The organism is Bacteroidota bacterium, assembly GCA_030017895.1.
In the GTDB taxonomy this organism is placed as follows: Bacteria; Bacteroidota; Ignavibacteria; order UBA10030; family BY39; genus JASEGV01.
This window is the reverse complement of the sequence record JASEGV010000018.1, coordinates 1-45,186: the sequence shown is the minus strand read 5'-3', so window position 1 is coordinate 45,186 and position 45,186 is coordinate 1. Positions and strand designations below refer to the sequence as shown.

44 protein-coding genes are annotated in these 45,186 nt (G+C 37.4%); 13 read left to right on the top strand and 31 right to left on the bottom strand.

Features of this window, described 5'->3' with window-relative positions; all coding sequences use genetic code 11:
- From QME58_05165 to QME58_05030, 28 genes are all read right to left on the bottom strand, one after another.
- On the bottom strand, window positions 1–387 hold a 387-nt coding region (locus QME58_05165), incomplete at its 3' end, for an endonuclease domain-containing protein (protein MDI6803222.1).
- Between the two features lie 247 nt (window positions 388–634).
- Window positions 635–4,000, bottom strand: a complete 3,366-nt coding sequence (locus QME58_05160) for a P-loop NTPase fold protein (protein ID MDI6803221.1) — start codon at window positions 3,998–4,000, stop codon at window positions 635–637.
- Window positions 4,001–4,020: 20 nt separating this feature from the next.
- Window positions 4,021–4,422, bottom strand: a complete 402-nt coding sequence (locus QME58_05155) for a type I restriction-modification enzyme R subunit C-terminal domain-containing protein (GenBank protein ID MDI6803220.1) — start codon at window positions 4,420–4,422, stop codon at window positions 4,021–4,023.
- 85 nt (window positions 4,423–4,507) lie between these two features.
- Window positions 4,508–5,557, bottom strand: a complete 1,050-nt coding sequence (gene waaF / locus QME58_05150; protein MDI6803219.1) for a lipopolysaccharide heptosyltransferase II — start codon at window positions 5,555–5,557, stop codon at window positions 4,508–4,510.
- On the bottom strand, window positions 5,554–6,429 hold the full coding sequence (locus QME58_05145) for a lysophospholipid acyltransferase family protein (GenBank protein MDI6803218.1): 876 nt from the start codon (window positions 6,427–6,429) through the stop codon (window positions 5,554–5,556). The genes waaF and QME58_05145 overlap by 4 nt, the downstream gene beginning before the upstream one ends.
- Window positions 6,430–6,437: 8 nt before the next feature.
- A complete protein-coding gene (locus QME58_05140; protein MDI6803217.1) occupies window positions 6,438–7,829 on the bottom strand; it encodes a GWxTD domain-containing protein in 1,392 nt (463 codons plus the stop codon).
- 58 nt (window positions 7,830–7,887) lie between these two features.
- Window positions 7,888–8,301 carry a secondary thiamine-phosphate synthase enzyme YjbQ gene (locus QME58_05135; protein ID MDI6803216.1) on the bottom strand — a complete coding sequence of 138 codons (414 nt, stop codon included), beginning with the start codon at window positions 8,299–8,301 and terminating at the stop codon, window positions 7,888–7,890.
- Between the two features lie 13 nt (window positions 8,302–8,314).
- The gene (locus QME58_05130; GenBank protein MDI6803215.1) at window positions 8,315–10,480 is read right to left on the bottom strand and encodes a carbohydrate-binding module family 20 domain-containing protein; all 2,166 of its coding nucleotides are present in this window, start codon (window positions 10,478–10,480) and stop codon (window positions 8,315–8,317) included.
- A gap of 5 nt (window positions 10,481–10,485) precedes the next feature.
- Window positions 10,486–10,869 (bottom strand): response regulator, encoded by a 384-nt coding sequence (locus QME58_05125; GenBank protein MDI6803214.1) that lies wholly within the window; start codon window positions 10,867–10,869, stop codon window positions 10,486–10,488.
- Between the two features lie 2 nt (window positions 10,870–10,871).
- On the bottom strand, window positions 10,872–11,450 hold the full coding sequence (gene nadD, locus QME58_05120; protein ID MDI6803213.1) for a nicotinate-nucleotide adenylyltransferase: 579 nt from the start codon (window positions 11,448–11,450) through the stop codon (window positions 10,872–10,874).
- Window positions 11,419–12,159, bottom strand: a complete 741-nt coding sequence (locus tag QME58_05115) for a hypothetical protein (GenBank protein ID MDI6803212.1) — start codon at window positions 12,157–12,159, stop codon at window positions 11,419–11,421. Before QME58_05115 ends, nadD begins: the two co-directional genes overlap by 32 nt.
- Before the next feature lie 154 nt (window positions 12,160–12,313).
- Window positions 12,314–13,426: a glycosyltransferase family 9 protein gene (locus tag QME58_05110; GenBank protein ID MDI6803211.1), complete on the bottom strand. Its 1,113-nt coding sequence runs from the start codon at window positions 13,424–13,426 to the stop codon at window positions 12,314–12,316.
- Window positions 13,416–14,243, bottom strand: coding sequence for a glycosyltransferase family 2 protein (locus QME58_05105; protein MDI6803210.1), 828 nt, complete (start codon window positions 14,241–14,243; stop codon window positions 13,416–13,418). The genes QME58_05110 and QME58_05105 overlap by 11 nt, the downstream gene beginning before the upstream one ends.
- Entirely contained in the window at window positions 14,240–15,214 is a 975-nt protein-coding gene (locus QME58_05100; GenBank protein ID MDI6803209.1) for a glycosyltransferase family 2 protein, read from the bottom strand. The genes QME58_05105 and QME58_05100 overlap by 4 nt, the downstream gene beginning before the upstream one ends.
- Complete coding sequence (locus tag QME58_05095) at window positions 15,211–15,888, bottom strand: class I SAM-dependent methyltransferase (GenBank protein ID MDI6803208.1); 678 nt, start codon at window positions 15,886–15,888, stop codon at window positions 15,211–15,213. Before QME58_05095 ends, QME58_05100 begins: the two co-directional genes overlap by 4 nt.
- Before the next feature lie 8 nt (window positions 15,889–15,896).
- On the bottom strand, window positions 15,897–17,483 hold the full coding sequence (locus QME58_05090) for an oligosaccharide flippase family protein (protein ID MDI6803207.1): 1,587 nt from the start codon (window positions 17,481–17,483) through the stop codon (window positions 15,897–15,899).
- Window positions 17,483–18,490 (bottom strand): glycosyltransferase family 2 protein, encoded by a 1,008-nt coding sequence (locus QME58_05085; GenBank protein MDI6803206.1) that lies wholly within the window; start codon window positions 18,488–18,490, stop codon window positions 17,483–17,485. Before QME58_05085 ends, QME58_05090 begins: the two co-directional genes overlap by 1 nt.
- The gene (locus tag QME58_05080; GenBank protein MDI6803205.1) at window positions 18,483–19,742 is read right to left on the bottom strand and encodes a hemolysin family protein; all 1,260 of its coding nucleotides are present in this window, start codon (window positions 19,740–19,742) and stop codon (window positions 18,483–18,485) included. The genes QME58_05085 and QME58_05080 overlap by 8 nt, the downstream gene beginning before the upstream one ends.
- Before the next feature lie 103 nt (window positions 19,743–19,845).
- On the bottom strand, window positions 19,846–20,661 hold the full coding sequence (locus tag QME58_05075) for a M48 family metallopeptidase (protein ID MDI6803204.1): 816 nt from the start codon (window positions 20,659–20,661) through the stop codon (window positions 19,846–19,848).
- Between the two features lie 20 nt (window positions 20,662–20,681).
- Window positions 20,682–21,410 carry a tRNA pseudouridine(38-40) synthase TruA gene (gene truA, locus QME58_05070; GenBank protein MDI6803203.1) on the bottom strand — a complete coding sequence of 243 codons (729 nt, stop codon included), beginning with the start codon at window positions 21,408–21,410 and terminating at the stop codon, window positions 20,682–20,684.
- A gap of 6 nt (window positions 21,411–21,416) precedes the next feature.
- Window positions 21,417–22,169 carry a hypothetical protein gene (locus tag QME58_05065; protein MDI6803202.1) on the bottom strand — a complete coding sequence of 251 codons (753 nt, stop codon included), beginning with the start codon at window positions 22,167–22,169 and terminating at the stop codon, window positions 21,417–21,419.
- The gene (gene mtaB, locus QME58_05060; GenBank protein ID MDI6803201.1) at window positions 22,166–23,461 is read right to left on the bottom strand and encodes a tRNA (N(6)-L-threonylcarbamoyladenosine(37)-C(2))-methylthiotransferase MtaB; all 1,296 of its coding nucleotides are present in this window, start codon (window positions 23,459–23,461) and stop codon (window positions 22,166–22,168) included. Before mtaB ends, QME58_05065 begins: the two co-directional genes overlap by 4 nt.
- Before the next feature lie 77 nt (window positions 23,462–23,538).
- Window positions 23,539–25,386, bottom strand: a complete 1,848-nt coding sequence (gene rpsA / locus QME58_05055) for a 30S ribosomal protein S1 (protein MDI6803200.1) — start codon at window positions 25,384–25,386, stop codon at window positions 23,539–23,541.
- A gap of 132 nt (window positions 25,387–25,518) precedes the next feature.
- Window positions 25,519–26,418 carry a 4-hydroxy-3-methylbut-2-enyl diphosphate reductase gene (locus QME58_05050; GenBank protein ID MDI6803199.1) on the bottom strand — a complete coding sequence of 300 codons (900 nt, stop codon included), beginning with the start codon at window positions 26,416–26,418 and terminating at the stop codon, window positions 25,519–25,521.
- A complete protein-coding gene (cmk, locus tag QME58_05045; protein ID MDI6803198.1) occupies window positions 26,408–27,082 on the bottom strand; it encodes a (d)CMP kinase in 675 nt (224 codons plus the stop codon). The genes QME58_05050 and cmk overlap by 11 nt, the downstream gene beginning before the upstream one ends.
- Before the next feature lie 52 nt (window positions 27,083–27,134).
- Entirely contained in the window at window positions 27,135–27,689 is a 555-nt protein-coding gene (locus QME58_05040) for a biotin transporter BioY (GenBank protein MDI6803197.1), read from the bottom strand.
- Window position 27,690: 1 nt separating this feature from the next.
- Window positions 27,691–28,419 carry a prolyl oligopeptidase family serine peptidase gene (locus tag QME58_05035; GenBank protein ID MDI6803196.1) on the bottom strand — a complete coding sequence of 243 codons (729 nt, stop codon included), beginning with the start codon at window positions 28,417–28,419 and terminating at the stop codon, window positions 27,691–27,693.
- A gap of 204 nt (window positions 28,420–28,623) precedes the next feature.
- On the bottom strand, window positions 28,624–29,283 hold the full coding sequence (locus QME58_05030; GenBank protein ID MDI6803195.1) for a hypothetical protein: 660 nt from the start codon (window positions 29,281–29,283) through the stop codon (window positions 28,624–28,626).
- 247 nt (window positions 29,284–29,530) lie between these two features.
- Between QME58_05030 and QME58_05025 the strand changes: the two genes are divergently transcribed.
- The 8 genes from QME58_05025 to rplI all read left to right on the top strand — a co-directional run bounded on the left by QME58_05025 (window position 29,531) and on the right by rplI (window position 35,663).
- Complete coding sequence (locus tag QME58_05025) at window positions 29,531–30,478, top strand: ribose-phosphate pyrophosphokinase (protein MDI6803194.1); 948 nt, start codon at window positions 29,531–29,533, stop codon at window positions 30,476–30,478.
- A gap of 23 nt (window positions 30,479–30,501) precedes the next feature.
- Window positions 30,502–31,152: a 50S ribosomal protein L25 gene (locus tag QME58_05020; protein MDI6803193.1), complete on the top strand. Its 651-nt coding sequence runs from the start codon at window positions 30,502–30,504 to the stop codon at window positions 31,150–31,152.
- Window positions 31,153–31,193: 41 nt separating this feature from the next.
- Window positions 31,194–31,775, top strand: coding sequence for an aminoacyl-tRNA hydrolase (gene pth, locus QME58_05015; GenBank protein ID MDI6803192.1), 582 nt, complete (start codon window positions 31,194–31,196; stop codon window positions 31,773–31,775).
- A 10-nt stretch (window positions 31,776–31,785) separates the two neighbouring features.
- The gene (locus tag QME58_05010; GenBank protein ID MDI6803191.1) at window positions 31,786–33,918 is read left to right on the top strand and encodes a sodium-translocating pyrophosphatase; all 2,133 of its coding nucleotides are present in this window, start codon (window positions 31,786–31,788) and stop codon (window positions 33,916–33,918) included.
- 83 nt (window positions 33,919–34,001) lie between these two features.
- Window positions 34,002–34,418: a 30S ribosomal protein S6 gene (gene rpsF, locus QME58_05005; GenBank protein MDI6803190.1), complete on the top strand. Its 417-nt coding sequence runs from the start codon at window positions 34,002–34,004 to the stop codon at window positions 34,416–34,418.
- Window positions 34,419–34,466: 48 nt separating this feature from the next.
- Window positions 34,467–34,943: a single-stranded DNA-binding protein gene (locus QME58_05000; GenBank protein ID MDI6803189.1), complete on the top strand. Its 477-nt coding sequence runs from the start codon at window positions 34,467–34,469 to the stop codon at window positions 34,941–34,943.
- A 1-nt stretch (window position 34,944) separates the two neighbouring features.
- On the top strand, window positions 34,945–35,202 hold the full coding sequence (rpsR, locus tag QME58_04995; GenBank protein ID MDI6803188.1) for a 30S ribosomal protein S18: 258 nt from the start codon (window positions 34,945–34,947) through the stop codon (window positions 35,200–35,202).
- Between the two features lie 17 nt (window positions 35,203–35,219).
- Entirely contained in the window at window positions 35,220–35,663 is a 444-nt protein-coding gene (gene rplI / locus QME58_04990; protein MDI6803187.1) for a 50S ribosomal protein L9, read from the top strand.
- 66 nt (window positions 35,664–35,729) lie between these two features.
- On the opposite strand, the gene typA is transcribed toward rplI, so the two are convergent.
- Entirely contained in the window at window positions 35,730–37,586 is a 1,857-nt protein-coding gene (gene typA / locus QME58_04985) for a translational GTPase TypA (protein MDI6803186.1), read from the bottom strand.
- 177 nt (window positions 37,587–37,763) lie between these two features.
- Between typA and QME58_04980 the strand changes: the two genes are divergently transcribed.
- Genes QME58_04980 through QME58_04960 form a run of 5 tightly spaced genes read left to right on the top strand, consistent with a single transcriptional unit; the run spans window position 37,764 to window position 43,533 of the window.
- The gene (locus QME58_04980; GenBank protein ID MDI6803185.1) at window positions 37,764–39,599 is read left to right on the top strand and encodes a 2-oxoacid:acceptor oxidoreductase subunit alpha; all 1,836 of its coding nucleotides are present in this window, start codon (window positions 37,764–37,766) and stop codon (window positions 39,597–39,599) included.
- Window position 39,600: 1 nt separating this feature from the next.
- Window positions 39,601–40,614, top strand: coding sequence for a 2-oxoacid:ferredoxin oxidoreductase subunit beta (locus QME58_04975; protein ID MDI6803184.1), 1,014 nt, complete (start codon window positions 39,601–39,603; stop codon window positions 40,612–40,614).
- A 25-nt stretch (window positions 40,615–40,639) separates the two neighbouring features.
- Window positions 40,640–41,626 carry a bifunctional oligoribonuclease/PAP phosphatase NrnA gene (locus QME58_04970; protein ID MDI6803183.1) on the top strand — a complete coding sequence of 329 codons (987 nt, stop codon included), beginning with the start codon at window positions 40,640–40,642 and terminating at the stop codon, window positions 41,624–41,626.
- A gap of 46 nt (window positions 41,627–41,672) precedes the next feature.
- Window positions 41,673–43,193 (top strand): leucyl aminopeptidase, encoded by a 1,521-nt coding sequence (locus QME58_04965; GenBank protein MDI6803182.1) that lies wholly within the window; start codon window positions 41,673–41,675, stop codon window positions 43,191–43,193.
- Between the two features lies 1 nt (window position 43,194).
- Complete coding sequence (locus tag QME58_04960) at window positions 43,195–43,533, top strand: cyclic nucleotide-binding domain-containing protein (protein ID MDI6803181.1); 339 nt, start codon at window positions 43,195–43,197, stop codon at window positions 43,531–43,533.
- Window positions 43,534–43,787: 254 nt separating this feature from the next.
- Here QME58_04960 and QME58_04955 read toward each other — a convergent pair whose 3' ends face one another.
- A complete protein-coding gene (locus QME58_04955; GenBank protein MDI6803180.1) occupies window positions 43,788–43,988 on the bottom strand; it encodes a DUF1670 domain-containing protein in 201 nt (66 codons plus the stop codon).
- A gap of 400 nt (window positions 43,989–44,388) precedes the next feature.
- Window positions 44,389–45,114 carry an SdrD B-like domain-containing protein gene (locus QME58_04950; GenBank protein MDI6803179.1) on the bottom strand — a complete coding sequence of 242 codons (726 nt, stop codon included), beginning with the start codon at window positions 45,112–45,114 and terminating at the stop codon, window positions 44,389–44,391.
- Between the last annotated feature and the right edge of the window lie 72 nt (window positions 45,115–45,186).

The window sequence follows — 45,186 nt, the reverse complement described above, 5'->3', positions numbered from 1 at the left end:
CCCCTTCGTTTCCCCCTTTTTAAGGGGGAATGTTTTTATGGCATCTTCAATTTTTCGTACAACATTATCAATTTCGTCCAGCACTTCGTGGTTTCGAAATCTGATTATATTAATTCCAAGTTGCTTGATATTTTCATCTCTATTTAAATCGTATTCACGTTTTGTTTCAGTGTCATGGCTTTTGCCGTTTATCTCGATAGCAAGTTTAATCTGAGGTGAATAGAAATCCACGATATAGTTTCCTATGCTGAATTGCCTTCGAAAGCGAACACCTAAAATTTGCTTTTTCCGTAAGCGATCCCATAAACGTACTTCAGTTAAAGTAGCTTGATTACGAAGAGATTGTCTTCTCTCCTTCATCTCTTTTTTATTAAATATCTCAGTCATAAAATCACTTCGACCCCTTTTGTGTTTTCCACTCCCGCTTTCAACGGGATGTTCCACTTCACAAGGGGAAAAGTTAGAGCTTGGACAGGTGCGGACAACCATCCCCCATGCGAAGTGGGACGATAGTTGAGCGCTTTTTGCGAAATCCCGCCGCATTGTGGCGGGAGGGGTCGACAACCCCGCACACAATTTGCCCCCGGACCAGAATTTGTCCCAGAGAGCGTCGACTTTAGATTTGAGTTGTGGATCAGTTAACATTTTTCTCTTCTTTGATTGCTGTTGATTCTGCAGGTTCGGACTTGGCTGGAGGTAGATACACAGCAACTATGTCGTTACGAGTAAGGTGCTCATATATCTCATATGCCTTAGTCTTGAGTTCATTAACGCTTCCGGTTTCCTTATACTTAAACAACACCTCTGAAATATCTCTCGCACGTTCTCCAGCGTTACTTATCCCTCCTAACAGATGAAGGAGTTGATACCTATGGTCTACATTAAGTAAATCATTTGGAAGCTCAGCAATGGTTTTACTAACTATCTCATGACACGAATCTAGTGTAATTGATGATTGATAGCCAAGATAAATGTTTACTGTGCCTGAATATGAACCAAGATTCTGTTTTGCTAAAAGTTTTCTAACCTCATCATCAATGTTTTGTTCAGGTACTTCATCCCCGAATCTGCTATGAAGTGAATCGAAGCTATCCACAACAAAACCTACATTTACAAGGTCGTCATCCCCTAATAATACGAACAGCATTTCATAATAGGATTTACCTCTGCTCACTGTTATTTCATCATAAAGAATTTTTATCAGAAGTTTGCCATAATGCTCGCGTGCTGCTTTTGGCAGAGACGAATTCTTTAAAGATGACACAGTACTGTCAAGTAACGAATTTACCCGCTCATCGTTTGATTGTGTAATTTCCTCTACCATGAATGGACTCCAACCCTCTATCGCATTAGCATCTTTTAGATTGAAGAGTTTTGAGAGCAGTTCGTTATACTTTTCTTCGCCAATATATTGTTTGTACTTGCGGCATAATCTAGCGTTGCCTATAATTGTGTCATCGGGAGATTCAATTTCCCTTTCAATTGACGATATTCTTCGATTCAAACTTTCAGGTATTAGCACCTCCAAAATACTTGTCTCGTCGAACGGTCCAAGTAATATTCTTTCGATATGGGTTTCAAATCTATCGGGTGGCAATAGATCGGCAAAGGAATCGTAACTGTCTTTGACTTTCTTCGTCTGAGCAACATCCTTAAGTGAAGGATAGCAAAGAAGCAAAGTTTCTAATAGTGCTTGTTCAAGCTCACTGTTTGCAGTGTATTTTTTATATTGATTAATAATTAATGAACTGACAGTATTTGCACTTTCAGCGTCAAGCCAATCAGGCATTTCACGTATTGCCTCACAAGTGAAAAGTAAGGTCGAAGACATCTTATCATCTACTATGCTCTCACTAAATACCACAGAGAGCTTTTTGCCCAAACCTATTTGTTTTTCTGAAAAACTTTCTGGATTCTTCTCGTCAGTTAACAGTGCAAAGATCGCTTTGTTCAACTCAACACTTTCTGTGGAAATTGATGCTGCAAGAGAAGTAAGTAAATCATTTGAAGGGAAGATCAATCCCAATCCTGTTCTCTCATCCTTTGACAACTGAACTTGACTTATACCGTAGACAAATAATTCCTTTTCTGGTACAGTCTTCAAGGTTGATAACCACTTCTGTACAACAAGGTCTATGTTTTGTACAGCTTCCCTATGCATACTAAGTATTTTCTTAATTGCCTTATGACCTATCAGTCGCCAATACTCTGGTTCATATCTATCTATGACAAAAATTTCCTGAATCATCTTCTTAACGAAAGTACTTTGTTGAAACTGTCCGGTTAAATCAAGATTGTCTAGTAAGATAACTGCATCTTGTACAGATATAGTCATCGCAATTTTCGGGTGTAAAACGATGGATATAGTACTTCTAGCAAGATCAGCTTGAATTTCCTTTTGAAGCATCTTCATACCGAGTATACGTTTCGCACTTATATAAGCACGCTTGGCCACAGGTGGCACATCAGGATTTAACCATGTGGAAAGTGCGTCAACTATTGATCTACCATTAGAGCTAAGGTACTCAGCAGTTAAATGTATGTCATACTCAAAATCGATTCCTTGTTCAATCCATTTACGCAACCGAATACCAAATTCACCAAGCGTAAATTCTTGATTTGATGTTTTGAGTTTTGATAATAACTCAAAATTGTTCAGCTGAACGTTGTCTGTAGCACGGAGAAACTGGCGAAGCCCTGGTTGGTTGCGCCAGAGATCATCAATTCCCGTGTAACCTTCACCGAATTCTTTCCACGTCATTTTCGCAAGCTCAACTGGCTCTAAGTCTCTCGCGGCCTGATCGAATGTATCAATAGTTTCAGGATTTAACGAAATGAACTGGAAGAATTCTGGGAATTGATATTCCAAAACTACAAGTTTCGCTAATTGGTCGATAACACCTTCAAGACTTAAATCACCTAAGTATCCAGCTTTTGCACGTTCCTCTGCGAGAGCATATTTGAGCTGAAACATATTCAGGAAATGTTTGATCTTCCTTGCATCACGGCAATAACCTACAGCTGCAATATATACAATGCTCGTGGGGATCTCGTATTTTGCGGACACTTCCCGTGCAAAATGAAGCAAGTCCTCTTGATGAAAGGCAGGAATACGCAGCGAAACGGTGAAATACTTTCTAAGCTGCTCATAACCAAAATTAGTATTCTTGCCCTTGAACATCTGAACCACAGAAGAATCATCCATTGGAATGATAAAAAAGCACTGGTTATTGCCAAGGAAATTTTTCAATGATACTAAAACATCTTTTATTGTGTCGATATCGCATCGATCGAGATCATCAATAACAATTATGATTTTCTTGCTACCATTTTTCTTCATTGCCTTAGTAATCATTCCATGAAATTCTTCAGTGAACTGTTCTGGAAAGATTAACTGTGGATCAACAATAGTTTCTACATCAACGCGAATGATTTGTTCAAGGCGTTGGTAAATTATTGCAATGATGCTGGCTACTAATATGAAGATTCCTGCACCAAGTGAAGCAATATGCGTTGTCCAACCACCCCAAATAATAAACAATATGCCAATCGCTACTGTCAACAGGAAGATCCCTAGATTTTTGAATCCAGCTTTTGACCAGTGAAAGGTTTCTTTCTTTTTAGCCTTAATATCTTTGTAGCTCAATTTTTGTAACCTTTCGCCGGCAGTTTGTCTTTCAGATTCTTCTGTAATGATATCTTCTGAACCAGCAACAGTAAGAAGAAACTGTCTGCGAAATGAATCTCCAGAGTATTGCCAAGCATTGAAATATATGAAGCTATGGCCATTACCCTTGCACTTTGATTTTAGTAAATTTACTATCGATGTTTTACCAACACCCCAACCACCAAATAAGCCTACAGTGAGAGGTGGGTCGTTATCCTGTACTACCCTGAAAACTGTCTGTGCGAAAGCCTCATGGTTAAAAGCATCTTCTTCTTTTTTATAAATACCACTGGTAAACGATGGATCATCTGTTATAATTTTCAATTTCTGCATATAAATATTCTTTCTTTTGTTTATATCATAAACCCCTTAGTCAATTCAAGTAAATCTGCAATCTCGCTCTCCCCAAATAGTTTTTCAATTGCATTCACGCCAAAATTAGTAAATGGTTCCTCATACAAATCGGCAAGCTCTAATTTTCTTCGCTGTAGGAAAACAGTCTGCACAGCACGTAAAAATCTGGATTGGTCGGCGTCATAGTTATGCTCAAGTATAAACTCATCGAACGCTTTGCATGCAACAGTCTCATACGTGGTGTCATATCCTGTCACAGAGATTTCAAAACTCACCTGTGTTCGGTCAGAAAGATTCTCCACCATCGTGAATAACACTTCGGCGGACAGGCATCCGGCTTTTTTAAGCTGGGGATCGATTAAGCTGTAACGAGTTTTTTGTTCACTAATTCTGTAGGACACTAATTCGCGTTCTCTTTATATGATTACAATGTTCAAATATAACAAAATAAAATCAACATTCAAGAATAATCAACCTTTTACCTGATCATCTTCCCAACTTCCTATTAAACGCACTCATAACCTTCTCAAAAACCATCTCGTGTGTTATTCTTTTCATACAATCGAAAGTCCCAATCGGGCATATATTGCCGCCGTGTATGGCGCAGGGGCGGCATTTTAAATCATTAATTTCAACTACAATGCTCCCCTCGCTGAACGGTCCGAAACCGAAAGCGGGTACCGTTGCACCGAATATCGCAACAACCGGAATATCAACTGCCGCCGCAAGATGAACAGGTGAACTGTCGTTAGTAATTAACACACGACAGCGGCGAATTAATTCAGCAGATTGAAGCAGAGTAAGTTTACCCGCTAAGTTGATTACACCTCCGATAGACGTGTTATTAATAATTTCGTTGCAAAGTTTTACATCTTCTTTCCCACCGAGCAAGCAAACGACATATTTTTCTGAAAGTAATTTCCGCACTAACTGAAGATAACCTTCTTTCGTCCAACGCTTTGTATTCCAAACCGAACCGGGTGCAATACCGATTAGACGGTTCGTATCCAAGATTTCTTCTTCAAATAAGATTTTATCTACGACTTTTTTATCAGCTATACTCGGATAAAGTCGCGGCAATTCCTTTTTCTGGGTTTCAATTAATAATGGTTTTAGAAGTGAGATGTTCCGTTCTGCCTCATGTAAATCGTAACGATACTTTACGATATGAGTAAATAATATCCTGCCCGCACTCCTATTAAATCCTATTCTCGTTTTTATTTTAGATAAATAAATCAGGAGGGCACTTCGTATCGATCGATGCGGAACAATAGCAGCATCATATTTTTTCGATTTCAATAAATTTGTTAACCTTTTGAAACCTTTACGACCTTTATCATCTCCATATTTATCATAAATTATAATTTCATTAATATCCGGATGATTTTGCAAAACATCGGATGCTCGCTTGGTTGCAACAAAATCGATTTCGACTATCGGATATCTTTTTTTAAGAAGCTGAACCATCGATAAGGTTAAAATCACATCACCGATAAATGCAGTTTGAAAAATCAGTATCTTCCCGCTGATATTCATTTAATATTTTTCCAACGCCTATGTGTCCACATCCATTGTTCGGGATATAAGCGGATATATTTTTCCAGAACTGCGGTATGCCTTTGGGTCAGTTCGTACACATTGGCTTCGTTGTATTCGGTCAGGTCGGAAGTTTGAATTTCTTCGATTATAACTTCATAAGTAAAATCCGGTTTACGTATAATTATTCCCATTTGCATTGCAGCGCCGGTGCGTAAACCGAACACCGCAGGTCCTTGAAATGTAGCAACCTTTTTTCCGAAAAAATTCACAAAGAGACTCTCTTTGGGGGCGCTTTGATCTGCAATCATCGCCACAATACCACCTTTATTTAAAGAGCTCAAGACTTCGCGCACTGCTACTTCCATTGGAACTACTTTGTTTCCAAACAATGTCCGGTGCTCATTAATTATCTTATCCACCAACAAATTAGTTTGGGTTTTGGCAATCATAATCATAGAAATTTTGGATATAAAACCGGTAGCAAAAGCCAGCAGTTCCCAATTTCCGAAGTGTCCCGAAAGCATTATCACTCCCTTCCCTTCCTTATAACGGTTCATCATTAATTCTAAGTTCTTATACTTTATAAGATTATCGAGGATTTCAGGAGTAAGGCGGGGGAACCATAATAATTCAACTATTGTAATTCCAAAATTTTGGAATGCGTTTTTTGCGATTCTTAAAATTTCCTTATCGGATTTTTCAGGAAAAGCCTGCCTTAAATTATCGGCAGCAATTTGTTTGCGGCGTGTTAAAATTATAAAAAAAATATTAGCTAATTTTAAACCTAACTGTTGTGCATTCTTTAAAGAAAGATTTAGAATAATGAAACGAAAGAATCTAAATAAAAGATATTCTATCTGATTTTTCATTCATTCAACTATCTTGCTTTCTTAATTTGATTGTACCAATTTTCGTCTTGCAATTCGTTCCGATGGTTCGAGTGAGCAAGGCGGTAATCTCCCTGTCCAGCGCGATCGACAAAAATAAAAATTACACCATTTTGAATTGAATTGTAATTCCATATCTCATAAGGTTCAGCGTCATAAGAACTCGGATAACGTTCTACATCATCTGGCGGTCCATAAACAATATAAACTCTGCCACGATCTGTTTTCCAACCTTTCTTGAATGAAGCTGAATAAGTTTGCTTAACAAATGCCACACGCTTCATATATTCCTCCTTGAATTCATTTATCGTAGTAGAAGGATTGATATCGCGACGCTTCCAAAAATCATACAAGAACTTTCTCTTTGCATCTAATTCGGTCAATTTTCCAAATTGTTTTTTTTCGGCATCGGTAATAATATATGAAAGCAATTCGTATTCTTCTTGGACATCATTATCGGCCATCAAAGCATATTCGCTGCTGACCATCCCACCGGAAGATAATGTACCCAGCGAATCGATCTGACCGGGTTTATAAATAAAAAATCGCTTCATAGAAACTGCTGCTGTTCGTTTAACCGTATCGCTTATCGAAATTTTAAGATTGTAAGTTCCGCCTTTAAGTGATGTAGTATTTATTGTGCCAACCTCGACACTGGAATTGTTAACACGCTTCTTGTTTTTCTCGTGCGTAATTATTTCCTTGCCCGTGGCATCTAATACTGATGTTTTCAGCATGTATTCTTCGGATGAATCTTTCTGAAGGAGATTGTAACCTTCAAGATAATAATATAGAATTGGTAAACCGGGACCGAAAAGGAGACTCGCATTCGGAATTACCTCTAAAGTATTTTTATAAAATATGTTGTTCTCATCTTTCGGTATTTGTTTAATTGACGAACAGATTTGGATATCGCTGATTGCTTCCCTATCAGTGGGGAAAAGAGAAATATTTATCGGGAACTGTAAACTGTCAACCCGCGATTTATCATTGAGATCGATTGCAATAATTTTAAAATCATATTCGCCCGGTTTCAAAAAATATTTCCTTACACCAACGAGGGTTTTACCAATCGTTAATATAGATGAATCGGTCGCATTACTTGGGACAGTCCAGTGGTCTGTTTCAACAACACTTTCGCCTTGCTTTATTCCCACGGATATATTTATACCACCGCTAAACACCCCGTCGTTGGATTTATATGACAGCTCATCGGTACGGAAGCTATAATAAGTTTCAAAAAGTACATTCGATTCGTCGCCAAAAAAACGTGTTAAATCCACATTCAATTGTAAATTATGTTTTGGTGATATTATTTGACCGTATAAATTTATATATATCAGGAAGGATAGGGATATGATAAATATGAGTTTAAATTTCATTTTTTTTCTTTCATTTTTTCTAAATTAATATAAACTAATCAGAAAACTTTTGCAAACACTATTCGCCCATCGCTTTGACGATTACCCTTTTTCGACGTAGTCCATCGAATTCGGCATAATATATCTGCTGCCAGGGTCCAAAATCGAAACGACCATTTGTAACAGGAACGATGACCTCGTGATGAATCAGCAAACTTTTCAGATGTGCATCGCCGTTAGTTTCGCCCGTCCGATGGTGCCTGTATTCGCGATTGAACGGCGCCAATTTTTCAAGCCACTCATCGATATCTTGAATCAAACCCGACTCTGCGTCGTTGATATACACACCAGCCGTAATGTGCATCGCCGATACTAATATCATTCCTTCTTTAATTCCGCTGCGTTGTAAAATTTCTTCAACATCGTTTGTTATGTTGATATAATCTCTCTGTTTTTTTGTGTTCATCCAAAGGTATTCGGTGTGAAATTTCATCTAATCATTTCCTTTATAATTTACCAAATAAATCTTTAACAATATGTTTGTTTTCATTGTCTGCATTAATAATAGCGGTGCGATTGTGTGCGGGAAATTCTTCAGAGCTGCTCCACACACCCGGTTTGCCGCTGTTTGTATATTTATAAGAAATTTCTTTCCCTTCAGGTAGTTGAACTTCCAATGCCCAAATACCGTCTTTTGCTTTTATGTCGCCGTGTGTAGCGTCGTCGTACATTTTCACTGAGTTGGGATTCCATTCGCCTAATTCCTCCACGTTCCCTGCAATATAAATCGATTCTTTAACACTAACTTTGCGTGCGTCGCACAAAAAAATAACCCGTACCATCTTCCTACCTGTTTGCATTGTTTTTATTTTTGTAACAGGACGCTTTATGATAGTTGTCGTTGCTTGAGTCTTAGGAAAATTGGGTAACTGTAATTTATATCCGGCTTTATTCGCATTTGTATAAACTCTTTCGATCCGTTGCAAAAATAATTCATCAAAAGGTTTTTTATTCGATGGCGATTCCTGATTCTCACCTGCCCACCAGAACCAATCTGAACCTTCGGCGGCGTACATTTCGTGCCACGCTTGATTAGCATACCATAATTTCGATTTAAGTTTTAATTTCTTAGAATCACAGTGAGGCACTTTATGTTTCTCTAAATCCGAGCGGACTTGCAGCAGCAGTTCCCATTCTTGATTTTTTTCTTTACTCCCTACCCATTTACTGAAATCGCCCTGAATCCAGGAACCCGGCGCAAGATGCGGCAACTTTGGTAAACCTTCGATAGGATGGGGAGGAATATTTCGCTTTGGATTACCGTAAATTAATTCAGCAGGTGTTACTGTAACTATCTGTCGTGTATGGAATAATTTTTCTAACTTACGATAAAGGGCATTCAAAAATTCTTTTCCCTCATAATCGCGGTGGAACCATTCCCAAGCATTCTCCCCGTCCATAATCACAGTTAAAATTCGTTCACGTTTTTTTTCGCGATGTCCCTGTGTAAGCACATATTTTATAAAATCATCAGCCGCTTCTTCGCCCTCTAAATACTGATATTTAAAACTTACCCTGTCCGATAATTCGGTATCACGGAAAAATATCGCTCCGTCAGAATCTTTATATTTATACGGTGTAAGATGTGATGAGTGATCATTCGAAGATTTCCGTAAAATTTGCATATCAGTCGCAACCCACTTAATGCCGCAACTTAAAAATATTTCGAGAGCTTCTTCGCTCACTGAACCTTCCGAGGGCCAAAGTCCTATAGGTAGTGTTCCAAATTTTTCTTTATAAAACTTGATCGCCTGTTTCACCTGTTCTTTTGCATCATCAGGATACGAAAATTTTTTGGGAAATTGATGATGAGGCATACATACTTTACCGACATCCGAATTGCAGATCAAAGGAATAATCGGGTGATTGAACGGTGTAGTAATTAGTTCGATTTGCCCGGTATTAGTTTTTGAGTCGTACGCTAATTTTTTATGGATTGGAATTATATTCGACATCAATTTGTAAGTTACTACTGCTAATCGCTGGCAATCGGCTTCGGTTACTGGTTTGCGTAAGTAGTATTTATGGTCAGCTTTACGTTCAACTATATCACTGATATCTATTATCGTTCCATCTGTTAACTTCATAGGTGCTTCAAGAAAATCAAGATCAAAGTTTGCAAGTGGGAACCAGAATTTGAGTTCCCGAAGCTTTTTGCGATTGTTAAGCTCGAAGTTATTTTTCAGCGCTTGTGTAAATTCGGAATGGAGTAAATCGAATTCAGGGAATCTCTTTCTTACAACTTCGTTAACGCTTAATGCACTCCACGCAGTTTTATATAAGTTGTGGATATCCTTCCGAGTAAATTTCTCTGCCGGTTTAATCAATAAATCGAAAAGAACATCGGTCTTACGATTGATATTTGGTTTTAGCCGACGAAGATAATATTCTTCAATTTGCTTTAAGAGTGAGGGTGTGAGATTCATCGTGCAATGAACATTAGGATATTTTTGCACCATCGCAGGCATACGATAATAATCTTTTGTTGAATGGGTTCGAACCCACGGAGCGACCAGATGATCTTTTTCGTAATCAATATATATCGGTTGATGCTGATGATAGATTAGAACCAGATAAATAGTTTCGCCGCGATGTTGATAAATGTCGCTCATTTATTTTAATCGGTATCTAAGATTCTGCGGATTGTATGGAAAAGATTTTCAGGCAGATACGGTTTTGCAATAAACTCTTTAACGCCTTTAGATTTCAATTCGCCGGCAAAAACTGAATCACTATATCCGCTTGAAGCAATAAATTTAATTTTCGGATCGTAAACAATTAGTTTTTCAAACAACTCAACTCCCCCAAGCTTCGGAAGTCCTAAATCGCTTAGCACAAGATTAAACGGTGGTTGGTGCGATCTATATAGATTTTCGGCTTCCTCACCATCGTTTGCAACGACGATCTTGTATCCAACACCGCATAGAATTGCTTCGAGGAGCGAGGAAATTTCCTGGTCATCCTCAACGATTAAAATCCATTCATTTTTTCCTGTTTCCATAACTATAGCTTGTACAAGCCTTTCCTGATAATATATTTTTCGACTTCTTCGTTGACGAGATATCGAATCGAACGTTCCATTTTAACACGCCGGCGAATATCGCTTGATGATATATCTAAATTCGGAACTTTAATAAAATTAGCATAACGGCTAAATTCGTTTTTAACTTCACGATCGTAGCCGGGCCTATTCATCACTATTAGTTCTACTTTCGAGATAATTTCGTTGGGTAATTTCCACTGTGGAAAATCAATTAAATTATCCATCCCGATTATAAAATATATTTGTGATCGTGGAAAGGATAAGCTCATTGAATGAATAGTATCAATGGAATATGATTTCCCTTCTCGTTTTATTTCAATATCGGAGACTGAAAAATATTTATTATTATTTAGAGAAAGTTCAACCATCTCGAACCGTTGCCTTGGCAGGGCAATTTGTAAATTAAATTTGTGAGGTGGCGAATATGATGGTACAAAAAACAGCCGGTCTAATTTTAACTGTTCTCGTACACTTTCAGCAACGATTAAATGTCCTAAATGCGGCGGATTAAATGTACCGCCGAAGATCCCAAGCTTCATCTTTAGGTTTCCGATTTTTTAATTTTTTATCAAGATAGTTAAACATTTGATGTGTTTTTTTGGGGTAGTCTATTCCGAAAGTCATCTGTGCTTGTATATCATTTTTTAAATTTTGTAAATCATAACCATTGACGATAGTCGGAAGATTATGAGTATTGAAGATAACAAGTTTATTTTCGCATGCTTTTTTAATCAGATGATCCATGTTAATAAATTGTTCATCAGTTACGCCATCGAACCAACTAGAATAATTATTCTTCATAGCTATCAAGTTGCAATTTCCTTTATCAGTCGCTGAACATACTATGCAATCGTCTTCGTAATTTAGCTGAGAGAATACCCGATTGACGAAATTGTCTTTGAACAAAGGATAATTGTCGAAATAAGCGATTACTTTGTTGTATCCTTCATTAAAAACAGTTGCGATTGCGAAAGCCACACGCCGATTATAATTTTTCTCGGTTGTATAGAGCAAGTTTACCCTGTTATGAAAGGCAAAAAGAAAATCGTCTTGAAGTTCAGTTTTACTAGTAACAAGAAATACATTCACTAGGGGCAATTGGGTCAGTATTTCCAAAAGATCGCCGAGCATTGCTGAAAAAAGCAAATCGATGTCTTCCCAGGAGATCGCAGTGTAAGGTACTTTTGGATTGCCGCGGGATAACCTTACATTTTGTGTGAATAATATTATGGCTTTCGAATTACGCATATTAATGCCGAAATATACAAAGAATTTTAATTATTATCTGAAGTTACGCAAAAGAGTCATTCTGAACGAAGTGAAGAATCTGAAACCTCAAATTCAGGCTATTTTTAGATGTTTCGCTTCGCTCAACATGACAAAAAGTCAATTCTGCGTAACTTCAGTTATTATTTTTATCTTGAAGATATCTAAAACTTAGATACACTTCATCAACCAAGATGTTTTTCATGCATTCGTGTGTACCGGTTCGACAAACGAAAATATTGCCAACAAAGTTTTTCTTTTGAATAACCGTATCCGGAGTATAACAAGGGCAGCATTCGACCTGCTTCCAAATATAAAGTGATTTACTGTTTTTCGGTGCTACCAAACGAGGATCTGATGGTCCAAACAAAAATAAAGTCTTCACACCTACCGCATTGGCAATATGGGCAGGTCCTGTATCAACCCCGATTACTAAATTGCATCTTTTCAATAATGCGGGTAATTCACCTAATGAAAATTCACCTGCTAAATTGATTATTCTATCTTTATAAAACTTTGCATTTCCTCTGATACCTTCGCACAAGTCTTTATCGCTGGTGCTGCCTACGAGTATAATTTTATAATCGCCATTTGCCAATATCTGTCCACACAAATCAGAATAATTTTCAGGATACCATCTCTTTATAGACATAGATGTTCCGGGATTTTCACCTCCGCCTGGAATAATTCCAATCAAGGAATCGTTCTCCTTTAATGAATATTTAAATAATTTTTCATTAACCAACTTTATATTTAATTCTGAAGGCTCGAACTCACCAGGCTCATCTGCCGATTTAATGCCAAACTTTGCAATTACATCGAGGTAACGTTCTGCTTCAAACTTAGTTGAATCGAAATTTACTTCATCAGTTAATAAAAACGATAATTTGTTTTCGAAACCTAATCGTTGTTTGATACCGGCTAGCCAACAGAATAGAGAAAATAAAGCATTCCTGTGAAATATAAATACAACGTCGATTTTTTTTGATCGAATTTCAAAGAAGAGTTTTATTGTTGATTGTATTTTTTTAATGAATGATTTCTTTAAGAATGGAGCATCGTAAACTATAACGTCGTCGACATAACTTACTTGCTCGACTAACTCTTTTATCCAAGATGAACATAAGTATGTTAGCTTTGCTTGGGGGTAAGTATTTTTGATATCTCGCAAAGCGGGAAGCAGAAATACTAAGTCGCCAATACAACAAAGTTTGATTACTAATATTTTTTTGGGGTCATTATTTTTCATTTACTTCAAACATAATATTTCCGGTTTTTATAAATAAATAAAGTTGTAATAACATCCGGGAAATAAGCGACAGATGTTTTTTGTAATAATATAATTGACTTTTTCGATATTCAAAATTTATTGTTTCAATTGCTTTAACCGTAGCATTTGCTTGATGAACAACTGTGGTCCCGGGAAAATAACAAATTTTATATCCTAAATTTTTAATTCGTTTACATATATCGGAATCTTCAAAGTACATAAAATATTTTTCGTCGAAACCTTTTACTTCTTCAAATATGCTTCTTCGTACCATTAATGCAGCACCGGACACCCAATCAACTTCTGCTATTTTATTATACCTAGCTTTAATAATGCGTGAATACTTTTCGTATGAATGTGATAGTCCCTTTTGCAATCTGCGAGTCCGCCATTCGTTGATGATGGATGGTGCCCAACCGAATGATAGTTGAAATCTATTATCCGGATATATAAGTTTTGGACCAACTGCTCCGACATTTTTGTTATCATTTAAAAATATAGAAAGAATCTTAGGTGTATTTTCGATAAAAGAAGCATCGTTATTCAAAAAAAATAGATACTCGCCTGTTGCTATTTCGGTTCCACGATTATTGGCAAAACCGAATCCATAATTTCGTGTAAGTTTGAGCATCTTGATTTGTGGAAAATCTTCCGACAATTCTTTTGTCCCGGTTTCAGTCGAATTATTATCTACTAAAATAATTTCAGAATCGGGTGCGTACATCAGCACAGATTCGATTGCTTGCCTTGTTAAATCGAGCCGATTGTAATTTACAATGATGATAGATACTTTCATAGAGTTTCGATTCTCCAAATCGGAAAAGCAATAACTAACGATTTCCATGAAAATCTGAGCAGGTATTTTGTATTCTCAGAAGAATCGACGATAGATCGGAAAAACCAGAAAACAGTTCTTAATGAGAACCCGATAATCATAAACAGTTTGTATAATACGACAGAATATTTTCCATAATGTTTTTTAAAATAATAAAACACATTAGAATATAATTCCAAAAATAATTCAAATTGCGTGTTCATCATTTTCGTTGTTTTGCTATGGTGATGAATTACTTGTGCTTCTGGAAAAAATACTATTTTCCATCCCTTCTGCTTAATTCTATACGACAAATCTAAATCGTTATAATTAATCGATAAATTTTCATCAAACATGCCCGCACCCACAACTGCTTCCCTTTTGATAAGAATAGCCGCAGCCATAACATGATCTACTTCTTTATCCGAACGATGGTCGAAGTATGTCATCTCACTTTTGGCAAATATTTTCGATTTCGGGAAAATGCGATCCAAAACTAACATATCGCAGAAGTGAGTCCACAAAGTAATGAAGCCACGACACGAGGGTTGAATCGACCCATCAGGATAAATGAGCTGCGGTGCACATATACCTACATCAGGGTGAGTTTCCATATAGTTTAATAATACATCCAATGTATCAGGGAAAATTGTTGCGTCGCTATTCAATAAAAAGTAATATCGACCCTTGGCAATTTTCATCGCCGTATTATTCGGTTTGGCAAAACGTTCATTCTTATTGTTTACATGAAGCAAAACTTCGGGAAATTCGATTTTAACCATTTGAACGCTTCCATCAGTTGAAGCATTATCTATCACGATAATTTCTTTAGGAGTTGAAACCCGAACGACGGATTGGAGGCAATCTCGAAGTAAATCGCATGTGTTATAATTTATTACGATGATTGAAACATCAATTGCTGATTTGTTGATTCTATTATTCACCGAGTTCATATTTGATTTTTCAAATCGATTACTACAACAATTCTGAAATAAAATTTCGGTTTAATTAATTTGATTTTATATAATACATGCACGATAAATCGTAATATAGATTTTTTCATAAGTGTATAAGGAACAATAGGATCTATTATCTTAATTTCATATTGTTTAAATAAATTATCCAGAAGGTTGCGTAATGAATCAGGGGTAAAATAATTTTTATGGTCAAGATCGAAAAAATGTTCGAAAGCCAAGCCACCGTTTTTGAGTTCATTAAAACCTTCACAATTGGGAACAGTGAGGATGATATTTTTTCGTGCAACACGTTTAATTTCTTTAAGAACATCTAATGGATTTTGGAGATGTTCAAGAACTTCAAACATAATGGCTGAATCAAAATGTTTATCAGGAAAAGGTAACTTGTCGTCGATAAGATATACATCAAAGTTTTTCTTTGCTGCAATTTCTATGTAAGCAGGATTCGCATCAACACCCACACAATCATAACCAAGTTTTTGCAATGCAGTCATATAATTACCGGTTGCGCAGCCAAAATCCAGAACACGCTTACCACAATACTGTTTACATAAATCGATGAATTTTTGGTAATAATAATCCTCCGATGCATTAAGATAGTAATCCGGGGTATTGCGAAATAGTTTTTGTTTAATCTCTTCACCGATCATAATAAGGGCTATATTCTTTTACTTTTTACTTTGTTTATAATCGCTCTAATAATTGATTTGTCATATTCATCTAAAGTACCTAAGAATATAATAGTTATAATATATGACAACAGAAAAATAAGAAAATATAAAATAATATATAACAAACCTTCAAACCTTGTTTGAACCTCTGGTTGCACGATAAATAATTGTACAATTACAATAATGCTTGATGCAATCAGGAGACTAATTAAAGGTTTAAGTAACATTTTAATATAAGCAAGAAAATCTTTTTTAATTACGGAGAAAAACTGTTTCATATAGTAAAATGCCCCGATTGTAAGCATAAGCATTGTTGATAGTGCAATCCCATTATATCCGATAGTATAAATAAATGTGAATGTTAAAATTGGGCTTACTATAAGGGCTAATATACCGACATTGCCTTCGAGATCTGTTCGGGTAATACCAGCACCGATTGTACTCGCAATTGCAGTTAGCGTATTCATAAAATAACCGAAGACTAAAATTTTGATAATAATAGATGCTGTCATAATACCGGTTTCATCTAAAGATTTTCCCATCCATGTTTGTACGATAAGTTTCGATTCTAAAAAAATAAAACCGAGAAAAAACATACCGACAATGATGAGATATTTCGATCCCCTTTCGAATAATAAATTTATTTTTATATCCTCCTTTTTAGCATCTATTTCTGACGCAACAGGAAGCAAAGCAGAAGTGAGCATAAGCGGTATACTTCTCGCTAATGAAGTTACTTTGACCCCTATTTCATAAAATGCTGCATTAGCTGGACCAAAAAAACTTAGTGCAAAAATCTTATCAACCTGAAATACTACAACTTGCGATATCCTGCTAATTTGTAAATTTATTCCAAAACGCCAAGTTTGTTTAAATTTTTCCCATTCAATATTTGAAATGCTGAGTTTGAGTTGTGGCAAAATTCGAAAAGACCAATACGATAACAAAGAAATGGAAATCAAATTAATAAAAAGACTCCCGATAATTAATCCTCGCACACCAAAATCCAAACTTAAAACTATTACTGTTTGAGTAATATTTAAAATACCTGTTGCTACAATGATTAGATTAGTAATATCCATACGTTGTAAGCCAGACAAGACTGAAGTCAGAGGTGAAAAAGTATTAAGAATTACCAAAATTGAGGTAGCAATAACAAAGACGTAATATGCCTCACTAATTAAATGATGAGGTACACCAATCAACATTAAAATATTATTACCAAATAAAATAATTACAATTAAAAGTACTAATCCGAAAACTGCGTAAAAAGCAATACTTGTAATTATAAGTGAATTAATTTCACCAAACTGTTTTTTAGCATTATATTCAGCGATATATTTTACACTTGAACTCCCTATTCCGAAATCAACAAGTCCTGCTGACGAAATAATTATTATTCCAATCACCCAAGCACTACCGTATATTTCAAGCCCCAGTTTAGAAATTACAAACGGAATAATAATAAAATTTAAAAGGAGAACAATCCAATTTCCCACAGAATTATATATCGTATTTTTTATGATCCGCTTCGATAACGGATGGACAATACTTGATATTTGAATATCTGACATTATCTGGGAAGAATAAATTTAACAAACTTCGATAATACTGGAGGAAAGTAATAGTCAATAAATATATTAATATAATATTTATGCTTTTGATAACTTTTTCCAGGATTACCGTAAATAATTTTAGGTTTTATTATTATTTGAAATTTTCTGATAATTAAAATAATAAAGCTATCACAAATTGTAATTAACTTGGTTATAAGTCGAGTCCAAAGTGTATAGTGTTTATCCACAAATTGATTAAGACTGAGTAAAAATCTCCCATAAAAAACTGAATTATCGAGTCTCATAAAGCTGCTTCCCCCTTTATGAATCATCGAAACAGCATTATAACAAAGTAACCGCCAACCACCTTTGCGAATCCGGTAGCACCAATCAACATCTTCGAAAAAAAGAAAGAAACTTTCATCCATTAAGCCAACCGTCTCTAATACTTCTCTACGAATCATTATACATCCACCCGGACTTTGTTCAACTTCAAACTGAGTGGCATTTTCTTCAAAATATACTTCCAAATATTTTTTTACAAGGTACGGATGTTTAAATGTAAATTTAGATAAGGATGTATAAAATAACAAAATTTGCATAAGTGTCGGTAATTTTCTGTAATATCCCCGTTGTAAAGATCCGTCTAAATTTATGAGCCGCGGCGCAACAGCACCGACATCTTTCCGAAACTCAAGCGTGTTAATCAGAACTTGGATTGATTCAAAGTTCGATACTATGTCGGCATTTAAAATCAATAAATATTTCCCGCGAGCATTATTAATCCCTTGATTTACTGCTGCGGCAAATCCTAAATTTACCTGATTCGCGATTAGTATTGCGTTCGGGAATTTTGAACGCACCATTTGAACACTGTCATCTTCGGAAGCATTATCAACAACAATTATTTCTAAATTTAAAAAACCCGACCTATCTGTTAACGAAGTTAAGCACGTTTCGAGATCTTCACACGTATTCCAATTTACAATGACCACAGAAAGAACATATTCATAAGGATTACTCATATTTTGTTTTCGTAACCTTAACTTGCCTTATGCGTCGTTGACTTTTCTTAATTATCTTGAAATTCAAATTCTGATATTGAACCTCGTCATTCATTTCTGGAATTCTACCGGTGATCTTATATAAAAATCCGCTCAAAGTATCATACTCAACATCTTCAGAAATTTCTGTCCCGAATTTTTCATTGAAATCTTGTATATTAATTCGGGCATTCACTAATGACGAACCATCGGTTGATATTTCAACTTCTTTTAATTCTTCATCGTATTCGTCGTGTATTTCGCCAACTATTTCTTCCAGAATATCCTCCAACGTAATGATGCCCTCTGTTCCACCGTATTCATCTATGACAATTGCCATGTGAATTTTTTGTTTTTGTAATTCACGCAGCAACACACTTATTTTTTTAGTTTCTGGTACAAAATAAGCAGTACGAATGATATCGTGCAATACAATTATATCCCGATGCTCTAAAAGGCTTATTAGATCTTTTGTATATACAATGCCGATTATATTATCAATGGACCCGGAATATATCGGAATACGCGAGTAACCCTCCTCGAGTACAATATTTACAAGTTTTTCGCGCGGTGTATTTATTTCGACTGCTATTATATCTGTCCTCGGTACCATAACTTCTTTCGCAGTAGTATCTGTGAACTCGAAGATACTTGTTATCAGTTCCTGCTCTGTTTTATCAATTGCTCCGGTTTTTCTTCCTTCTTCCAATAAAATTTTTACCTCTTCTTCAGATACCCTCGATTCAGAAAAATTGGTTTGATCTTTAAAAGGTTTCAAAATTAAATTACTGATGGTTTGTAAAAGAACAATCATCGGTTTGCTGGCAATTGAAATCCAAAAAAATGGAAATGCAAAGAACAACGCTAACTGTGCCGGAAATTTTAAAGCTATGGATTTGGGAATTAATTCACCCGCAAGAATTGCTACAAATGCAAACAACGGTATTATAATTAAAAGGGAGAAAGCGCCGCTATGTTCACTCAGAAAATAAACTTCCAGCGATTTTAAGTAGGGAGCAATTTCATCTAAAGCAAACAGTCCTGCTAAAAACGCTGCGATGCTTAAACTTACTATGAAAGTAACATTCGCCGTTGCGATTATACTTTCAGGATTTTTTTGGAAATTTTGAATTATTTTTGCCGCTTTACTCCCGTTATCTACTAAATCTTTGATAACACTTTTAGGGGAATTAAGGAAAGCTGTTTCGCAAGCAGCCATTATCCCTGAAATCATAATAAAAAACGAAATTGGTAACAAATAATTCAATTAAATCTTTCGAGTTGTTCTACTTATTTTTCAAACATAATTTACGAGAAAGAAAATATATAATCAAACGTTAAGGTAAAGTAGCTTTGAATGCCTGATAACGATCCGCAAAAATATTACTTTCAGTTGGCTGTGGATCGCCTATTTTATTCATCTCTTTGTTAACAAAATCGACTCGATCCTGAGGCAGTGGGTGTGTCGATAACAACCTCTCGATACTTCCGCCACGTTCTCCTTTTGTTGCCTGAATTTTGTCGAAGAAATATTTTATCGCACCCGGATAATACTCGGTGTCTTTTAAATACCTGATCGAATAATCATCCGATTCAGTTTCATCCGAACGGCTGTTTGCTAAAAATGCCAGACCCGTAAACATGTTTGCTGCAATTTCAGCTAATTGTGAAGGCGATTCACCTAAAATGACTGAAACCAACATACTTGCACCATAATACTTAGTTAATCGTTGAGTAGCATGACGTCGTTCAGCATGGGCAATTTCGTGTCCAATTATACCGGCAAGCGTTGCTTCGTTATCTAAAAATTTTAACAGCCCTGTATAAACATAAATATATCCCCCCGGTGTTGCAAAAGCATTAATTGTATTATCGTCATGTACAATTTCGAAACTATAAGCATACAATCCACGTTTTTTAACATGCGGTGAATTTAAAATTTTTTGTCCTACCTGTTCAACGTAACTCTTAACATCATTTCGGTTTTGAAGTAAGGGATATTCCTGAGGTTTGCTTTTAATTTCCCCATCAAGCTGTTGCCCTAATTTAACATCGTCCTGATCCGAAAATATATTGAAAGCCAAACTTGCACACATAAAACTGAAGCTGGCTAACCAAATTGTAAGTATAGAATAAACAAAATATTTTTTCATTGGTTTCTCCTAATTTAATTTTAATATCTTACATTCACGAGTGTTAAGCCATGAGGCGGTGCCAATGTGCCCGCTTTCGCTCTTGCTTTTTCATTTAATACTCTTCTAAAATCGTCTAAATCGCGATAGCCACGTGCTACGTCCACCATCGTTCCAACTAAACCACGCACCATTCCATATAAAAATCTGTTTGCTTCGATCTCATAAATCAAATTGGTACTTTCACTTTTCCATTCCGAACGAAACACATTACTCAAATAATGTTCATTACCCGCATCTAATTTACAAAAACCTTCAAAGTCATGAATTCCCAAAATCAAATTTGCGCATTCATTCAAAATTGTGTTGTCAATTTTGTACTTTACAAACCACGAATATCTTCTTCGTAATGCAGAAGATTTTGTTGTTATCAAATAGGAATATTCACGCGACTTGGCTGCATAGCGAGCATGGAAATCGAAATCCACATCTGCTGCCGCATCTATGCAAACATCTTCAGGTAACAGTGCCGAAAGACTTTTTTGTAATTGACCGACATTCATTTTTGAGTTACAGCGAAAGTTAGCAACCTGACCACGCGCATGCACACCACTGTCGGTTCTTCCTGAACCGACCACATTTACTTCCTCTTGTAAAAGATTTGCGAGCACTTTTTCGATAACTTCTTGAACACTTCTTCCGTTCGGTTGTCGTTGCCACCCCACAAAATCGGTTCCGTCGTATTCAATAAGTAGTTTAATATTTCGCACGTTCAATCAAAACAATTTTGAAATCGTAAACACAAATTCCGGATGATTAGCATTAACACGTAATTTGCTGTTAATCTGGAAATTATTTGTAACGCCGGACTGCTTGTTATATTTACTGGCTAACATCCCGGCGTTTATTGCGCTGACGATATGATTTGCTAAAATTGCACCCACAATAAACTGCCGACTGTTAAATACTTCATCACTTTTGATTCGAATATAGCGATATTTTTGTCTGCTCGCTTCGTTATTCCATTGCCAATAATAATTTGAATTAGGATCGTATAATTGATCTTCTTCTCTGTCCTGCAATTTTCTTTCGTTGTACCAATATATATCAGAATAATTCCCGATATTTACAAAAAATTTATCGTCCTTTCCATCTAAATTTACACCGGCATTAGTAACTGCAAAAAGTCGTGCATCGTTTTTCAACCATGTCCCATATAATTGCACGGAAGTAAATGTCAACCAAAGAAATCCTTCGGCAGATGTCAGATATTTCCCTCTGCTGTAATCACCGGTATATAGCTCGCCCATTCCGGGAAGTACCAGCGAGAGAGCAACAGCAAGTGGTACAGATTTTTTTTGAGAAGCGCTATAAGCAGAAAATACTGAAGCGTTTCGGGATTCAAGTTCGATTGACTGATTGAAAAAGTCTACAATATTTTTATGACCGTTATCTGAATTAGATAATGGCTGTGTGATAACCGCCTGCACACCGAAGAAGAACATGAAGACACAAATTATTTTTTTCATACGATTACATCTCCTTCACAATAATCTTTATTTACATTTTTAATTAGCGTCGGTACAATCCTATTAAAAAGATTTTCAGTCGCTGTAGTTTTTACCCGAATATAATTTGTTGAGAAACCGGATAGAAAACCGTTTTTAATGTTGGTTTCGTATAATACCCCTAATCTTTTACCTACAAATTGTGAGTAAAATTCGAAACGCTTTTTCGTACTTAAGATACGAAGTTTTTCGTTTCTGTAAAAGCGCGACTTTGGTTGAATGGAATTTGGATAAGAAGCAGCCGGAGTATTAGGGCGTTCAGAATATGTGAACACATGCATATACGAAAGGGGTAAATCAAGCAGAAAATTATATGTTTCGTCGAAAAGTTCATCCGTTTCGCCCGGGAAACCAACTATTATATCCGAACCGACGCCTGCCGTATTATCTATCGATTTGATATATGTAATTAGTTTTTTAAAATCTTCTCTCGTGTGCCGGCGCCTCATTAAACGTAAAACTTCGTTCGAACCGCTTTGCAAGGGAATGTGAAGATGATTACACAACTTATCCGACTCTAAAATAAAATTGACTAATTCCTCAGTCAATAAATTTGGTTCGATTGAACTGACTCTGATTCGCTCGATTCCATCAACCCCTACAAGCTCTTTGAGTAACTGCAATAAATTTGTTCCACTTGCTTTACCAAAATCACCGACATTAACTCCTGATAGAACAATTTCTTTATATCCTTTTTCGGCTAACCACCGGGCTTGTGATACAAAAGTTTCAATTGCCTGGCTTCGGCTAGACCCACGTGCGAGGGGAATTGTGCAATATGAACATTGGAAATCGCACCCGTCCTGTACTTTTAAAAATGCACGTGTCCTTTCATCAGCTTCACCCGAATAAGCAAGGCCAAAGTCGTTTGCATTTTTAATTTCGGAAACAAACACTTGAGCCGGGTTATTCTTTTTAAAAGAATTGCAGTGAGTGAACAGATTAAATTTTTCCTGTGTACCTAAAACCAAATCGACTCCTGCAATTGATGCCACCTCTTCTGGACGCAATTGAGCATAGCAACCCGTTACTATTATGAAGGCATCCGGAGATCTTCTAACTGCACTTCTAATAATTTTTTTGCATTCTCTATCTGCCCTTTGAGATACGCTGCACGTATTGATTACATAAACATCGACTTTGTCTGCAAATTGAGATACAGTAAATCCGTTCTCAATAAACTGTCTGCCAATGGTTGAAGTTTCAGCAAAATTTAGTTTGCAACCTAAAGTATGGAATGCTACAAGCTTCATAAATTACGTTTTGTTAAATACAAAAAAGAGTTGACCCCTTACGAGCCAACTCTTTTAACATTAATGAAAATAAATGACTACTGAATTTCATCAGGTGCCGGAGCGTTACCTAATTCCTCGAATGAAGCAATTTCGGAAGGCTGTGGAGCTTTCACGAAATCTTTTATCGTCATAGGAGGTAATTTGTGTTCACCAACGTACTCGTCGACTACTTTTTGTTCTTTGCCGCGTAAAAATTCGATTACGGAAAGCACAATTTTCTTTGCGTCTTTATCGAACTCAATTACTTTCAAGTTCAATACATCGCCAACTTTAAAAGTATCAGCAATATTTTTCACTTGTATAGTTGCGAGTTGAGATGCTGGAACAAATCCCTCGACACCGAGAGGTAATTCAACGATAACACCTTTTTCGATAATTCGTGTAAGTGTTCCATCAATTTCGACACCAACTTTATAAGCTGTTTCGAAAGCGTCCCACGGGTTATCCATGATTTGTTTATGTCCTAATGATATCCTTCGTTGTTCAACATCAACACCGAGAATTACAACATCGATAGATTGGTTTTTCTTTACAACTTCGCCTGGATGACGAATTTTCTTTGTCCACGACAAATCGGAAATGTGAATTAAACCATCGACACCTTGTTCGAGTTCAACGAAGACACCGAAGTTGGTTAGGTTACGAACAACACCCCGGTGCTTTGAACCTACAGGATATTTTTGAAGTAGATTATACCAAGGATCCGGTTCTAATTGTTTAATTCCAAGTGAAATCTTTTTATTTTCTTTATCAAGACTCAAAATAATTGCATCTACCATTTGCCCCATAGATACAACTTGAGAAGGATGTTTGATGTGTTGAGTCCAACTCATTTCTGAAATATGAATTAGTCCTTCTATTCCCTTCTCAATTTCCACAAACGCTCCATAATCGGTGAGGGAAACAATTTTACCGTTAATTTTCATTCCTACAGGATATTTCTCTTCGATATTTTCCCAAGGATGAGCGGCAAGTTGTTTAAGACCGAGCGAGATCCGTTTCTTATCAGGATCATATTCAGTTACAACGACGTTGATTAGTTGATCGAGCTTTACAACTTCAGTCGGGTGATTTATTCTGCCCCACGATAAATCAGTGATGTGAATTAAACCATCCACGCCGCCCAGATCAACGAACACACCAAAATCAGCAATTGCTTTTACTGTACCTTCAAGTATTTGTCCCTTTTCAATTGAACCAAGTATAGCATTTCTCTGATCTGCCATTTCTTCTTCAACGAGAACCTTGTGGCTTACTACAATGTTTTCTGCTGTGTTATTTACTTTAACAATTTTTAAATCCATTGTTTTATCAATAAATTGATCGAAGTCGCGGATCGGTTTTACATCAATTTGAGATCCGGGAAGGAAGGCTTCGATTCCCCAAACATCAACAACGAGCCCACCTTTTATGCGTCGCAAAATTTTGCCTTGGATAATTTCGCCGGTTTCGTGTACTGTAGTAACCTTTTCCCAAACTCGCATAAAGTCGGCACGCTTACGTGACAAAACAAGCTGACCATCTTTATTTTCTACGCTTTCAAGGAATACTTCGATCTCATCGCCAACTTTGAGTTCGTCGATATTTGAAAATTCTCCGATTGGGACGCTGCCTTCCGATTTGAATCCAATATCTATCGATACTTCATTTTCGCCGATTGCAACAATTTTACCTTTAACAAGTTGATTTGCAGAAACTTTACCAAAAGTTGCTTCATACAAACTCGTAAGTTGGCTGGTCTCCTCTTCGCCGTATTCTGCCTCCATAATTTTATTTAATAAATAAGCATGGTCATGACTTATTCTCGGAATTGTTTTTTTCTCTGCATCCTGAATCGACGCTGCTGAATCAGTTGCAGATGGTACAGTTGTTTCTTCTAACATTAAACCTCCTAAGGTTTTTTCTGTTTTTTTTTTAAACAGACGTTCTTATATGCCTGTGATCTTTATCCGCCATCAGGAAAAAGTGAGCACACGCATCAAGAAAAATTATTTTTAGTTATTATTTTTGTTTATTTAATGATGGCTTGATAAATTTTTATTTTTTAAGTTTTCAATATAGTTCTTAATTCGCTGCATCAACCATTGCGGTGTCGATGTAGCACCGCTGACACCAACTGTTTTTGCATCCACGAACCAGTCGAGATTGATTTCGTTTTCATCTTCTACAAAGTACGAATGTTCGTTTGCGTTTTTACAAATCGTGTAAAGCACTTTACCGTTTGAACTCGATTTGCCGGCTACGAAAATAACAACATCGTTTTGTTTAGCAAATTCCCGAAGTTTATTTTCACGCCCGGATACTTGTCCGCAAATAGTATCTTTCGCAACAAATTGAACAGCCTCGTCTTCAATGGAATCTACTACCAATTCATTAATCCGCTTTTTTAACTCATCGCGAATCTTATAGAACGTAGTCTTATCCATCGTTGTCTGCGAAAACAGAACTGTATTCTTATTACAATCTACTGAATCGATTTCAACGAGCGATCCAATTACAATACCTTTACCATTTATTTGCCCTAACAATCCGATTACTTCGGCGTGGTTCTTTTTTCCAAAAATAATTAATTGGTAACCCAATGCATCATAATTTCGGATCCGTTCTTGTACCTTTGTAACTACCGGACAAGTTGCATCTATCAGTGTTATGTTGAATTTCTTGGCTAACTCGTAAGTTTCGGGTGGTTCACCATGTGCACGTATTAAAACTGTAGAATTTTCGATTTTGTGAAAATCATCACGAGTAATAGTTACCAATCCTAATTTGCTTAAGCGGGAAATTTCAGAGGGATTGTGAATTATCTCACCTAAACAGTACAACTTGTTCGATTTATTTAATTCGTCTTCAGCTATGTTTATTGTACGAACAACGCCCCAGCAAAATCCTGAATTTTTATCTATACTAACTATCAATTTTCTTAATTATTTCTAAAGCTTTATTCACGATAAAATCCACTTGCTGATTTATCGTTAAGTTCGAAGTATCCAATATTATTCCATCGTCAGCTTTTTTTAACGGGCTTTCGGTGCGATTTGAATCTTTCGCGTCGCGCTCATTGATATCTTTAATCAAAACTTCAAAATCAGCAGTAGTTCCTTTTTCAGCCAACTCTTTTTGCCGACGTCTTGCTCTTTCTTCAATACAGGCAATCATAAATATTTTTAAATCGGCATTCGGAACTACAACGGTACCAATATCGCGACCTTCAAGAACAACTCCACCGTCTGTGCACATTCTCCGTTGTTGCGTTACCATTAAATCTCTTACGCGCTTATAACTGCTAATTGCACTAACAGCAGAGGTTACTTCTTTGTTCCGTATAGTTTCAGTTACATCTTTTCCGTTTAATAAAACTTTCGTTACTTCGTTTTTTCGTTCAAACTCAATTTTACAATCGCTAATTGCATTATAAACCGATGCTTCATCTTCCGGATCGATATTATCTTTTATAATTTTCAGTGTAACTGCCCGATACATTGCCCCGGTATCAACATGAATGTAATTTAGCCTTTCGGCAGTAAATTTAGCTGTTGTTGATTTCCCGGAGGCAGCGGGTCCGTCTATTGCTATTACTATTCGCTTCAATTTTTGAAAAATATACTTAATTTTCTGTTCTTAAGCAAAAGTATTATTTCCTTAATTGATGATATATTGAAGCGACAGCAAAAATTTTAATGGCATCCCACAATGAAAAAATTAAGAAACCACTCATCAACGATTTAGCAATATCGTTTAAAAATACAAAGTTTAAGTAAACAGTTCCGAAACTGAAAATTAATAACATACCTACTGTAACGGAAATAATTGTCCACACATACTTGCCATTTAGTGTAACTAAATATCCTGTAACAAAAGCTGCGATCGGAAAACTCAACAGATATCCACCGGTAGGTCCGATTAATTTAGCAAAACCAAAACTAAAACCGGCAAACAAAGGCAATCCCATTACACCGAGAGATAAATAAATTAGCTGACTGAAAAATGCGTTCCGAGCGCCAAGTACAACACCCGAAAGCAGAACAAAAAATGTTTGAAGTGTAAATGGAACAGGTTGAGTGGGAATTTCGACCCACGCTCCAACTGCAGTTAGCGCCACGAATGCGAAAACCAACATGGCTTGAACGGTTAAACCGTATCGTAAAATGAAATGAGGTTGAATAGTTAATGATTTTGAAATTTGCATTTTATCTCCTTGATATATTATGTAACCAGTTAATAGTCAATTGTAAAATATTATTTAGTGAATTATTATTTTCATTAGTAGGTACCTCGGTGCCAAAAAGGTGTCCTACTTTTGGAATTTTAACAAGTTGTGTTTGTGCGTCTGCTGATAAATCAAATAACTTTTCGGCTTCCGAAATTTTGGCGATCAGATCTTCTGTGCCATGGACGATTAGCCAAGGAATATTTATTCGACTTGCTGCTTTATACAAATCAAATTTGTCTTTATTTTTTTCGAGGTCTTCAAGATAATCGATTTTCATTCGAATCGGATGCGATTCAGTTTCTTTCGAGAGCGATAAAAATCCTGACTGTCGCCAATTGTTCTTTTGATGCGCTGTCCAACGATCGTAATAAGCTATACTTGCCCAAGTTACCAACTTTTTAATTCTATTATCCGATGAAGCTATTAACAAGGCATTAGCGCCACCACGTGAATGACCTAATAAAAAAATATTCTCCGTGTCGATACAAAACTCTTCCAAATTGCCATCAGTAATTGAATCTATCACATTCCGAATGTCGACTAGCTCCAGCGAAACAGTGTTGGCAGCAAACATTTCGAGGTTCGTTATACGATTCCGTCGTTCTTCAACACCATTATGGGAATAATTCAGAACAATCGAACAATAATTTGCCTGCGCCAATTTTTCGCCGATGTAAGGAAAATATCCCCAATCTTTAAAAGCCATAAAACCGGGACAGACGATAACACAAGGAATATTTTGAAAGAACTTTTTATTATTTCTGAAATAATTATCGGAAACACGAAAATCACATTTAAAAATATCGTTTGAACTATTTCGAAATTCAATTTCTTTTGTAATAATTTTTGAGATGTTATTCAACGCTCAATAATTTTGTGAAAATATAAGGAAATAATCTAATAATTCAAATCACTTCGTTTGGACTAACTCCTTGATCGACTGAAATGATGTTATGAAATAATACGTTAGCCAATTGACGATTCCCAGCAACTTAAACCCATCTTCGCATACAATCCAATAAGGATCAAAGAGCCACCGCTCTCGTAATTCGTCAAATACGATCGAAATGAAGAAAAACAGAAAAGCAAAAAACAAAACCAGGAAATTGCTCGCTAAAATGTTTTTCCGGAAAACAATAAGATAAATAATACCTAGAACTCCATAAATGATATATACTGTACCCGAATGTATATTAAAGAAACGAGGGTATATAATTTCATGGAATAAGAAAAAATCATCGAAAAGCATAATAACAGTTATAACACCGGCAAGAGTGTAAAACCATTGCACTTGCCTGCTGGCGCGGAATTGATAACAAACTACAGAGATAAAAAATAAAATACCCGCCGTTACTGACCAGAAAATTATTCCGATGTTCGAGACAAAACCTGTATAGATTGGACTATTAGTAATGACGAAAAAATCCTGAAAAAAGAAAGTTATGGGTCTCTCTAATTTTAGACTTATTGCAATGATTAAGCCAAGGAATACAACTACCGGTAACCATGTTAACAGAACCACAAATAAAATATTGCGCCTTTGCTCTTTGGATTGTGTAATAATTTTCACTTCAAAAGCCCTTTCTCTGAATAAAAATAAAACCAATATAATAAAATTTGTCAATTTTAGAAACTACACAGATTAGCAGTAATGTGTAGCTAAACTCATACGATTTATTAAAACTTCAACTTTTAGGAGTAAAAAAAATAGCCTTGCTAAATTCTAAAGATTTATGTATATTAAAACTCAAATTTATCAAAATTTATACGGGTTTCAGTAACTTTACCCAAATAATTAACAAAACGAATATAATTTTATGCCGGATCTTCAATTATTTTCAGGTAGATCGAATCCGCAGTTAGCTCGGGCAATCAGCAAGAGGCTCGGCATTCCTTTAGGGAAATGTCAGATTGTAAATTTCAGTGATGGCGAAATTTGGGTCAAATATACTGAAAATATACGTGGGTCAGATGTTTTTATTATTCAATCGACAAATCCACCATCAGACAATTTGATGGAATTGTTGATAATGTTAGATGCCGCAAAGAGAGCTTCTGCAAAAAGAGTTACAGTAGTTATTCCTTATTTTGGGTATGCTCGACAGGACAGGAAAGATCAACCTCGAGTATCTATCACAGCAAAGCTCGTAGCAAATTTACTAACTACAGCAGGCGCCGATCGTGTAATCACTATGGATTTACATGCTGCTCAAATACAAGGTTTTTTTGATATCCCCGTTGATCACTTGTATTCATCGGCAATATTTGCACCGTACTTTAAGCAACATAAAATTCCAAACTTGGCGGTAGTTTCGCCCGATGTTGGAAGTATAAAATTAGCCCGTTCGTATGCCAAACGTTTAGACGCTGAACTCATACTGATTGACAAACGTAGGCCTAAAGCGAATCAAGTTGAAGTCATGAATATTATCGGGACTGCTGTAAATCGAAATATTCTGATTGTAGATGATCTAATAGATACCGGTGGAACGTTTATTAATGCAGTACGAGCATTAAAAGAAGCTGGTGCAAAAGATATTTATGGCGCTTGCACTCATCCGATATTATCGGGTGATGCAGCAAAGAAAATTCAAGAATCGGAAATTAAAAGATTATATATTACAAATTCAGTCGCTTTTACACAAAATTCCACGAAATTGGATAAAATTCAATGCTTATCTGCTGATCGTTTATTTGCAGAAGCAATAAAACGATGTTATAAAAATCAGTCGATAAGCTCGTTATTTGATATTTACAAAGGATAATTAATCATTAAAGGAAAAAAAGAATGGCAGAAGTAATTTTACATGCTGAATTAAGGGAATTAAAGGGAAAAAAACCCGGTGCACTACGACGTGAAGGAAAAATTCCAGGAATTTATTACATACACGGCGAGAATAATTTAACAGTTGCCCTACCGGAAAAAAGTCTTTTGAAACTTATACATTCATCAGAGACAAACCTAATCAATCTTAAATTAAGTGATGGCACTGAAAAGCGATGCATCCTTAAAGATGTACAGCTTGACCCTGTAACCGAAAAACCACTCCACGTGGATTTGCAGGGAGTTAGAGCTGATGAAAAATTAACATTGGATATTCCGGTCGTCATTATCGGAGGAATCCCCAAAGGTGTTCGCGAAGGTGGAATTTTACAACATATTATACATAAAGTAAAAATTTCTTGTTTACCAGAACACATTCCTCAACACATCGCAATAAACGCTGAAGAACTTCTGATCAATCAGTCGGTTCACATAAAAGATCTGAAAGTGGAAAATTTTGTGGTTCTTGATAATGAAAATAACACCATCATTGCCATCCTTCCACCACTTGTTGAAAAAGTAGTTGCCGAGGTCGCAGTAGAAGCAGCTGCAGAACCAGAAGTAGTTGGCAAAGGTAAAAAAGCAGCCGAGGGTGAAGAAGAAGCTGCTGATTAAATAATTTATTTTTCATTAACTAATTTATAGATTTAAATTAAGTGTATTTCATTATAGGATTAGGAAATCCTGGCCCAGAATACGAAGGTACTCGACATAATGTTGGTTTCCGCGTTATTGATACTTTATGCGAGAGGTTGAACACAAAACTATTCGCAGGACGTGGTGAGTATTTCATCAGTTTTACTACCTATCAAGGAAAAAAAGTAGGATTAGTAAAACCGATTACTTACATGAACAACAGCGGTTTGGCAATCGTTGATTTAATTGAACGATTCAAAGCAGTTCCTGAAAATATTTTGGTAGTGTGCGATGACTTTGAAATTCCACTCGGAACACTCCGTTTGAGACAAAGGGGAAACGACGGTGGACACAATGGGTTGTTTTCAATAATTCATCATATCCAAAAGCAAAACTTTCCACGTTTACGATGTGGAATCGCTGGAGTTACTATGCCTCGTGTAAAAACAGAAAAAGCGCAATATGTGCTTTCCACTTTCGAAGAAAATGAAAAACCGATTGTTGACGAAATGATTACGAAGGCACGGAATGCGTCGCTCACATTTTTGAGCGATGGCATCGCTTCTGCTATGAACAAATATAACACAAAAAAAACGGAGTAAAATTATTCTTATGGCTTTACTATCAAATTTATCTATCGTTCTTGGATTTTTAGGTTTAATTGTAGCATTAGTAATTTACCTATCGATCAAACGCCAACCAGCCGGAAATGAAAAAATGAGAAGCATCGCTTCCCAAATTCAAATCGGTGCAATGGCTTTTTTAAAACGAGAATACTATGTATTACTCTTCTTTGTACTAATTGTATTTCTTTTATTGGGTATCTTTTTAAGTTGGCAAACAGCTACTGCTTTTATTAGCGGTGCAACTTGTTCGATACTCGCGGGTTTCTTCGGTATGACCGCTGCAACAAAAGCAAACGTAAGAACTGCACAAGCGGCGAAAGAAAAGGGGCAAGGTTCTGCCTTATTAGTCGCCTTCAACGGTGGTGCTGTTATGGGTGTTAGTGTTGCAAGTCTCGGTTTAATCGGCGTTGGAATCTCCTTCTACTTCTTTGGAAGCCCTGAAACTGCAAATGTTATAAATGGTTTTGCTATGGGAGCAAGTTCGATTGCTCTTTTTGCACGCGTAGGTGGCGGTATTTACACAAAAGCTGCTGATGTAGGCTCTGATTTAGTCGGTAAAGTAGAAGCCGGTATTCCTGAAGATGACCCTCGCAACCCCGGTGTTATTGCAGACCTCGTTGGCGATAACGTTGGCGACGTAGCAGGTATGGGAGCTGACATTTTCGAATCTTATGTCGGTTCTATTGTTGCAACTATTGCTATCGCCGCTACTTTGCTTCCTGAAGGTTTAAATTTATTAAAAGCTGTTCCCACGGTAACCGATTTCGACATCAAAGGTATTTTAATGGCTCTTCCGATAGTTCTTGCTGCCATAGGTTTACTTGCATCATTTATAGGTATCGGTTCGATGCGCATTCTAAAACAATTCTCACCTGCTGCTGCTTTGCGATATTCTACATTCATTGCTGCCGGCATATTTTTACTCGGTAGTTTATACATTACACAAGTATTTCATGTGAACAACAATGTCTTCTGGGCGATATTCTTCGGAACGGTTGGCGGAATTTTTATCGGACTTATAACCGAATATTACACATCATCAACACCTGTCAAACGAATAGGCGAAGCAAGTAAAACCGGTGCGGCAACAAACATCATTCACGGATTAGCAGTCGGTTTGGAATCGGTAGCCTTACCGGTTCTCGCAATTTGTGTCGCGATATTTGTTTCAAACGAAGTTGCCGGACTTTACGGAATCGGAATTGCTGCTGTCGGAATGTTAGCAACTGTTGGTATTACAATGTCGGTTGATGCTTACGGACCAATCGCCGACAACGCGGGCGGTATATCGGAAATGTCGGGATTAGGACCTGATGTTCGGAAAATTACCGACGGACTTGACGCCCTCGGCAACACTACTGCTGCTATCGGAAAAGGATTTGCTATTGGCTCCGCAGCACTAACAGCCCTTGCTTTATTTGCTGCTTTCTCTCAAGCCGTGAATGCAACTATTGTTACTAAACTTGTAGAAATGAAAGGAGCTGGGGAAGAATTAATTGGGCAATGGAAAATGTATGATTTTTTAATATCACACAACGAAAACCCGTTGCAAATTATGATTACTGAGCCAACTGTTGTAATCGGACTTTTCATAGGTGGTGTACTCCCCTTCTTTATAGCGGCATTAACAATGACTTCCGTCGGAAAAGCTGCCGGAAAAATGGTGGACGAAATCCGCAGACAGTTCCGTGAAATTCCAGGATTATTAGCTGGCGATCCAAATGCTAAACCAGATACCGCACGCTGCGTTGATATTTCAACTTCAGCCGCTCTTCGTGAAATGATTTTACCGGGTGTTACCGCAGTCGTAGCTCCAGTGTTAGTCGGTTTTCTAATCGGACCTGCTGCTTTAGGTGGAATGCTCGCAGGTGCTACAGTAACGGGTGTTTTACTCGCATTAATGATGGCAAATGCAGGTGGAGCTTGGGACAATGCAAAGAAAGCAATCGAAAAAGGTGAAATTCCGGGAGAAAAGAAAGGCTCAGAAGCTCACAAAGCCACTATTGTTGGCGATACTGTAGGAGATCCTTTCAAAGATACATCCGGACCTTCAATGAATATTTTAATAAAATTGATGTCGGTGGTTTCACTGGTTATCGCACCACTGCTTCTTAGATAAAATTTAACTCAACCCTGCTCGTCCCAAAATTTATGGGACGAGCCAGATTTAACAAATAACAATAACTGTCCAAAGGGCAAAAAATGGAAAAAACAAAACGCAATTACGAAACAACATTCATCGTGAATGCATCTTTAGACGATCCGGTAATTGATGGAATCATCGAAAAGGTGCAGGAACAAATTAATCGCTACGGCGGCGAAATTACTGCCATAAATAAATGGGGTCGGAAACGACTCGTTTATCCTATTAAGAAAAAAAACAATGGCTACTATGCCTTCATCGAATTTATAGCACCTGGAACTGCTATTCAACAAATAGAAAAATTCTACAAACTCGATGAAAATATAATTCGTTATTTAACCATTCAACTTGATAAAAGGGCATTGAAAGCTCAACGACAACTTCCAATCCCTGTACCCGACATCGAGGACATACTCGATACAATTGTACTACCCGACAAAGAACCACTCTTTGACGATGAAGAAAAAATCAGTTGATATAAATATGTATAACTTATTAAATGATTAGTACGGAGGGGTTTTGCCTTGGCAGATATAAAACTACCTGAACTCAACAATGTGATGATAGTGGGCAATTTAACAAGAGACCCGGTATTCAGAAAAACATCGAACAATACTCCGGTTGTTAATTTTGCGATAGCTGCCAATCGGCGTTACCGCGACAGCGAAAGTAATTGGCAAGAGGAAGTTTGTTTCGTAGGAATTGTAGCATGGAACAAGCTTGCTGAAAGCTGTATCAACCGACTAAAAAAAGGAAACGCAGTGTTTGTCGATGGTGAACTTCAAAGCCGAAATGTAAAAATCGACGAATCGACCGTACGACCAATCATTGAGATTAAAGCACGAAGAATTCAATTTCTAAATAAATTCGGGAAAAATTTTGAAGCCGAAACACTTAACGGAAGCACTTCAGAAAACAATGAATGCCTGGATATTTTTGAAGATGATTCTTTCGATAAATTTCTAACGAATGAAGAATCAAAACTATTAAAGGAACAATAAAATGAGACGAGTAGAACTTAAAAAATTAGAGACAAATCAATTACGTAAAAAAAGGACTTGTAAATTTTGTGATATTAAAGAAATTTACATCGACTATAAAGATGAGAAAAAGATTCAGAGGTTTTTAAACGAACAGGGTAAAATTATTCCTAAACGGATTACAGGAACCTGTTCAAAACACCAGAGACAATTGGTGGTTGCAATTAAAAGAGCACGACACTTGGCACTACTGCCATTTGTTGGCGATACAATTCGATAAAGAGAAGGAAAATAAAAATGAAAATAATATTGAGACGTAACTTCGAAAACTTAGGTAACATCGGTGATGCAGTTGATGTAAAAGGTGGATTTGCCCGTAACTATTTGATTCCTCACGGTATTGCCTATGCAGCTACAAAAGGAAATATGAAAGCTCTTGAAGAAGAGAAAAAACAACACGCATACAGAGAACAGAAGGAAGAACTCAACGCACAAAAACTTGGTTCGAAAATTGAAAATATTTCGGTAACGATCAAGGCAAATGTGGGTGAAGATGAAAAACTTTTCGGTTCGGTTACATCACAATCGATTAGCGATGCGTTGCAGGAACAAGGACTAATCATAGATAAACGCATTATTGAACTTGAAGAACCTATTAAAGCTCTTGGTATTTATACAGTCCCTGTAAAACTTCACACAAAAGTTACAGCGAAATTAAAAGTTTGGGTAGTTAGGGAATAATTAAGTTCAAATTCCCTTTCCGTCAATATGTAATAAAAAACCCCGTGTTAGAAACGGGGTTTTTTATTATTCAACTACTACTATAGCTTTCTTCTCCATCCTCGAACGTTCGTTGTGGTCGAGATATTTTTTTCGCATACGCAGTGATTTCGGTGTAACCTCTATGTATTCATCGTTCCCTATCCATTCAATCGCTTGCTCAAGCGAATGAATCCGCGGAGGTTCTAACCGGATTGCATCATCAGCTCCACTGGCACGCATATTCGTTAGTTGCTTCATCTTACAGATATTTACAATCAAATCTTCTTCGCGGGAATTCTCGCCCACAACCATACCTTTATACACTCTAGTTCCCGGTTCAATAAAAAAAGTGATACGTTCCTGTAATTTAAACATTGCGTATCCGGTAGCAAGTCCATCTTCGAGCTGAACTACCGCACCTTTATGTCGTGTAGTTACATTACCTTTGTGCGGTTCGTATCCGTGAAAATTATGATGCAGAATTCCTGTACCTTTCGTTTCAGTCATAAATTCTGTTCGGAAACCAAGCAACCCGCGTGCTGGTACCACGAACTCGAGCCGTGTGTTTCCCTGTACTTGAATCATATTTTTCATAGTTCCACGCCTCGAACCAAGATTCTCAATTACCTTTCCTACGAACTCATCAGGAACGTCCACAATTACATGTTCCATCGGTTCACAAAGCACATCATCAATACGTTTATAAATAACTTCAGGAGCCGATACTTGAAACTCATATCCTTCGCGCCTCATAGTTTCGATTAGTATAGCAAGATGCAACTCACCTCGACCGCTTATTTTAAATGTATCGGGTTGTTCGGTTAGCTCGACTCGCATACTAACATTTGACCTCAATTCACGAATTAACCTTTCGTTAATGTGTCGAGTTGTAACAAACTTACCTTCGAGCCCGGCAAATGGCGAATTGTTCACAACAATGTTCATCGAAAGGGTTGGCTCTTCGATACTGACAAACTGCAACGGAGTAGGGTCGGCAGCATCGGCGATTGTTTCGCCTATATCAACATCTTCCATTCCGGCAAGGGCAATAATGTCGCCTGCCGATGCTTCTTGAACTTCGATGCGTTTCAACCCCTCGAAGGTATAAATTTTTGTTACGCGCGCATCTTCAATTCCCCCATCGCGATGAATTATTTTCATAGGCGAACCAAGTTTAATTGTTCCCCTGTCAACCCGTCCGATTCCTAATCGACCAAGGTAATCGCTATAATCAATTGTTGTAACTAACATCTGAAACGGCGACACATCATCTGAAGGCGGAGGTGGAATTTTATTAACTATCGCTTCGAACAATGGAACTAAGTCAGTGCTTTTTTCTTCTAACTCACTCTTAGCAATTCCCAATTTAGCGATGCAATAAATTGTTGGAAAATCCAGTTGGTGATCGTGCGCCCCGAGCGATAGAAATAGGTCGAAAATTTCATCAAGCACTTGATGTGCCCGTGCATCTTTTCTATCAATCTTATTAATCACAACAATCGGTTGCAAATTAAGCTCAAGAGATTTTTTTAAAACAAACTTAGTTCCCGGTAACGGACCTTCAGCAGCATCAACAAGCAGCAACACACCATTCACCATTTTCAAAGTTCGTTCAACCTCACCCGCAAAATCGGAATGCCCCGGTGTGTCGATGATGTTTATTTTCACTACCTTCGGATTTCCGTTTGCATCGAGATGTTTGTATTTTACAGCAGTATTTTTTGCAAGTATTGTGATTCCTTTTTCACGCTCAAGCTCGTTCGAGTCCATTACCCGCTTCACAACTTCCTGGTTCTCGCGAAAAATCCCGGTTTGCCTGAGCATGTGATCGACAAGAGTTGTCTTGCCATGGTCAACGTGGGCAATAATGGCTATGTTGCGTATGTTTTCAGTTTTATTCATAAATTAATTGGCTTCTTTGTGTCAAATTTAGAATAAAAATGCCTCAAGCATAAAACCTGAGGCAAGTTATTCATTTAAATGCGATTTAAGATACGAAAATTTGTCGAGAATAAAAAGTAGTTGTATTAGTAGCAGCATCTTCTTATATTTTTACTAAAAATTGAATAGGAAAATAAAATGGCAAAAATAACAAAAAACATAGATGAAGTAACAATACGCTTTGCCGGCGATTCGGGAGATGGTATGCAGCTAACGGGCGGACAATTTACAACAGCAACAGCTTTTGTCGGGAACGATTTAGCTACAATGCCCGATTATCCCGCCGAAATCCGTGCCCCCGCCGGCTCGCTTGCCGGTGTTAGCAGCTTCCAAATTAATTTCGGGGCTACCGAAATCAGAACTCCCGGCGACCAATCGGATTGCTTAGTAGTTATGAATCCTGCAGCTCTAAAAGTTTATCTGAAAAAACTTCGAGAAGGGGGCAGCATTATTGCTAACGCCGATAATTTTAACGAAAAAAATTTACGTCTTGCCGCTTACGAATCAAATCCACTCCAAAACGATTCATTAGGTAGGTATCAAGTTTATTCCGTTGAGATTTCAAAGCTAACTCAAAATGCACTCAAGGATTTGAACTTATCGCCCAAAATTGTGGACCGGACGAAAAACTTTTTCGCTCTTGGGCTTACATATTGGATGTACAATCGTCCAATGGAACCAACTTTGAAATGGATAAAAGAAAAATTTGCAGGCAAAGAAGATATCATCGAGGCTAATACTCGCGTTCTCAAAGCCGGGCACGCTTACGGCGAGACGACAGAAATATTTACAGTCCGTTTTGAAGTTGCACCTGCACAACTCCCTCCGGGTCGTTACCGGAGTATAACAGGCAACGAGGCTACTGCCTGGGGTTTGATGGCAGCGGCTAAACGCGCAAACCTCGAATTATTTCTCGGCTCATATCCAATTACACCCGCAAGTGAGATATTACAAGAATTATCAAAGTACAAAAATTACGGTGTTAAAACTTTTCAAGCTGAAGACGAAATTGCCGGAATAACAAGCGCTATCGGCGCTTCATACGGTGGGGCGCTCGGTGCTACAAATACCAGTGGACCTGGTTTGGCTCTTAAAACTGAAGCAATGGGTTTAGCTGTGATGTTAGAGTTGCCTTTAATAATTATTGATGTGCAGCGAGGCGGGCCGAGTACCGGACTTCCAACCAAAACCGAACAAGCCGACCTACTCCAAGCAGTTTACGGTAGAAACGGTGAAGCACCCATTCCTGTATTCGCTGCCTGTTCACCGACCGATTGTTTCGACACAACCTTCGAGGCTGCACGAATCGCATTAAAGTATATGACTCCTGTAATTGTTCTCACGGATGGTTATATCGCAAACGGTGCCGAGCCATGGTTGATTCCAAGAATTTCTGAACTTCCCGATCTATCTCCCACCTTTGTAACAAACCTTGAAGGATTCGCACCTTACAAACGCGATCCTCAAACATTAGCGCGGATGTGGGCGATTCCAGGCACACCCGGACTCGAACATCGTATCGGCGGACTTGAGAAAGAAAACATCACCGGTAATATTAGTTATGACCCCGACAATCATCATTTGATGATAACAACTCGTGCAGAAAAAATTAACAACATTACAAACGATATCCCACCCGCTAAACTTGTGGGCGATGAATCCGGCGACTTATTAGTTGTAAGTTGGGGCAGTACTTACGGTGCTGTTCACAATGCAGTAGAAACCAAACGTAACGAAGGATTATCAGTTTCGCACCTGCATTTGAAATATATAAATCCTTTGCAAAAAAACATCGGGGAGATTTTGAAAAACTTCAAACAAATACTTGTCCCTGAAATTAATCTCGGTCAGTTGATAAAAATTCTACGCGATAAATATTTAGTGGATGCTGTCGGTTTTAATTTAGTACGCGGCTTACCATTCAGTGCTGTCGAGATTGAAAATAAAATTGATGAAATGATTAAAAGAGGATAATATGAATACAATACCAATATATACAACAAAAGATTTTCAATCGGATCAGGATGTTCGATGGTGCCCGGGCTGCGGCGATTATTCGATTCTGGCGCAAACGCAGCGGGTATTTCCTGATTTAGGAATTCCTAAAGAGAAAACTGTTTTTGTTTCTGGTATCGGATGCTCGAGTCGTTTTCCCTACTATATGATCACCTACGGATTTCACGGAATACACGGCAGAGCTGCTGCGATTGCATCGGGATTAAAAATAGCACATCCCGATTTATCGGTTTGGGTAGCAACCGGCGACGGCGATGGTATGAGCATCGGCGGGAATCATTTCATACATGCTTGCCGTAGGAATACCGGTTTAAAAATTCTTCTCTTCAACAATCAAATTTATGGATTAACGAAAGGGCAATTCTCACCTACCTCGCTGCAAGGGCAAGTTACAAAATCGACTCCATTTGGAAATATCGACCACCCGTTTAATCCGTTATCGTTGGCACTGGGTGCTCAGGCAACCTTTGTCTCACGTACTCTCGATCGCGATCCCAAACACATGCAAACCGTAATCAAGCGAGCCGCTGCACATAACGGAACGGCTTTCGTTGAGATTTATCAGAACTGTAATGTGTTCAACGACGGTGCTTTTGAGTTGTGGACTGAAAAAGATTCAAAAGATGATAATGTTGTTGTTCTCGAAAACGGGAAGCCACTAATTTTCGGAAAGAATAAAGATAAAGGAATCCGCTTAAATGGTTTTACACCTGAAGTCGTATCCCTTATAGATGGTAAATATACCACCAGTGATTTGATTCTTCACGACGAAAAAGATCCGATGTTAGCATTCATACTTGCCGGGATGTCGGGGATACAGAATTTACCACGACCGGTCGGAGTTGTATATGCAGTTGAAAAATCGACTTATGAACAATTGATGCAAAATCAGATTGATGATATTACAACAAAAAAAGGTATCGGTGATTTGGAAAAACTTTTCAACCGCGGCGAAACCTGGGAAGTTAAGTAATCTATAAAATACTAATCCAACTTTTATGCACGAGATTCAAAAAATAGCAGATATAATCAAGCTGTATCATCACTTCGTAATCACTTCACACGTAAATCCCGATGGCGATAGTCTCGGCTGCGAACTCGCTCTCGCTCACTTCCTCCGAAAGATCGGTAAATCAGCCACGATACTTAATCATAATGAAACTCCAAAATTTTATGAATTCTTAGATAGAAAAAATGAAATTCTAAAATTTAATTCCAATCTACACAAAGATATCATACTCAATACAGATGTAATATTCGTAGTTGATACTAATCAATCCGACCGACTTCGAAGTCTGGAACAATATGTTCTGCAAAGCAAAGCAATCAAAGTTATAATCGACCACCATCTTGAAGCCGGCGATTTTGCGGATTATTATCTGATAGATGCAGAAGCCACTTCCACCGCTGAAATTCTATACAAATTTTTACTTTCGATGGATAGCGACATAATAGATTACGAAATCGCCCATCCGTTATACACAGCGATTATGACTGACACCGGTTCGTTTCGCTTTCCGAGAACAGATATCGAAACCCACCAAATCATAGCACATCTTTTACATTTCGGCGTTGACCCGACTGAAGTATATTCGAAAGTTTACGAAAGTTGGACACTCGGGAGGATGCGATTATTAGGTGAAGTTCTCGACACCGCTAAAACTGAATACGACGGCAAACTTGCTTACATCGTATGCACACAAAAAATGTTTGATGCAACCGGAACAACCGAAGTTGAAACAGATAATTTTACAAACTATCCGATGAGCATCGAAGGAGTACAAATTGGTTTATTATTTAACGAGTTGGATGATGGTATAAAAATCAGTTTCCGCTCAAAGGGAGATATTCCCGTAAACGAATTAGCCAAAGAATTCGGGGGCGGTGGACACAAGAATGCGGCTGGAGCGAGATTGTTTGGTGTGAAGCTTAACGATATGGTTAAAGAAGTTATTGAGAAATCCAAAAATTATATTGACCACTGAATATCCGTGTTCTATTTTTACAATTTTTTAAACACAGGGTTACAATATGAAAACTTCAACATTAAAATCAAACTTAAAAACAATAAAAGCTGACGCTGTTGCTGTATTTATTTATCAGGATAAAAATATTTTCGGTGAACAAATATCAAATCTGAAAAAAATTCTCCCAAAAGAAATTGATAGAATCATAAACCTTGAAAATTTCAAGAGTAAACAAGAAACAACTGCTTTTGCTTACACCGATAATATAATCGCTTCACCACGTTTGATATTAGTCGGTGTTGGAAAACAAGGTAAGACAACACTTGAAACATTTCGCAGAGCATCCGCAGCCGCAGCTAATAAAGCAAAATCGATGAAAGCCAAACACATTGCCATTATGTTTCCCCATCTTCCTAGTGGGTTCAGCGGAACTGTTGAAGATACTGTTCAGTCTATTGTTGAAGGATCAATTCTTTCTCAATACAAGTTCGATAAATACATTACATTTAAAAAGGAAGAACACAATAATATTTCTGAGATAACGATATTTGCCGACGATGAAGCGAAATCGAAATTAATTTCTAAAGGCGCCAAATTAGCAAGAATAGTATGTGATGGAGTAATACTCGCTCGTAACCTTGTTAATGCACCAGCTTCTGAAATTTACCCCGAAACACTCGCTCAAGCCGCAAAAGAATCATCAGAAAAATATGGCTTTAAATGTTCGATTTGGAACGAAAAAAAAATTAAACAAGAAGGATTTGGAGGTCTGATGGGTGTAAGTTCCGGCAGCACTCGTCCTCCCCGCTTTATTATTTTGGATTATAATTCTAACAACAAGGAACTCGATACAGTTGTTTTGGTAGGCAAAGGAATCACATTCGACTCGGGGGGAATTTCTATAAAACCTTCGGCTAATATGTCCGAGATGAAAATGGATATGAGCGGCGCTGCGGCAGTTATTGGGACAATAGAGACAGCATCACGATTAAAACTCCCAATCCATCTTGTTGGCTTGATACCCGCAACTGAGAATATGCCGAGCGGTTCGGCAATGAAACCGGGCGACATCATTTCACACTACGGCGGCAAAACATCGGAAGTCGATAACACCGACGCTGAAGGAAGATTGATATTAGCTGATGCACTCGCTTATGCTCATTCATTTAAACCGAAATGTGTAATTGACCTTGCAACACTAACAGGAGCTGTGGTTGTTGCACTTGGGCATCATGCCACTGCCGTTCTCGGTAATGATGACGCATTAATCTCCAAACTGAAAGTCGCTGGTGAAAAGACATACGAACGAGTTTGGCAGCTTCCATTGTTTGAAGAGTACGAAAAACAAATTAAGAGTGATGTCGCAGATGTAAAAAATATCGGCAACCGGGGTGCAGGAACAATAACTGCAGCAATGTTTCTCAAGAAATTCATTTCCACTAAAAACAAAAAAGAATATAGATGGGCGCATCTTGATATTGCCGGCACCGCAATTATGGACGAAGGAAGTCACTACATTCCAAAATGTGGTTCGGGTGTTGGAGTAAGACTTCTAACTGAGTTCTTCAGAAATTGGAAGACCTAATATGTCAGAAAAGACTAAATTTTGGTACCTAAAGAATTTCAATCTCTGTGAAAGGTTATCTGACGAAGAAATGCAAAAGATCGAGAAAATGGTCGCAATGAATAATTTCAAGAAAAGCCATCCGATATACTTCCCTGAACAACCATCTACAAATATATTTTTTTTAAAAGAAGGACATGTAAAAATCTCAAGACTTCATGAAGACGGACGTGAAATAATACTCGATGTCTTAGGTCCCGGGGAAATATTCGGCGAGCTTTCGCTCATTGACGATGAGGGGCGTAAAGAAATTGCCGGAGAACCATTTAGAGCTTTAAATTCTATGAATTTTGTTCCATAATATAAATCTGTAAGATTGGATTGTTGGAAAAATTTTCCGTAATTAATATGGAATACAGTTTTGTCGGTTATAGGAAACGCTATCCCTAAACGAGGACTAATCTGGCTTTCGGTTTTTGTTTGAGCAAAATCACTTTCATCTGCTTTCCTTGCTCTGGGATCACCAGAAGGTACCTGATTTGCACCAAGAGGATCACTTCCACTTTTAATTGCAGCACTACCAACCCATTGAGTTTCCAGTCCAGCGACCTATCTCTATATCTGCCGCTCGATCAAAACCAATTGCTGTGTCGGCACACTTCCTTGATCTAATACATAACCTTTCAACGGAAGTATCTCTCCGGTCTTATGCTGATACGCATCTAAATATTTCCGAATCGAACTAAGGCTGCGACTCATCAACACACTCAAATCTGCTCCACTCAACAGACCACCTTGAGCTTTCGCACTTTTCAACAAACGAACCACGCAAGGTCCGCTTAAGACGGACAGATTTAGGATACTGGGGTGTTGATAAAATTGGAGAAACGGAAGTAATCACACCGAAGAAAAAAGCAACAACGTATTACGGCAAAGTAAAACTTTGAGCAGCTCATCGCAGACGATCATCGATTGAAGCTGGTATTAGTCATTTGAAAAATAATCACCGTCTTGGTAGAAACTTTTACCGTCACATTGCTGGTGATGAGACCAACGTATTGCTTGTATCTGCAGCATACAATTTCAAACGGATGAAGAGGAAGTGGAAAGAGATGTTTAAATATTTTTTGTCAATTTTCTATTACGTCTTAAGAGTGCTTTTTGTACCATCAAAGTCTTATCCAGCGCTAAAAACGACTTTTTAAGTGTCAACTACTTACTTTGACATCGACTCCTTTCCCGAAACCAATAATGTTGACGAAAGTACGAGTTTCCCTGCTGAACTTACTTTTACCCAATATCCTTTGCCTGGTTCAATACTATCTGTAATAAAATATCCATTATTGTAACCAAATAATGGTGAAATAATTGTCGTTCCTATTGGCTGTATTGATGCGGCAGAAATCGTCTGCGAAATTGAGCCAATTAGGTTCCAACCTGTTGTTACATCAATTGTATCTGTTATCAAAGGTAAGCCAGTAAGTTGAATGTTTTGAGCATTCCCAAACTTTAGCCAGTATCCAAAACCATTCTCAAGAGTATCTTTAACTACATAATTCCCAACATAGGCAAAAGCATTTGAAACTGCAGTAGGAAATAGTATTATTTTTCTATAATCGTCAACTGTCAAAGGAACAGAAACTATGTTCCAACCGATAGAAACTGGAATTGATATGGTATATTGGTTCCCAAAGTCAATACCCGTAACGGTTTGACAACATGCTAATGTAATTGGTGGATGTGGCGGTGTTGTTTGAGTCCATCCGGGTTGCAGAACTTCAGTTACAGTGTAAGTTCCAGGTCCAAGTCCGGTGAAGCAATAATTACCGCTTGGATCAGTCGTTGTTGTATAGGCGCCGTCATTCAATTGTATCTCCCAGCCAAAAAGTCCGTTCTCGTTTGTATCTTTCACGCCGTTCCCGTTCAAGTCACCGAACTTCATACCACAAATGGAACTACTGTTAAGTTAAGTATGAAATGACGTAAATATTTATTATCTTTGCCATAAAAAAAC

Coding starts and splice junctions, on each gene's coding strand:
- QME58_05160 (MDI6803221.1), bottom strand. CDS start 4,000: ATGCAGAAATTGAAAATTATAACAGATGATCCATCGTTTACCAGTGGT.
- waaF (MDI6803219.1), bottom strand. CDS start 5,557: ATGAATATCAGCGGGAAGATACTGATTTTTCAAACTGCATTTATCGGT.
- QME58_05145 (MDI6803218.1), bottom strand. CDS start 6,429: ATGAAAAATCAGATAGAATATCTTTTATTTAGATTCTTTCGTTTCATT.
- QME58_05140 (MDI6803217.1), bottom strand. CDS start 7,829: ATGAAATTTAAACTCATATTTATCATATCCCTATCCTTCCTGATATAT.
- QME58_05135 (MDI6803216.1), bottom strand. CDS start 8,301: ATGAAATTTCACACCGAATACCTTTGGATGAACACAAAAAAACAGAGA.
- QME58_05130 (MDI6803215.1), bottom strand. CDS start 10,480: ATGAGCGACATTTATCAACATCGCGGCGAAACTATTTATCTGGTTCTA.
- QME58_05125 (MDI6803214.1), bottom strand. CDS start 10,869: ATGGAAACAGGAAAAAATGAATGGATTTTAATCGTTGAGGATGACCAG.
- nadD (MDI6803213.1), bottom strand. CDS start 11,450: ATGAAGCTTGGGATCTTCGGCGGTACATTTAATCCGCCGCATTTAGGA.
- QME58_05115 (MDI6803212.1), bottom strand. CDS start 12,159: ATGCGTAATTCGAAAGCCATAATATTATTCACACAAAATGTAAGGTTA.
- QME58_05110 (MDI6803211.1), bottom strand. CDS start 13,426: ATGAAAAATAATGACCCCAAAAAAATATTAGTAATCAAACTTTGTTGT.
- QME58_05105 (MDI6803210.1), bottom strand. CDS start 14,243: ATGAAAGTATCTATCATCATTGTAAATTACAATCGGCTCGATTTAACA.
- QME58_05100 (MDI6803209.1), bottom strand. CDS start 15,214: ATGAACTCGGTGAATAATAGAATCAACAAATCAGCAATTGATGTTTCA.
- QME58_05095 (MDI6803208.1), bottom strand. CDS start 15,888: ATGATCGGTGAAGAGATTAAACAAAAACTATTTCGCAATACCCCGGAT.
- QME58_05090 (MDI6803207.1), bottom strand. CDS start 17,483: ATGTCAGATATTCAAATATCAAGTATTGTCCATCCGTTATCGAAGCGG.
- QME58_05085 (MDI6803206.1), bottom strand. CDS start 18,490: ATGAGTAATCCTTATGAATATGTTCTTTCTGTGGTCATTGTAAATTGG.
- QME58_05080 (MDI6803205.1), bottom strand. CDS start 19,742: ATGATTTCAGGGATAATGGCTGCTTGCGAAACAGCTTTCCTTAATTCC.
- QME58_05075 (MDI6803204.1), bottom strand. CDS start 20,661: ATGAAAAAATATTTTGTTTATTCTATACTTACAATTTGGTTAGCCAGC.
- QME58_05065 (MDI6803202.1), bottom strand. CDS start 22,169: ATGAAAAAAATAATTTGTGTCTTCATGTTCTTCTTCGGTGTGCAGGCG.
- mtaB (MDI6803201.1), bottom strand. CDS start 23,461: ATGAAGCTTGTAGCATTCCATACTTTAGGTTGCAAACTAAATTTTGCT.
- rpsA (MDI6803200.1), bottom strand. CDS start 25,386: ATGTTAGAAGAAACAACTGTACCATCTGCAACTGATTCAGCAGCGTCG.
- QME58_05040 (MDI6803197.1), bottom strand. CDS start 27,689: ATGCAAATTTCAAAATCATTAACTATTCAACCTCATTTCATTTTACGA.
- QME58_05035 (MDI6803196.1), bottom strand. CDS start 28,419: ATGGCTTTTAAAGATTGGGGATATTTTCCTTACATCGGCGAAAAATTG.
- QME58_05025 (MDI6803194.1), top strand. CDS start 29,531: ATGCCGGATCTTCAATTATTTTCAGGTAGATCGAATCCGCAGTTAGCT.
- QME58_05020 (MDI6803193.1), top strand. CDS start 30,502: ATGGCAGAAGTAATTTTACATGCTGAATTAAGGGAATTAAAGGGAAAA.
- QME58_05010 (MDI6803191.1), top strand. CDS start 31,786: ATGGCTTTACTATCAAATTTATCTATCGTTCTTGGATTTTTAGGTTTA.
- rpsF (MDI6803190.1), top strand. CDS start 34,002: ATGGAAAAAACAAAACGCAATTACGAAACAACATTCATCGTGAATGCA.
- rpsR (MDI6803188.1), top strand. CDS start 34,945: ATGAGACGAGTAGAACTTAAAAAATTAGAGACAAATCAATTACGTAAA.
- rplI (MDI6803187.1), top strand. CDS start 35,220: ATGAAAATAATATTGAGACGTAACTTCGAAAACTTAGGTAACATCGGT.
- typA (MDI6803186.1), bottom strand. CDS start 37,586: ATGAATAAAACTGAAAACATACGCAACATAGCCATTATTGCCCACGTT.
- QME58_04980 (MDI6803185.1), top strand. CDS start 37,764: ATGGCAAAAATAACAAAAAACATAGATGAAGTAACAATACGCTTTGCC.
- QME58_04975 (MDI6803184.1), top strand. CDS start 39,601: ATGAATACAATACCAATATATACAACAAAAGATTTTCAATCGGATCAG.
- QME58_04970 (MDI6803183.1), top strand. CDS start 40,640: ATGCACGAGATTCAAAAAATAGCAGATATAATCAAGCTGTATCATCAC.
- QME58_04965 (MDI6803182.1), top strand. CDS start 41,673: ATGAAAACTTCAACATTAAAATCAAACTTAAAAACAATAAAAGCTGAC.
- QME58_04960 (MDI6803181.1), top strand. CDS start 43,195: ATGTCAGAAAAGACTAAATTTTGGTACCTAAAGAATTTCAATCTCTGT.
- QME58_04950 (MDI6803179.1), bottom strand. CDS start 45,114: ATGAAGTTCGGTGACTTGAACGGGAACGGCGTGAAAGATACAAACGAG.